Source organism: Cobetia sp. 1CM21F (assembly GCF_023161745.1).
In the GTDB taxonomy this organism is placed as follows: Bacteria; Pseudomonadota; Gammaproteobacteria; order Pseudomonadales; family Halomonadaceae; genus Cobetia; species Cobetia amphilecti.
This window is the reverse complement of the sequence record NZ_JALNTQ010000003.1, coordinates 358,415-416,085: the sequence shown is the minus strand read 5'-3', so window position 1 is coordinate 416,085 and position 57,671 is coordinate 358,415. Positions and strand designations below refer to the sequence as shown.

General features: G+C 63.9%; 45 protein-coding genes and 2 tRNA genes (2 of these 47 running past the window's edge). 25 read left to right on the top strand and 22 right to left on the bottom strand.

Annotation, left to right across the window (positions count from 1 at the left end; all coding sequences use genetic code 11):
• The 5 genes from MSG32_RS13030 to MSG32_RS13010 all read left to right on the top strand — a co-directional run.
• Positions 1–611: the final stretch of a solute:sodium symporter family transporter gene (locus tag MSG32_RS13030; RefSeq protein WP_248380107.1), read on the top strand. Its footprint begins 982 nt before the window's first position; 611 of the gene's 1,593 nt are visible here — the last part of the coding sequence; the start codon falls outside the window, past its left edge; it ends in the stop codon at positions 609–611.
• A 132-nt stretch (positions 612–743) separates the two neighbouring features.
• Complete coding sequence (locus MSG32_RS13025; RefSeq protein WP_248380105.1) at positions 744–1,607, top strand: DUF2927 domain-containing protein; 864 nt, start codon at positions 744–746, stop codon at positions 1,605–1,607.
• A gap of 144 nt (positions 1,608–1,751) precedes the next feature.
• Positions 1,752–2,957 carry an MFS transporter gene (locus tag MSG32_RS13020; RefSeq protein ID WP_248380174.1) on the top strand — a complete coding sequence of 402 codons (1,206 nt, stop codon included), beginning with the start codon at positions 1,752–1,754 and terminating at the stop codon, positions 2,955–2,957.
• Positions 2,958–3,072: 115 nt separating this feature from the next.
• Positions 3,073–4,560 (top strand): YcjX family protein, encoded by a 1,488-nt coding sequence (locus MSG32_RS13015; RefSeq protein ID WP_248380103.1) that lies wholly within the window; start codon positions 3,073–3,075, stop codon positions 4,558–4,560.
• Positions 4,557–5,747, top strand: a complete 1,191-nt coding sequence (locus tag MSG32_RS13010; RefSeq protein WP_248380101.1) for a TIGR01620 family protein — start codon at positions 4,557–4,559, stop codon at positions 5,745–5,747. Before MSG32_RS13015 ends, MSG32_RS13010 begins: the two co-directional genes overlap by 4 nt.
• 130 nt (positions 5,748–5,877) lie before the next feature.
• On the opposite strand, the gene MSG32_RS13005 is transcribed toward MSG32_RS13010, so the two are convergent.
• Positions 5,878–7,029, bottom strand: a complete 1,152-nt coding sequence (locus tag MSG32_RS13005) for an oxidoreductase (protein WP_248380099.1) — start codon at positions 7,027–7,029, stop codon at positions 5,878–5,880.
• A gap of 283 nt (positions 7,030–7,312) precedes the next feature.
• On the opposite strand from MSG32_RS13005, the gene MSG32_RS13000 reads away from it, so the two are divergent.
• The 7 genes from MSG32_RS13000 to glpQ all read left to right on the top strand — a co-directional run bounded on the left by MSG32_RS13000 (position 7,313) and on the right by glpQ (position 15,809).
• Positions 7,313–7,978, top strand: a complete 666-nt coding sequence (locus MSG32_RS13000; RefSeq protein ID WP_248380097.1) for an NAD(P)-binding oxidoreductase — start codon at positions 7,313–7,315, stop codon at positions 7,976–7,978.
• A gap of 184 nt (positions 7,979–8,162) precedes the next feature.
• The gene (locus tag MSG32_RS12995) at positions 8,163–10,109 is read left to right on the top strand and encodes an exoribonuclease II (RefSeq protein WP_248380095.1); all 1,947 of its coding nucleotides are present in this window, start codon (positions 8,163–8,165) and stop codon (positions 10,107–10,109) included.
• 291 nt (positions 10,110–10,400) lie between these two features.
• Complete coding sequence (locus MSG32_RS12990) at positions 10,401–10,778, top strand: hypothetical protein (RefSeq protein WP_043333995.1); 378 nt, start codon at positions 10,401–10,403, stop codon at positions 10,776–10,778.
• A gap of 708 nt (positions 10,779–11,486) precedes the next feature.
• Positions 11,487–12,611, top strand: coding sequence for a glycosyltransferase family 1 protein (locus MSG32_RS12985; RefSeq protein WP_043333996.1), 1,125 nt, complete (start codon positions 11,487–11,489; stop codon positions 12,609–12,611).
• On the top strand, positions 12,604–13,446 hold the full coding sequence (locus MSG32_RS12980) for a polysaccharide deacetylase family protein (RefSeq protein ID WP_248380093.1): 843 nt from the start codon (positions 12,604–12,606) through the stop codon (positions 13,444–13,446). The genes MSG32_RS12985 and MSG32_RS12980 overlap by 8 nt, the downstream gene beginning before the upstream one ends.
• Before the next feature lie 63 nt (positions 13,447–13,509).
• Complete coding sequence (locus tag MSG32_RS12975; RefSeq protein WP_131431293.1) at positions 13,510–14,514, top strand: lysylphosphatidylglycerol synthase transmembrane domain-containing protein; 1,005 nt, start codon at positions 13,510–13,512, stop codon at positions 14,512–14,514.
• Between the two features lie 134 nt (positions 14,515–14,648).
• Positions 14,649–15,809, top strand: coding sequence for a glycerophosphodiester phosphodiesterase (gene glpQ / locus MSG32_RS12970; protein ID WP_248380091.1), 1,161 nt, complete (start codon positions 14,649–14,651; stop codon positions 15,807–15,809).
• A 165-nt stretch (positions 15,810–15,974) separates the two neighbouring features.
• Here the strand turns inward: glpQ and MSG32_RS12965 are convergent, their stop codons facing one another.
• From MSG32_RS12965 to sdhC, 10 genes are all read right to left on the bottom strand, one after another.
• On the bottom strand, positions 15,975–16,517 hold the full coding sequence (locus MSG32_RS12965; protein ID WP_248380089.1) for a DUF302 domain-containing protein: 543 nt from the start codon (positions 16,515–16,517) through the stop codon (positions 15,975–15,977).
• A gap of 298 nt (positions 16,518–16,815) precedes the next feature.
• The gene (gene sucD, locus MSG32_RS12960; RefSeq protein WP_043333998.1) at positions 16,816–17,688 is read right to left on the bottom strand and encodes a succinate--CoA ligase subunit alpha; all 873 of its coding nucleotides are present in this window, start codon (positions 17,686–17,688) and stop codon (positions 16,816–16,818) included.
• Positions 17,688–18,854 carry an ADP-forming succinate--CoA ligase subunit beta gene (gene sucC / locus MSG32_RS12955; protein ID WP_043333999.1) on the bottom strand — a complete coding sequence of 389 codons (1,167 nt, stop codon included), beginning with the start codon at positions 18,852–18,854 and terminating at the stop codon, positions 17,688–17,690. Before sucC ends, sucD begins: the two co-directional genes overlap by 1 nt.
• 108 nt (positions 18,855–18,962) lie before the next feature.
• Positions 18,963–20,402, bottom strand: a complete 1,440-nt coding sequence (lpdA, locus tag MSG32_RS12950) for a dihydrolipoyl dehydrogenase (protein ID WP_248380087.1) — start codon at positions 20,400–20,402, stop codon at positions 18,963–18,965.
• Between the two features lie 113 nt (positions 20,403–20,515).
• Positions 20,516–22,096, bottom strand: coding sequence for a 2-oxoglutarate dehydrogenase complex dihydrolipoyllysine-residue succinyltransferase (gene odhB, locus MSG32_RS12945; protein WP_192838556.1), 1,581 nt, complete (start codon positions 22,094–22,096; stop codon positions 20,516–20,518).
• Between the two features lie 51 nt (positions 22,097–22,147).
• Positions 22,148–24,982: a 2-oxoglutarate dehydrogenase E1 component gene (locus MSG32_RS12940; protein ID WP_200018805.1), complete on the bottom strand. Its 2,835-nt coding sequence runs from the start codon at positions 24,980–24,982 to the stop codon at positions 22,148–22,150.
• Between the two features lie 227 nt (positions 24,983–25,209).
• The gene (locus MSG32_RS12935; protein WP_043333105.1) at positions 25,210–25,914 is read right to left on the bottom strand and encodes a succinate dehydrogenase iron-sulfur subunit; all 705 of its coding nucleotides are present in this window, start codon (positions 25,912–25,914) and stop codon (positions 25,210–25,212) included.
• 158 nt (positions 25,915–26,072) lie between these two features.
• Entirely contained in the window at positions 26,073–27,845 is a 1,773-nt protein-coding gene (gene sdhA / locus MSG32_RS12930; protein ID WP_043333106.1) for a succinate dehydrogenase flavoprotein subunit, read from the bottom strand.
• A gap of 3 nt (positions 27,846–27,848) precedes the next feature.
• Positions 27,849–28,196, bottom strand: a complete 348-nt coding sequence (gene sdhD / locus MSG32_RS12925; protein ID WP_248380085.1) for a succinate dehydrogenase, hydrophobic membrane anchor protein — start codon at positions 28,194–28,196, stop codon at positions 27,849–27,851.
• Entirely contained in the window at positions 28,190–28,567 is a 378-nt protein-coding gene (gene sdhC / locus MSG32_RS12920; RefSeq protein WP_043333108.1) for a succinate dehydrogenase, cytochrome b556 subunit, read from the bottom strand. Before sdhC ends, sdhD begins: the two co-directional genes overlap by 7 nt.
• A gap of 391 nt (positions 28,568–28,958) precedes the next feature.
• Here sdhC and gltA point away from each other — a divergent pair, with 391 nt between their 5' ends.
• Positions 28,959–30,245, top strand: coding sequence for a citrate synthase (gltA, locus tag MSG32_RS12915; RefSeq protein WP_043333109.1), 1,287 nt, complete (start codon positions 28,959–28,961; stop codon positions 30,243–30,245).
• A 269-nt stretch (positions 30,246–30,514) separates the two neighbouring features.
• A complete protein-coding gene (locus MSG32_RS12910) occupies positions 30,515–31,402 on the top strand; it encodes an NAD(P)-dependent oxidoreductase (protein ID WP_248380083.1) in 888 nt (295 codons plus the stop codon).
• Positions 31,403–31,932: 530 nt separating this feature from the next.
• On the opposite strand, the gene MSG32_RS12905 is transcribed toward MSG32_RS12910, so the two are convergent.
• The 3 genes from MSG32_RS12905 to gltX all read right to left on the bottom strand — a co-directional run bounded on the left by MSG32_RS12905 (position 31,933) and on the right by gltX (position 33,775).
• Positions 31,933–32,008: transfer RNA gene (locus MSG32_RS12905), tRNA-Glu, on the bottom strand.
• Between the two features lie 18 nt (positions 32,009–32,026).
• A tRNA-Ala gene (locus MSG32_RS12900) sits at positions 32,027–32,102 on the bottom strand.
• A gap of 197 nt (positions 32,103–32,299) precedes the next feature.
• Positions 32,300–33,775, bottom strand: a complete 1,476-nt coding sequence (gene gltX / locus MSG32_RS12895; RefSeq protein WP_043333111.1) for a glutamate--tRNA ligase — start codon at positions 33,773–33,775, stop codon at positions 32,300–32,302.
• Positions 33,776–34,032: 257 nt separating this feature from the next.
• Here gltX and cydD point away from each other — a divergent pair, with 257 nt between their 5' ends.
• The 3 genes from cydD to MSG32_RS12880 are packed head-to-tail and all read left to right on the top strand — an operon-like array spanning position 34,033 to position 38,580.
• Complete coding sequence (gene cydD / locus MSG32_RS12890; protein ID WP_248380081.1) at positions 34,033–35,871, top strand: thiol reductant ABC exporter subunit CydD; 1,839 nt, start codon at positions 34,033–34,035, stop codon at positions 35,869–35,871.
• On the top strand, positions 35,868–37,730 hold the full coding sequence (gene cydC / locus MSG32_RS12885; protein ID WP_248380070.1) for a thiol reductant ABC exporter subunit CydC: 1,863 nt from the start codon (positions 35,868–35,870) through the stop codon (positions 37,728–37,730). The genes cydD and cydC overlap by 4 nt, the downstream gene beginning before the upstream one ends.
• 37 nt (positions 37,731–37,767) lie before the next feature.
• Positions 37,768–38,580, top strand: coding sequence for an SDR family NAD(P)-dependent oxidoreductase (locus tag MSG32_RS12880; RefSeq protein WP_248380061.1), 813 nt, complete (start codon positions 37,768–37,770; stop codon positions 38,578–38,580).
• A gap of 20 nt (positions 38,581–38,600) precedes the next feature.
• Here MSG32_RS12880 and MSG32_RS12875 read toward each other — a convergent pair whose 3' ends face one another.
• The 3 genes from MSG32_RS12875 to MSG32_RS12865 form a co-directional block, all read right to left on the bottom strand.
• The gene (locus tag MSG32_RS12875; protein WP_043333112.1) at positions 38,601–39,500 is read right to left on the bottom strand and encodes a LysR family transcriptional regulator; all 900 of its coding nucleotides are present in this window, start codon (positions 39,498–39,500) and stop codon (positions 38,601–38,603) included.
• A 441-nt stretch (positions 39,501–39,941) separates the two neighbouring features.
• On the bottom strand, positions 39,942–41,003 hold the full coding sequence (gene corA / locus MSG32_RS12870; protein WP_248380059.1) for a magnesium/cobalt transporter CorA: 1,062 nt from the start codon (positions 41,001–41,003) through the stop codon (positions 39,942–39,944).
• A gap of 972 nt (positions 41,004–41,975) precedes the next feature.
• A complete protein-coding gene (locus MSG32_RS12865; protein WP_043333113.1) occupies positions 41,976–42,530 on the bottom strand; it encodes a carboxymuconolactone decarboxylase family protein in 555 nt (184 codons plus the stop codon).
• A gap of 297 nt (positions 42,531–42,827) precedes the next feature.
• On the opposite strand from MSG32_RS12865, the gene MSG32_RS12860 reads away from it, so the two are divergent.
• The 3 genes from MSG32_RS12860 to MSG32_RS12850 all read left to right on the top strand — a co-directional run bounded on the left by MSG32_RS12860 (position 42,828) and on the right by MSG32_RS12850 (position 46,470).
• On the top strand, positions 42,828–43,445 hold the full coding sequence (locus MSG32_RS12860; protein WP_248380057.1) for a TetR/AcrR family transcriptional regulator: 618 nt from the start codon (positions 42,828–42,830) through the stop codon (positions 43,443–43,445).
• Positions 43,446–43,592: 147 nt separating this feature from the next.
• Positions 43,593–44,600, top strand: a complete 1,008-nt coding sequence (gene dusA, locus MSG32_RS12855; protein ID WP_192838563.1) for a tRNA dihydrouridine(20/20a) synthase DusA — start codon at positions 43,593–43,595, stop codon at positions 44,598–44,600.
• Between the two features lie 472 nt (positions 44,601–45,072).
• A complete protein-coding gene (locus MSG32_RS12850) occupies positions 45,073–46,470 on the top strand; it encodes a peptide MFS transporter (protein WP_248380055.1) in 1,398 nt (465 codons plus the stop codon).
• Between the two features lie 124 nt (positions 46,471–46,594).
• Here MSG32_RS12850 and MSG32_RS12845 read toward each other — a convergent pair whose 3' ends face one another.
• Entirely contained in the window at positions 46,595–47,620 is a 1,026-nt protein-coding gene (locus MSG32_RS12845) for a succinylglutamate desuccinylase/aspartoacylase family protein (RefSeq protein WP_215823831.1), read from the bottom strand.
• A gap of 233 nt (positions 47,621–47,853) precedes the next feature.
• Between MSG32_RS12845 and MSG32_RS12840 the strand changes: the two genes are divergently transcribed.
• From MSG32_RS12840 to MSG32_RS12825, 4 genes are all read left to right on the top strand, one after another.
• Entirely contained in the window at positions 47,854–48,624 is a 771-nt protein-coding gene (locus MSG32_RS12840; protein WP_248380053.1) for a sulfite exporter TauE/SafE family protein, read from the top strand.
• A 114-nt stretch (positions 48,625–48,738) separates the two neighbouring features.
• On the top strand, positions 48,739–49,080 hold the full coding sequence (locus MSG32_RS12835) for a DOPA 4,5-dioxygenase family protein (RefSeq protein WP_043333117.1): 342 nt from the start codon (positions 48,739–48,741) through the stop codon (positions 49,078–49,080).
• Positions 49,081–49,194: 114 nt separating this feature from the next.
• Entirely contained in the window at positions 49,195–49,686 is a 492-nt protein-coding gene (locus tag MSG32_RS12830; protein ID WP_248380051.1) for a CreA family protein, read from the top strand.
• A gap of 176 nt (positions 49,687–49,862) precedes the next feature.
• Positions 49,863–50,354 (top strand): pyridoxamine 5'-phosphate oxidase family protein, encoded by a 492-nt coding sequence (locus tag MSG32_RS12825; RefSeq protein WP_043333119.1) that lies wholly within the window; start codon positions 49,863–49,865, stop codon positions 50,352–50,354.
• A 174-nt stretch (positions 50,355–50,528) separates the two neighbouring features.
• On the opposite strand, the gene adhP is transcribed toward MSG32_RS12825, so the two are convergent.
• Positions 50,529–51,557: an alcohol dehydrogenase AdhP gene (adhP, locus tag MSG32_RS12820; protein ID WP_172978611.1), complete on the bottom strand. Its 1,029-nt coding sequence runs from the start codon at positions 51,555–51,557 to the stop codon at positions 50,529–50,531.
• 332 nt (positions 51,558–51,889) lie between these two features.
• Positions 51,890–53,410 (bottom strand): aldehyde dehydrogenase family protein, encoded by a 1,521-nt coding sequence (locus MSG32_RS12815; RefSeq protein WP_054555359.1) that lies wholly within the window; start codon positions 53,408–53,410, stop codon positions 51,890–51,892.
• Between the two features lie 374 nt (positions 53,411–53,784).
• Here MSG32_RS12815 and MSG32_RS12810 point away from each other — a divergent pair, with 374 nt between their 5' ends.
• The gene (locus MSG32_RS12810; RefSeq protein WP_248380049.1) at positions 53,785–54,588 is read left to right on the top strand and encodes a response regulator transcription factor; all 804 of its coding nucleotides are present in this window, start codon (positions 53,785–53,787) and stop codon (positions 54,586–54,588) included.
• Positions 54,589–54,684: 96 nt separating this feature from the next.
• Here the strand turns inward: MSG32_RS12810 and MSG32_RS12805 are convergent, their stop codons facing one another.
• Both MSG32_RS12805 and MSG32_RS12800 read right to left on the bottom strand, forming a co-directional pair.
• On the bottom strand, positions 54,685–56,001 hold the full coding sequence (locus tag MSG32_RS12805; protein ID WP_240548686.1) for an Nramp family divalent metal transporter: 1,317 nt from the start codon (positions 55,999–56,001) through the stop codon (positions 54,685–54,687).
• A gap of 274 nt (positions 56,002–56,275) precedes the next feature.
• Positions 56,276–57,671: the 3' portion of a hybrid sensor histidine kinase/response regulator gene (locus MSG32_RS12800; RefSeq protein ID WP_248380047.1), read on the bottom strand. Its footprint extends 110 nt past the window's final position; the window shows 1,396 of its 1,506 coding nt (coding positions 111–1,506); its start codon lies off the right edge, out of view; the stop codon is at positions 56,276–56,278.

Here is a 57,671-nt window from a genome sequence, read left to right as displayed (position 1 = left end):
TGCCCGCACCGCTGACCGGCTTCTTCGCCGCCGCGATGGTCGGCGCGATCCTCTCGTCCTTCAACTCGGCGCTGAACGCCACCACCACGCTGTTCTCCACCGGCATCTACAAGGCGCATCTGCGTCGTGATGCCAGCGACGAGGAAGTGGTCAAGGTCTCCAAGGGCTTCGGCTGGGTGCTGGCGATCGCCTCCATGACCCTCGCGCCGCTGCTGGCCGGTCAGGAGAGCCTGTTCGGTTACCTGCAGAAGATGAATGCCATCTACTTCATCCCGATCTTCGCCGTGGTGCTGATGGGCCTGCTGACGCGTCGCGTGCCGACCATCGCTGCCAACCTGGCACTGCTGATCGGTTGCAGCGTGATCGGGGTGGTCTACTTCGTGCCGGCCTTCTCCGGCGTGCTCGACGTGATCCACGAGTTCCACTTCGTCGGCCTGGTGTTCGTGCTGCTGATCGCGATGATGCTGATCATCGGCAAGCTGGCACCGCGTGACGAGCCGTGGATCCAGCAGGCTGTCGGCGCCATCGACATGACGCCCTGGAAAGGTGCCAAGGTCTGCGCGCTGCTGCTGGTCGTGCTGGTGATCGCCATCTATCTGGCCTTCATCTGACGCCTGAAAGTCGCCGCTTCAAAACGACAAATCGTCATCAAATGAGTATCACGCCCCGCGTTGCCCTCTCGGACACGCGGGGCGTGTGCATTTCAGGCATGCTGGACTGCATGTTCCCTGAAGAGGTCGCCCATGCCCTGCTTACCCCATCGCCAGTTAAAGGAGCTGTTCTTTTCTTCGCTGAGGGTGCCTTGGGCGTTCAAGGCGCTGGGCGTCGCCCTGCTGCTGTCCAGTCTGGCCGCCGTCAGCCCGAGCCAGGCCGCCGAGCGCTGGCAGCGGGCCGCTGTGCTGACGGACAGCTTCATGGAAGTGGCACTCAAGCGTGAATACCAACCCGGCAACAGCGCCTCGCTGGTGCGCTGGCAGGCGCCCATCAAGGTGCGGGTCGACTCGCAGCTGGGCAATTCGCGCATGCAGCGACAGATGAGCGAGGTCCAGTTTCGTCATCTGGCCGCCATTACCGGCCAGCCGCTGAGTTTCGTGTCCTCCGCCGGAGAGGCCAACCTGCGCATCGCCTTCATCGCCCGGGACCACATGACCCGCGAGGCCACCACCTACGTCGGCAAGCAGCAGGCCGCCACCCCGGGCATGCGCAAGGCACTGCGTGAAGGCGTGTGCCTGACGCTGTTCAAGACCGGGCCAGATCACGCCATCACCAGCGGCCTGATCCTGATCCCCGCGGACTATGCCCGCCAGAAGGCGCGTCTGGTGGACTGCGTCGTCGAGGAGAGCGCCCAGTTGATGGGGCTGCCCAATGATTCGGACAGGGTCTTCCCCTCCGTCTTCAGTGACGTCACGGTGGATACCTGGCTGAGCCCGCTGGATTACGTACTGCTCAAGATGCTGTATGCCCCGGAACTTTCCCCCGGCATGTCAGCCGCACAAGTCCGCGCTGCGCTGCCCGCGGTCATCCAGCGTCTTGCCGAGCAGGGCGAGCTGTCACACGCCATCCGCCGCGTGCGCCAGGGCAGCCTGCGGGAATGGGCGGGAGACTAGGCTCACCGAGAGCGCAATCCTGAGCATGGAGTTGGAACGCCTGAGCGGAGCACAGGCATAATCAGGTCAGGCGCGCCGGGCGCCGACATCCGACGGAGCTGCGCCTTCATGCCACTATCTTCTCCCGCTGCCGGCCGGGCACGCCTGCCCTTGGCCGTCACGCTGCTGTCGCTGTGTCAGGCCTTGCTGGTCAGCGGCAACATCCTGCTGATCGCGGTCTCGCCGCTGATCGGTGCCCAGCTGGCCTCGAGCAGCTGGTCGACCGCGCCAGTCGCCACCCAGTGGCTGGGCCTGATGTGCGCCACCATTCCCGCCTCGTTGATCACCGCTCGTCTCGGGCGGCGGCGCGGCTTCGTGCTCGGCAATCTGTGCGGGCTGGCTGGTGCGGGGCTGGCCGTGCTGGCGCTGCATCTGCAGCATTTCGGGCTGTTCCTGCTTGCCACCTGGCTGGTGGGCATCGGTATCGGCTTCGGCCAGCTGTATCGCTTCGCCGCGATGGAAGCCGCACCGGAGGAGCAGCGCGAACGCGCCATCGGGCTGGTGATGGGCGGTGGCGTGCTGGCGGCCTTCTTCGGGCCGTGGCTTGCACGCACCAGTCATGCATTGGCCGACACTCCCTTCCTGGGCAGCTTCATCGGGCTGGGGGCGCTCTATCTGGTCGCGCTGTTGCTGCTGGCCTTCATCCGCCTGCCCCGTGACGGCAACGCCCAGTCAGCCGACGATGATGCAGTGGCGCCTGCACGCCCATTGGGCGTGATACTGCGTCAACCGACCTTCCTGCTGGCCGTGCTCAGCGCGATGGTCGGCTATGGGGTGATGAATCTGGCGATGACGGCCACACCGCTGGCCATGGCCCATGCCGGACACGGCTTCGATCACGTCGCCACCACCATTCAATGGCATGTGGTCGCCATGTTCCTGCCGTCCTTCTTCACCGGGCGGCTGGTCGCCCGCTTCGGGGCGGGCACCATGATCGTGACCGGCTGCGGCTTTCTGCTGGCAAGCCTTGCCACCGCACAGCTGCTGGCCGCCGACTACCTGACGGGAACCCAGGGGTTCTTCCTCGGTCTCATCCTGCTCGGCATCGGCTGGAACTTCACCTTCCTGCCCGCCACCACGCTGCTGACCCGCTGCCATCGCCCCAACGAGAAGGCCCGCACCCAGGCCGCCAACGAGTTCCTCGTCTTCACCACCGGGGCGGTCACGGCGCTGCTGGCCGGCCCCCTGGTCAGTACGCTGGGCTGGGCGCTGCTCAACCTTCTGCTGATCCCCGCCTGCCTGCTGCCCATCGCCCTGCTGGCGTGGCGTCAGCTTGCCTTGCGCGCCGATCGCCCGCAGATAGAGGGATGATGGCGAGCCGTGCGGCGCACGCTGACAAGTGCCGGCCATCACCCAGCTCATCATCAGCTGCCAGGACGCCATCACATCGCGCCGCCGCCTCGCCCCCACTGACAGGGAATGCCTGATGTTCAACACCATGACCCGCAACGCCCGCCAGCTTGCCCGCGATGTGGGCCGCGAAGCACATGACCTGCTGGAGCGCGGTCTCGACCGCCAGCTGCGGCTCGCCGTCACCGGTCTGTCCGGTGCCGGCAAGACCGCCTTTCTCGTCTCGCTGATCGAACAGCTGCGCCATGCCGGACTCGGCGCGCGCCTGGAACTGCTGCCCGCCGCACGCGATGGCCGCCTGCTCGGCGCGGAACGTGTCAGCCAGCCGGACCTCTCCATTCCGCGCTTCCCGCTGGAAGCCGGCTTGCGCTCGCTGTCCGGCCAGCATTCGCCGCATGGCCCCGAATGGCCGACGCCGACCCGCAGCATCAGCGAGCTGCGCCTCAAGATCGGCTTTCGCCCCACCTCGCGCGCCGCGCGCATGCTCGACAGCCAGCGCGCCACCCTGACGCTGGACCTGATCGACTATCCCGGCGAATGGCTGCTGGACCTGCCGATGCTGGAGCAGGACTTCAGCGGCTGGAGCAGTGAGTGCGAGACCCAGCTGGCCGACGGGCGTGGCGACTGGGCGCATGACTGGATGGCGGCCATCGAGGGCCTGACACCGGACAGTGAGGTGGATGAAGACCGCCTCGCCGAGATCGCGAGCCTCTATACCGACTATCTGCACGCCGCGCGCCGCAAGGGTGGCTTCGTCGACCTTACACCGGGCCGTTTCCTGCTGCCCGGCGAGCTGGACGAAGCGCCGGTGCTGCAGTTCTTCCCGCTGCCGGGGCTCGGTGACTGGACACCCGACGCGCTGGCCGCCCTGCCGGAAGCCAGCCTGTATCGCACCCTCGCACGCCGCTTCGATCACTATCGCCGCCGCGTGGTGCGCCCCTTCTATCACGACCACTTCCGGCGCTTTGACCGCCAGATCGTGCTGATCGACGTGCTGGGCGCGCTGAATGCCGGCCCGGCGCCCTTCCGCGACCTGAGCCGTGCGCTGGACAAGCTGTTCGACAGCTTCGCCTATGGCCGCCGTCATCTGCTGGCGCGCCTGATGGATCGCCGCATCGACCGCCTGGCCATCGCCGCCACCAAGGCCGACCACGTCACGCCGGAGCAGCATGGCGCGATGCGCGACCTGCTCGAGCAGCTGCTGGCGGACCCGCTCAAGCGCCTGCGCTATCGCGATGTGCCGCTCAAGGCCTTCACCATCGCCGCCATCCGCGCCAGCGAGGCGCGCGAGGTGGTCGAGAATGGTCAGCGTCATCCGGCGCTGGCGGGACAACTGCTCGCTGAGCACGAGGGGGCGAGCGACTCGGACACGCAAGGCGCCGGCCGCGAGTCCGTGCTGCTGTTCCCGGGCGAGGTGCCCTCACGGCTGCCCGACCCGAATTTCTGGGCCGAAAGCCGCTTCGCCTTCCCCCACTTCGCGCCGCCGAAGATCGATGGCAATGCGCCACCTCACATTCGCATGGACGCCGTGCTCGACTGGCTGCTGGGAGACCACCTGAAATGACCACCGAATCCCGCCATCCGCGCCCGGGCAAACGCTTCACGAGCTCCGATTCGGCGCAGGCCGATGCCGCCTCGACCATCTATGCCGAGCGCCCCACCGAGAGCGCATCAGAGAGCGCGGCAGAGGCCCTGCGCGGCGCGCGTCACTTCTCGCCGGAGATGGAAAGCCAGCCCCTGGCGGCGGCCGAGCCGGAACCCGCCACGCCGGGACTGGATGCGACGCTGAGCGCCCGGCCACGTCATCGCGGCCTCAAATGGCTGCTGCTCGGCACCCTGACCCTCGGGGGTGTCGAGGCCGGTCATGCGCTCTATCAGGCGGCCATGGGCGGCGACCTGATCGCCGGTGCCTGGGGCCTGCTGGGCCTTGGCGCCATCGGGCTCGGCGCCCGCGCGCTGGGCAAGGAGCTCTTCAGGCTGCGCCACCTGCGCAAGCACGTCGCGCTGCGCGCCGAGCTGGAAGAACATCAGCAGGATGATTTTGGCCAGGAGAGTTTTGGTCAAAGGGGTTTTGGCCAGCGCGGTGATGCGCTGGCCACGCCTGACGAGGACGCGGACAAGTCAGACGGCAAAGCCGACAGCCAGCAGGAAGACCTGCTCGAACAGCTGCGTCGCCAGATGAAGCTCGGCGATGATGATGCCGGCGTGCGCGCCTGGCGCGCCGCCTGTGAAGCGCATCACTCCCCTTCGGAGCGCCGCGAGCTGTTCGCCTTCCACGTGCTGGGGCCGCGGGACCGTGAGGCGCGGCGTCTGATCTCGCGCATGAGTGGCGAGACGGCGGTGATGGTGGCGGTCTCGCCGCTGACCTGGGTCGACATGAGTCTGGTGGCCTGGCGCGGGCTGCGCATGATGGAGCGCCTGTCGCGCCTCTACGGGCTGGAGCTGGGCTATGCCAGCCGCCTGCGTCTGTTCAAGGAGGTGCTGGCATCGATGGCCTTCGCCGGTGCCAGCGAACTGGCCGCCGAGGCCAGCATGGACCTGCTGTCGATGAATCTGGCCGGCCGGCTCTCCACCAAGGCCGGTCAGGGGCTGGGCAGTGGCCTGATGAACGCACGTCTCGGCCTGCGCGCCATGCGCCTGCTGCGCCCCATCCCCTTCCATGCCGAGGAGGTGCCGCGCATCGGTGAGCTGCGCGCGGAGCTGTTCTCGCGCATGCGCAAGGCCGACAAGGGCGAGGACGACGCAGCCTGAGCAGGCCGCGACCTCCCCTGCCACTACCTCGAAAACAAGACGCGCGCCTCTGATTGCTGGCCATTCGGCCTTCAGGGCGCGCGTCTTTCGTGAGTCATCTCACCTTCGATGGTTTCAGCCTTCGATGGTTTCAGCCTTCGCTGGCGATGCCGGCCTCCAGCCATTTCATCACGCGCAGCGCCTCATGAGGCGAGGTCGGATTGCCGCCCTGGCCACGAATGCAGTCGCGCAGCCCCGCATACCAGGCAGGATAGTCGCCATCGCGGCCCTGATGGGTGCCGCCCACCAGCACCTGCTCGCCTTCGGCGCCGTCCGGGTCGGCCTCCAGCACAGTCAGCATTCCCGGACGCGCATCCCGCCCCCACTGGCGCGCCTGGCGCTCCTGCGGGTCACGCGAGGGCCAGTCACCAGCCTTGAGGCAATCCTCCTGAGGGTCGAGCCCGAACACCACGTAGCTGCCACGGGTGCCGTGCGCGGCGAAGCGTGCCGTCGGCGCCGCCGTCAGTGCACTGGCGTGCAGCTCCACCACCAGACCGGGGTGCCTTGGATGGTGGGCGTAATCGAGCACGGCGTGGAAGAAATCATCGGTCACCGCGCCTTCGCGCTGGGCGCGACGCGTGAGCTGGATGGCACTTGGTTCGCCGAACAGGCACAGCGCCTGATCCAGCAGGTGCGGGCCGAGGTCATACCACAGGCCGCTGCCGGGCAGTGCCTGCTCACGCCAGCGGTTCGGCACCGTCGGGCGGAAGCGGTCGAAGTGGGATTCCAGATGCGCGATGCGCCCCAGCGTGCCGTCGTTGATCAATTCCGCCAGCGTCAGGAAGTCGGCATCGAAGCGCCGATTGTGAAATACCGCCAGCACCCGTCCGGCCTGCTCGGCCTGGCGGGTCAGGGCCTCGCCTTCTTCAAGCGTCACCGTGAAGGGCTTGTCGACGACCACATGCTTGCCTGCCGCCAGCGCCGCAGAGGCCAGCGGGGCGTGAGTCTCGTTGGGCGTCGCGATGATGATCAGATCGATGTCATCACGCGCAAGCAAGGCCTCCGGGGTGGCCTCCACCTCCAGCTGTGGGCGCTCGGCCCTGACGACCTCGGGCCGCGAGGTGGACAGCGCCACCAGCGCCAGCCCGTCCGTGGCCTCGATCAAGGGCGCGTGGAAGGTGCGCACCGCCATGCCATAACCGATCAGCCCGACCCGGATCGCGCTCTCGGAAGGGAAGGCGGCGCCGTGCCATGCGGCGGTGTCGCTGTGATCATCAGTGGCGGGGTGGGCTATGCGGCTCATCGGGCATCCTTGTCGTTGGCGCAATCTTGAGGGAGTCGTGCCTGGCAGCGCCATCCTAGCAAGGCTCCCGTGCCACAGACAGAGATGACAGCCGCCTTTAATGCTTGTCCATCGCAGACTTCATCCCGCGAGCGAGTCGCCGCGTAATGCCCGCGATTGAACGGTCCCCTTGAAGTCTCGTGGCTCAGCCCGCAGACCTTGCTGTACCAGGAGAGGCGTGGCAGTGAGTGGCAATATCACTCGCCAGCCGCCTCGCCATTTGATTCGCGAAGGAGCAGACAGCATGCGCAAGACGCTCATCATCGGTGCCAACGGCAAGATCGGTCGTCAACTCTGCGAGAAGGCTCAGGCCGCCGGCGAACCCGTCGTGGCGATGATCCGCTCGACCGAGCAGCAGAGCTGGTTCCATGAACGCAGCATCCCGACGGTTCTGGGCGATCTGGAAGGCGAGATGCGCCAGGCCTTCTATGGCTGCGATCAGGCGGTGTTCGTCGCGGGCTCCGGCCCGAATACCGGCCCGGACAAGACACTGACCATCGACCTGCATGGTGCGATGCGCACCGCGGAGCTGGCCGCCGAATTCGGGCTGTCGCGCGTGATCCAGGTCAGCTCGATCCGCTCCGAGACACCGCTGGCCGGCCCGGTGGCGATGCGCCCCTACTTCGCGGCCAAGAAGGCGGCCGATCTGTGCCTCGCCGAGAGTGGCCTGCGTCACGTCATCGTCAAGCCCGGCCGTCTCACCAACGAGAGCGGCAGCGGCAAGCTGACCCAGAATGCCGGTGACTCCGACGAGATGCAGGTCTCGCGGGCCAATGTCGCCGAGTTCCTGCTCGGCTTGATCAAGGCCCGCGAGATCGGTGGCCGTCATCGCAAGGCGCCCATCTTCACCCTGTTCGACGGTGATACGCCGGTTTCGGGTCTGCTGAACGCCACGCCGACCGCTGACTGAGTGCGCGCCCGAGCCTGTGGCAAAGTGCACCGGCAGGCCGCTTTCGCCAGGCTTGCCCACACTTGACCTGCCGCTCATCCACGCCTGCGCGCAGCCCGCGCGGGCGTTGGGCCATCTGGTAGCTTTCCCCCCATGCTCCATGTCCGTATAGTGAGCCACTGACCCCGCCAACAGAACTTCCGAAATGCTGCAGAACAATTCGCTGCTGGCGCAGCTGAAAGATCAAATCCGCCAGGAAATTCCCCGTGTCACGGGGGTGATCAAAGGCACCGACAAGGGCTTCGGCTTCCTCGAATGCGAGGACGGCGAGTCTTACTTCGTGCCGCCACCCGCCATGAAGCAGGTACTGCACGGCGATACCGTCGAAGCGACCGTCAAGGTGGAAGGTGAGAAGAAGTCCGTACAGCCGGAAGTGCTGATTGAGACGGGTGTCGATCGCTTCGTCGCTCGTGTCGGCAAGCGTGATGGCCGCCTGAACGTGATGCCGGATCATCCCTCCATCAACACGCGCATGAAAGCGCGTGTGAAGCGTGGCATCAATGAGGAAGCCCTCAATGATGGCGACTGGGTCGTGGCACGTCTGCTGCGTCACCCGATGCGCAAGGACGACCGCAGCTTCTTCGCCCAGATCGAGGAAGTCATCGCCACCGTGGACAACCCGCGTGTGCCGTGGCGCGTCACCCTGGCACGTCACGCGCTGGAACAGGCCTCTCCGGAGGGCGGCACTGACTGGCCGCTGCTCGAGGAAGGCCTGACTCGCGAAGACATGACCCACGTGCCCTTCTTCACCATCGATGGTGAGAAGACGCGTGACATGGATGACGCCCTGCACATCGTCGAGCGCCCGGAAGGCGGCTGGACCCTGAGCATCGCCATCGCGGACCCGACCGCCTACGTGCCGGAAGGCAGCCGTGTCGACGAAGAGGCGCGCACGCGCTCCTTCACCGTCTACCTGCCGAGCCAGAACGTCACCATGCTGCCGGAAATCCTGGCCGACGACCTGTGCTCGCTGAAGGAAGGTGAAGACCGTCCGACGCTGATGTGCATCGTCGACATCGATACCGATGGCGTGATCGGCGAGCCGAAGTTCTTCGCGGCCACCATGCGCTCCCACCACCGCCTGACCTACGACAACGTCTCCGACTGGATCGAAGGCCAGGAAGGCAGCTGGAAGCCGGAAACCGAAGAGCTGGCCGAAGGTCTGCGTCAGCTGGAAGCCTTCACCCAGGCGCGTATCGCCTGGCGTGCACGCAATTCCCAGGTCTTCCGCGAGCGTCCGGACTTCGAGTTCGAGCTGGATGAGGAAGGCAACGTGCTCAACGTACGTGCCGACCACCGCCGCATCAGCAATCGCATGATCGAAGAATCCATGATCACCGCGAACCTGAGCTGCGCACGTCTGCTCTCCAAGCACATCGGTCACGGTATCTTCAACGTGCACCAGGGCTTCGCGCCGGAGAAGTACGACGACACCATCGAGTTCCTGGCTGGCCAGAACATCACCGCCACGCCGGAACAGCTGGGCAGCCTGGAAGGCTACCGCCTGATCCGCCAGGAGCTGGACAGCCGCGAAGACACCTGGCTGGACGTGCGCATGCGTCGCTTCCAGGGTTACACCGTGATGTCCGCTCAGCCGGGACCGCACTTCGGTCTGGGGCTGGAAGCCTACGCGACCTGGACCTCGCCGATCCGCAAGTACGGCGACATGGTCAACCACCGCTTGATCAAGCGCGTGATTCTCGGCCAGGACGCGCCGGCGGAAGCCACCGAGCAGCTGACCGAGCACCTCAGCGAACGTCGTCGTCTCAACCGCATGGCCGAGCGCGATGTGAAGGACTGGCTCTACGTGCGCTACCTGACCAAGGCCGCCGAAGAACAGCAGGTCTTCACTGGCGAGATCATCGACATCCGTCGTGGCGGCATGCGCGTGCGTCTGGAAGAGAATGGCGCCAGCGTCTTCATTCCGGCACCGCTGATCCACAGCGATCGCAAGAAGGTCGCGATCGATGACAAGGAAGGCCGCGTGCGCATCGAAGACGAGCTGCGTTACTCACTGGGCGACATCATCAAGGTCTCCTTGACCGAAGCCCGTGAAGAGCGTCGCTCACTGGTAGGTCGTCCGGCCGAATAAGCCGCGACCCACCACTGCCGTATGTAACTGCCTTGTCATCACGGGCAATTGCCACGGCCATCTACGCCCCGGAGCGCTCTGCGCCCGGGGCGTTTTTCGTTCTTGTGCATTACGTATACGCATCGTGTGCCAAGCGTGAAAAATTGTAATTTTGTGAAACAGAAGCTCACGCTATACTCCTCACATCGACACACGACATCTGCTTTCACTGCTGCAGCGTTACTGGATTGACCCAAGCGCGAATGACTGAAGCCTGTCCCTGATGAAGTTCGTCCATGCGAGGACCCGGAAATGAAAACTCATCGCTCCACTGCAGCTACCTCACTGCGTCACCTGGCCGAGCATGCCGCCATCGTTCGTCACCCGGCCATGAGCTATGCCCGTGTCGACGCCGGAGCAGACAGCAGCTCAGGCAGAAGCTCGGAGGGCAGCTCCACCTCTCCGGAGCGCCAGCGTGAGATCCAACGTGAAGCGATGGAACATGTCGCGATGCTGCTGGAACGTGATCGCCGCCGCACCCGCAACCGCCTGCTGCTGGCCGCCGGCCTGCTGCTGAGCCTTGTGCTGCTCGCCAGCCAGCGCCCAGCCGAGCCGGAAGCCGCCTTCTCGCAGGAGCTTGGCCAGGCAATGCCCAGCGCCCTGCACCTTTCCCAGCATGGACTGGCGTGAAGACGCCCGATCTCCCTCCATCAGGACAGATAACGATGCCAGGACCCCATGCAACACCAGGCACGGATGCCAGACATGACTGAGTCGATCCACTGCTAGACCCTGCAATGCCCGCTCCGGCGACCCTCCCCCCTGTCGCCCCCTGTATTCCTGTAGTGCACGCACTTGCCCTGTCCGGTGGCTCCGGACAGGGTCTTTTTTTGCCTGTCGTAGGGCTTCTCTTGCGCAGCACTGACCAGAGGCCAGCTGCCGCACTCCCTGTTGAGCACGCCAGCATGGCGAAACGCCTTTCTTCCCCCCTCGCAGTAAACCTGATGCCAGGGGCGTGATGCCAGGAGCTTGATGACAAATGTCCGAGAGCGGGAGCGCATCGCACCAACATTGTTCCCTGTTGTCACACAGACCAGTCATCTCCTGATGTAACGTCATTGCCAGCCGCAGTGTGGAACATCGCGTGGCGAGGCGTCTCGTCACGCGCGACACCGCATGTCATGCCTCGTGCCCTTGGTTTCACGTCGGGTTCCCCCCATGACTTGACCAGAGGCTCGTTCGTCATTGCCACTGGCTTGCTGGAATCTGCGTGCTCGATTTCGTTTTCCTCGAACATCCTGAAGCACCCTGAAGCACGACAAGGCAGCCATGGCGGGCAGTGACGTCGGGATTCATCTTCATCGCGCACGACCGGTAAAGCGGTCTTGAGGAGTCCGTGTGCATATCGCTGACATGACCATGTTCCATGCCCCCTCCAGTGGCGGGGTCAGAACCTACCTGGAAGCCAAGCGACGACGTCTACGGACGCGGCCCGATGTTCGTCACAGCCTGCTGGTCCCCGGCGAGACCACCAGTGTCAGTGATGACCTCTACAGCGTGCCGGCACCACCCATTCCCTTCGGCAACGGCTATCGCTTCCCCCTGCGCCGGGGCGGCTGGGTCAGCACGCTGCTGGCACTGCAGCCGGATGTCATCGAGGCCGGCGACCCTTACGTCACGGCGTGGGCGGCACTCGATGCCGGTCGCAAGCTAGATGTCCCGGTACTGGGCTTCTATCACTCGGACCTGCCGCGCCTGATCACCAATCGCCTGGGCGAGTGGTCAGGGGCCAACGTCGATCGCTACGTCAAACGCCTCTATCGCCACTTTGATCGTGTATTGGCCCCCAGCCAGGTGATGGCCGACCGGCTCGACCGGCTCGGCGTCGACAATGTCCATATCCAGCCACTCGGTGTCGATCTTTCCACCTTCCACCCTGATTGCCGCGATGAAAGCCTGCGCCGCGAGCTTGGCCTGGAAGACCACGTGCGCCTGCTGGCCTTCGCCGGCCGCGGCTCACGCGAGAAGAATCTTGATGAGCTGCTGGAAGCCGCCCGCCTGCTCGGCCCCGACTACCATCTGCTGTTGATCGGCTCGGGCATGCCGCGACATCTGCCCGACAATGTCAGCGTGACCGGGCATTTCTGCAGCAGCACCGAAGTGGCGCGTCTGGTGGCCTCGGTGGATGTGCTGCTGCATGCCGGCACCCAGGAAACCTTCGGTCTGGTGGTGCTGGAAGCCATGGCCTGCGGCACGCCGGTGGTGGCGGCACGCGCCGGCGCGCTGGCCGAGAATGTGCCACTGGGCTGCGGTCAGCTCTGCAACCCGCACTCGCCGCATGCCATGGCGCGTGCCGTGCAGGAAGTCTTCGCCAATGACCCCGCCGCACTGGGTCGTCAGGCGCGGCGGCATGTCGAGAAGCACCACGCCTGGGACCGTGTCGTGGATGGCTTGCTCGGGCATTATCACGCGGTCACCGGGACTCGCATGCAACCGGTACTCGAGGAGGTGACCCATGGCTGAATCGCCGGCTGCCAAGCAGCACTTTCTGCTGGTCCTGCATGATGTCGCGCCCGAGACCTGGACCGACTACCGGGACTTCGTCGCCGAGGTGGATGCCCTCTGCCAGGCGCGCCTGAACCACCCCTGCCCGATCACCTGGCTGGTGGTGCCTGACTTCCATCATCGCAGCGCCCTGGAAGACGCTCCGGAATTCATCGCCCTGCTGGACTCTCGCCGCCAACATGGGGACGAGCTTGCCCTGCATGGCTTCCATCACTGCGATGACGCGCCAGCCCCCCGCACCCCGCGCGATTACCTGATGCGCCGCGTGCTGACCTGGGAAGGCGAGTTCTACCCCCTCGATGAGGCCGAAGCCAGACGACGCCTGCTGGAAGGCGCCGCACTCTTCAAGCGTCTCGGCTGGCCATTGGACGGCTTCGTGGCCCCCGCCTGGCTGATGAGTGACGGCACTCGCAAGGCGCTGAAGTCCCTCGACTTCCGCTACACCAGCGATCCCCAACACCTCTATCGATTGCCTGACTTCACGGTCATCGATGCGCCCGGACTCGTGTGGAGCGCACGCTCCGCGCCACGCCGCCTGATGTCGCAGTGGGTGACGCAGCGCAAGCTGAGCCGCGAGCAACAGGCGCCGGTGTTGCGTCTGGGCCTGCATCCGGTCGACATGCGCCATGCACGCTCGCGCCAGTATTGGCTGACGCTGGTCGAGCGCCTGCTCGATGAAGGGCGCCAGCCGATGACCAAGATCGGCTGGCTGACCCAGCAGGGGCTGCTCACCCCCGCCACGTCTGATACGACGCAACTGAACTCGCACCAGGCGGCCCACAGTGCTGCCTGAGACCCACCCACCGGATGAGCCCCGTCGTATGGGCCTTGAGACAACCCGCTGCGGGAATCTGCCATGAATCGTGCCCTCTGGTTACTGGGTGCTGGCCTTGTGATGGTCATCGCGATACCGCTGGTGCTGGGCGGCAGCGGACTGGGCGGCCAGTTGCGCCAGTTCCCTCTCGACACCTTCCTCTTGATGCTGGGCATGATCGTGATGTGCTGGAACCTGAACGCCGGCCGGTTGCGTCTGCTGCTGGCCGGGCGTGGCGGTCACCTGGGGCAACGGCGCGCCGTCGGTATGGTGATGGCGACCGAATTCGCCATCAGCGCCACCCCCGGCGGCAGTGGCGGCCCGCTTACCCTGATGGGGCTGCTGTCACGTCAGGGGGTGCGCCCGGCGCAGGCCACGGCGGTATTCGCGGTCGATCAGATCACCGACATGCTGTTCTTCCTCTCGGCGCTGGCCAGCATCGGGCTCTACGCCCTCTCGCATACCATCGACCTGCGCCTGGGGTGGATGCTGGCCGTGCCGGCGCTGTTGCTGATCATCGGCTTTGGCCTGCTGGCCGCGCTGGGCAAGCATCATCGGCGCCTGCTCAAGACCAGCGGACGCCTGCTGCGCTGGCTCAAGGTACGCCATCGCTCACGCGTCAAGCTGGCGCGGGGCCTGATCCACTTCCGCCATGCGCTGGTCGAGACGCTCGCCCTGCCGCGCCTGACGCTGAGCCTGATCTTCCTGCTCTGCTGTGCCCATTGGCTGCTGCGCTACTCGATCCTCTATCTGGCCGTGTCCGGTCTGGGGCAGGACATCGACTGGAGCTGGACCTTCATCGTGCAGATGCTCTCGCTGGCGGCGGGCCAGCTGACGCTGCTGCCCGGCGGTGCCGGTGGCGCGGAGCTGTCCTCCACTGCCCTGCTCAGCCCGATGATCGGCGCCGCCAGTGCCGCGGCGGCCGTGGTGATCTGGCGTGCGGTGACCTTCTATTTCTACCTGATCGCCGGCGCCCCGGTGTTCTTCGTGATGGCGGGACGCAGCATGCTGGGAAGCTTGCTCAAGCGTCGCTCGGCAGCCACATGACGGGGCGAGCGAGCAGCGCTGCAGACATCATCATGAAAAACACTTGATCATCGCCATATGAATAAGACTTTGTTATGTTGGCAGGCGGCTTTATTGAACGGCCATACAATAACCACAGCTCAAGGTGATCTCACATGCCGCATCCTTCCCAGCGTCACCCGACTTCCGCCCGCATTCGCCGCCCGCTGGCCATGATGGGCGTGGTCGGCTCGCTGCTGGCCACCTCGACCTCAGCGGCACTCGCTGATGACAGGCCCCTGCGCAGCATCGACCCCGGCCATGGCACCGACAAGGTCGTGGTCGCCCACCGGGGTGCCTCGGGCTACCTGCCGGAGCACACCCTCGCGGCCAAGGCGATGGCCTACGCCCAGGGCGCCGACTTCCTCGAGCAGGATGTGGTGATGAGCAAGGATGACCAGCTGGTGGTGCTGCACGACCGCTTCCTGGACCGCGTGACCAATGTCGCCGAGGTCTTCCCCGAGCGTGCGCGTGATGATGGCCGCTACTACGCCATCGACTTCACGCTGGATGAGCTGCGCAAGCTGTCGTTCAGCGAGGGCTTCACCGTCAAGGATGGTGAGCAGGTCGCCGACTATCCTGAGCGCTTCCCGCTGGGCAAGTCGCACTTCGGCCTGCACACCCTGAGCGAAGAGATCGAGATGATTCAGGGCCTGAATCACTCCACCGGACGCGATGTCGGCCTGTATGTGGAGATCAAGGCGCCCTGGTTCCACCAGTCGGAAGGCAAGCAGGTCTCGCGAGCCGTACTCGAGACCCTCAAGCACTACGGCTACGTCGCGCAGGATGACAATGCCGTCGTGCAGGTCTTCGATCCCAATGGCCTCAAGCGCATCCACGACACGCTGCAGCCCGAACTGGAGATGGACCTGCGTCTGGTGCAGCTGATGGGCGAGACCAGCTGGGACATGACCTTCCAGCCGGATGCGGCTGGCAAGCTTGAGCCCTACGACTATGACTGGATGTATCAGGAGGGCGGCATGCAGCGCATCGCCACCTACGCCGATGGCATCGGGCCGTGGAAGCCGATGGTGATCGAGGACAGCTCGTCCCGGGACGACATCAAGGTCACGCCGCTGGTCGAGGAAGCCCATGCGCAGGGCCTGATCGTGATGCCCTACACCTTCCGCCTCGATGAAGGACGCATCCCGGACTGGGCCAGCGATTACGACGACATGCTGCACGCCTTCTTCGTCGACGCCAGGGTCGATGGTGTCTTCACTGACTACCCGGACCGCGCCGTACAGTGGCTGAAGCAGCACGGTGATGCTCTATAAGAGCTCTACGAGCAGCCCTGCAAGCTCCCCTACAACACTCGATCCTTGACAGGGGAACATCAAAAAGCCGGACTCCGTGAGGAGTCCGGCTTTTTCGTCCTGCCTGATTGGCAGCGCCCGCTGTCAGTTCACGATATCAGCATCGACACGTGATGAGCGCTGCCTTCATTGACCCGCCGCTTCGGCGGCCAGCCCCTTGAGCAGCCCGGCGATCTTGTCCAGCGGCAGCTTGCAGTCGCCCAGATCATGACGATTGGCCATGTACTGCGGGTCATTCCACTCGATCACGCTGCCGCCCTCCACGGCGCGAATCAGCATCTTCTGCGGCAGATCCAGGGCGGCCGTCCCGTTGCACTGCATCAACAGGGTACCCACCTTGGGATTGCCGAAGATGACGGTATGCGTCGCGGGCAGCTCCATGCCGACCTTCTCGGCACCCGCCTCATGATCGATGACGCTGAACAGCGTCAACCCCTTGGCCTTGAGCGCCGTCTCGAGACGCGCCTGGACGGAGGCGACATCATCACGACTGGTCACCGACTCGATGCCCTTGGCAGGCACCTGCATGCTCGCTGAAGCTTCAGGGGCGGAGGCTGCCGCCGCGCCGGAATCTGCACTGGCAGACAGCGGCATGCCAGCAGCCAACGGCAGGGACAGCAACGCCAGCAGGCGCGCGGAGCGCGTAAGGGCGGGGAATGACTTGAGCATGGAACATCCTTATCAGTGAGTCGTGTTGCGCCGTGGGGCATCTGCACGTGTCGCTTGGTCAGGTGCCAATGAACAGTCATCAGATTAGCAACTGCTTGATATGAACGCACCTGCCCCGCCTGCATCAGCCGAAACACCTCGCCCCTCGCCTGCGCCACCGGCCGCAGGCAGCCCCGCCGACATGCACTCGGGAGAGACTGTTAAGGGCCAGAAACGAAAAAAGGGCAGGCCCTGTGGGCCTGCCCTTTCGGTGACATGCGATCCGCTTGGCGCCGATCGCTGTCAGGAGATCAATGGCTTACCAGCCAGTGACTTCCTTGATGGCATCGCCGATCTGCGCGAGTGAACGCACAGTCTTGACGCCAGCTGCTTCCAGAGCCGCGAACTTCTCGTCGGCAGTACCCTTGCCGCCGGAGATGATGGCACCTGCATGGCCCATGCGCTTGCCCGGAGGCGCAGTCACACCAGCGATGTAGGAGACGACCGGCTTGGTGACGTTCGCCTTGATGTAGGCAGCAGCTTCTTCTTCAGCAGAACCGCCGATCTCGCCGATCATGACGATGGCTTCGGTCTTCGGGTCCTTCTCGAACATCTCGAGGATGTCGATGAAGTTGGAACCCGGGATCGGGTCGCCGCCGATGCCGACACAGCTGGACTGTCCGAAACCGTGGTCAGTGGTCTGCTTGACGGCTTCGTAGGTCAGGGTGCCGGAACGAGACACGATACCGACCTTGCCCGGCTGGTGGATGTGACCCGGCATGATACCGATCTTGCACTCACCCGGAGTGATGACACCCGGGCAGTTCGGACCGATGACGCGCGCGCCCAGCTCGTCGCACTTGACCTTGACTTCCAGCATGTCGAGAGTCGGCACGCCTTCGGTGATGCAGACGATCAGCTTGATGCCTGCATTGGCCGCTTCAAGGATGGAATCCTTGCAGAACGGTGCCGGCACGTAGATGACGGACGCTTCAGCGCCAGTCTCGGCAACGGCTTCGGCGACGGTGTTGAACACCGGCAGGCCCAGGTGAGTCTGACCACCCTTGCCCGGCGTCACGCCACCGACCATCTTGGTGCCGTAGGCGATGGCTTGTTCAGAGTGGAAGGTACCCTGGCCGCCAGTGAAGCCCTGGCAGATCACCTTGGTGTTCTTGTCGATCAAAATGCTCATTACTTGCCCTCCGCAGCTTTGACAACCTGCTGCGCCGCGTCAGTCAGGCTGGTAGCAGCGATGATGTTCAGACCGCTTTCGGCCAGCTTCTTGGCGCCGAGTTCAGCGTTGTTACCTTCCAGACGCACCACGACCGGCACGTTGACACCGACCTGCTCGACGGCACCGATGATGCCTTCGGCGATCATGTCACAACGCACGATGCCGCCGAAGATGTTCACCAGAACAGCTTTGACGTTGTCGTCGGACAGGATGATCTTGAATGCTTCTGCAACGCGTTCCTTGGTAGCACCGCCACCCACGTCGAGGAAGTTGGCCGGCTTGCCGCCAGACAGGTTGACGATGTCCATGGTGCCCATCGCCAGGCCTGCGCCGTTGACCATGCAGCCGATGTTGCCGTCGAGGGCAACGTAGTTCAGTTCGAACTTGGCAGCATGCGCTTCACGCTCGTCTTCCTGAGAAGGATCGTGCATCGCCTGCAGGTCCGGGTGACGGTAGACGGCGTTGGCGTCGATGTTGATCTTGCCGTCGAGGCAGTGGAGGTTGCCTTCGTCGGTGATGACCAGCGGGTTGATTTCCAGCAGCGCGAAATCCTTGTCGGCGAACATCTTCGCCAGACCCAGGAAGATCTTGGTGAACTGCTTGATCTGGGTCGGGTTCAGACCCAGCTTGAAGGCCAGTTCACGCGCCTGGTACGGCTGTGCGCCGACCAGCGGATCGATCTCGGCTTTCAGGATCTTTTCCGGCGTCTCTTCAGCAACCTTCTCGATTTCCACGCCGCCTTCGGTGGAAGCCATGAAGACGATGCGACGAGTGGTGCGGTCAACGACGGCGCCCAGGTACAGCTCTTCGGCGATGTCGGTGCAGTTCTCGACGAGAATCTTGGTGACCGGCTGACCGTTTTCGTCAGTCTGGTAGGTCACCAGGTTCTTGCCCAGCCACTGGGTCGCGAAGTCGGAAGCGGCTTGTGCGCTGTCGACCAGCTTGACGCCGCCAGCCTTGCCGCGGCCACCTGCGTGGACCTGTGCCTTGACGACCCACTTGTCGCCGCCAATCTTCTTGCACGCTTCAGCAGCGTCTTCCGGGGTGTCAACGGCAAAGCCCTTGGACACCGGCAGGCCATAGTCGGCAAAAAGTTGTTTTGCCTGATATTCGTGAAGGTTCATCGTGTCATGCCATTGGTTGCATTAGACTCGAACGGCAGTCGCAAGATGCCACTGCCACCGTTCGCCCCGGCCTGGCCGGGGCGACGCGCCTCTTGTTCGGAAGGACGCTTACTTGCGCTTCTTGCGGTTTGCGATGTGAATCGCATGCCCGTCAACGGCCAGCGCGGCTTCGTGCACGGCTTCCGACAGTGTCGGGTGAGCCGTGCAGATCAGTGCGAGGTCTTCGGCGCTTGCGCCGAACTCGAGGGCAGTCACACCCTGTGCGATCAGCTCACCGGCATGCTGGCCGATGATGTGAACGCCCAGGACGCGATCAGTCTCAGCGTCGGCAATGATCTTGGCCAGACCTTCAGTGGCATTGTTGGCCATGGCACGACCGCTTGCCGCGAACGGGAAGCTGCCGGTCTTGACTTCGATGCCTTCGGACTTGGCTTGCTGTTCGGTCTTGCCGACCCACGCCACTTCCGGGAAGGTGTAGATGATGCTCGGGATGGCGTCGTAGTTCATCTCGGCCTTGTGGCCAGCGATGATGTCGGCAACCATCACGCCCTCTTCAGAGGCCTTGTGCGCCAGCATCGGGCCACGCACCACGTCGCCGATGGCGTAGACGCCCGGCACGCTGGTCGCGCACTGGTCGTCGACGTGAATGAAGCCACGCTCGTCCAGATTGATGCCCACATCGCTGTCGAGCAGGTTCTGGGTGTACGGACGACGGCCGACCGCGACGATGATCTTGTCGAAGGTCTGTTCCTGTTCGCCGTTGGCGTCGGTGTACTTGACGGCGACTTCGCTGTCCTTGATGTCGGAACCGGTCACACGGGCGCCGAGCTTGATGTCCAGACCCTGCTTCTTGAGCAGCTTCTGGGCTTCCTTGGCGACGGCCGCATCGACCATCGGCAGGAAGCTGTCGACCGCTTCCAACACGGTGACTTCAGAACCGCAACGGCTCCACACGCTACCGAGCTCGAGACCGATGACACCGGCACCGATAACACCCAGACGCTTCGGCGCTTCGTCGAACTCGAGCGCGCCGGTGGAATCGACGATCAGACCTTCGGTCAGCGGCGTCGGCGGAATCTCGACCGGCACGGAACCGGACGCGATGACGATGTTCTCGGCTTCGTAGGTCGTCTTGCCACCGTCGTGATCGGTCACTTCGACCTGCTTGTTCGGCAGCACCTTGCCGGTACCTTCCAGCGCGGTGACACCGTTGGCCTTGAACAGACCGGAGATACCGCCGGTCAGGTTCTTCACGATCTGCGCCTTGCGCTCGATCATCTTGGCCACGTCGATCTCGACGCCGTCGGCCTTGATGCCCAGTTCGGCGAATTCATCACGCGCTTCGACGTACTTGTGCGAGGTTTCCAGCAATGCCTTGGACGGAATGCAGCCGACGTTCAGGCAGGTACCGCCGTGAACGACCTTGCCTTCCTTGTTGACCCACTTCTCGACGCAGGCGGTCTTCAGACCCAGCTGAGCAGCGCGGATAGCGGCAACATAGCCACCAGGGCCAGCGCCAATGACGATCACATCAAATTTATCGGCCATGTCTCTTCCTGTTGGTGCAGTTCGATTCGGGTTGGCAACCCGGCGAGTGTCAGTGCCACCCGCCGGGGCCGCTCACGCCCTCGAGATCCTCAAGGGCGTGAGACATTGCGGTCTCAGACGTCGAGCAGGAAACGAGCCGGATCTTCCAGCAGGTCCTTGATGGCGACGAGGAACTGGACTGCATCCTTGCCATCGATCATGCGGTGATCGTAGGACAGTGCCAGATACATCATCGGACGGATGACGACCTGACCGTTCACGGCCATCGGACGCTCCTGGATCTTGTGCATGCCCAGGATGGCGGTCTGCGGCGGATTCAGGATCGGGGTGGACATCAGGGAACCGAAGATGCCGCCGTTGGTGATCGTGAAGGTACCGCCCTGCATCTCATCGATGCCCAGCTTGCCGGCGCGGGCACGCTGACCGAAGTCGACGATGGTCTTTTCGACATCGGCGAGCTTCATGCTGTCGGTATCACGCAGCACCGGCACGACCAGACCGCGGTCGGAAGACACGGCCACACCGATGTCCTGGTAACCGTGGTAGACGATGTCGGTGCCGTCGATGGAGGCATTGACGTCCGGGAAGCGCTTGAGCGCTTCGGTGGCCGCCTTGACGAAGAAGCCCATGAAGCCGAGCTTGGTGTCGTGCACCTTCTGGAAGGTGTCTTTGTACTGCTTGCGCAGTTCCATCACCGCGCTCATGTCCACTTCGTTGTAAGTGGTGAGCATGGCGGCGGTCTGCTGGGCATTGACCAGACGCTTGGCGATGGTCTGACGCATGCGGCTCATCGGCACGCGCTTCTCGGGACGCTCGCCCTCGAAGGTCGGTGCAGATTTCGGCGCGGCCTTGGCATCAGACTTGGAAGCGCCGGACTTGGCAGCCGGCTTGGCAGCGGACTTGGCCGCAGTGCCTTCCTTGACGGCCTTGGCCACGTCTTCCTTCAGCACGCGACCGCCCTTGCCGGTACCGACCAGCTTGCTGACGTCCAGATCGTGCTCGGCCACCATCTTGCGTGCTGCCGGGGCGAGGATCTTGTCGCCGACCTTCTCGTCCTGACCTTCGTCAGAGCCGGACTTGTCGTCGCTTGCCTCAGCGGCCGGCGCGGCGCCACCGGAAGCACCAGCGCTGAACAGTGCCAGCACGGCTTCGGTCTCGCAGGTATCGCCTTCCTCGACCTTGATCTCGCTCAGGGCGCCGTCGGCCGGAGCCACGACTTCCAGCACGACCTTGTCGGTCTCGATCTCGACGATCAGCTCGTCGCGCTCGCAGGCTTCACCGACCTTCTTGTGCCAGGTGGCGACGGTGCCTTCGGCAACGGATTCCGGGAAGCTCGGCGCCTTGACTTCCAGCGTCTTGCCTTCGCCACCGGCGGCCGGCTTGCTTTCGGCCTTGGCGTCGTCCTTGCTCTCTTCAGCGGCGGAGTCGTCCTTGGCGTCAGAAGACGCAGCGGCGTCTGCATCACCGATGGAGCCCAGCACTTGCTCGGACTCGCAGGTGTCGCCTTCCTGAACCTTGATCTCGCCCAGGGTGCCGTCCTGCGGTGCGACGACTTCCAGCACGACCTTGTCGGTCTCGATCTCGACGATCAGCTCGTCACGCTCGACGCTGTCGCCGGGCTGCTTGTGCCAGGTCGCCACAGTGCCTTCGGCGACGGATTCCGGAAAAGACGGCGCTTTGATATCGATAGCCATTGGAGTTCCTTAACTCAATTCTCTCTCGGTGCCCTTGCGGGTCGCGAGCCTTTACTTGTTGAAGGCGTCGTCGACCAGCTGGCGCTGCTGCTCGTTATGAACGGACATGTAGCCCGCGGCAGGTGCCGCAGAGGCCGGGCGTCCGGCGAAGTCCAGGCTCATGCCAAGCCCCTGACGGTGCTGCTCAGCGACCTGACGCATGTGATGCTGACTCTGATACCAGGCACCCTGGTTGAGCGGCTCTTCCTGGCACCACATCACCTGCTCGAGATTCTCGTAGTCGGCGATGGCGGCCTGGAGCTCTTCCTTCGGGAAGGGATAGAGCTGCTCGACACGGATGATGGCAACATCTTCACGGCCCTGCTCGGCGCGATAGGCGGCCAGGTCATAGTAGACCTTGCCCGCACACAGCACGACGCGCTTGACCTTGGAAGCTTCCAGGTTGCCCTTGTCGGACAGCACCATCTCGAAGCGGCCATCGGCCAGCTCGTCGAGGGTGGAAGTCGCTTCCTTGTGACGCAGCAGAGACTTGGGTGACAGCACGACCAGCGGCTTGCGCAGCGAGCGGATGACCTGACGACGCAGCAGATGATAGATCTGCGCCGGCGTGGTCGGCATGCATACCTGCATGTTGTGCTCGGCACACAGCTGGAGGTAACGCTCGAGGCGTGCGGAGCTGTGCTCCGGGCCCTGACCCTCGTAGCCGTGCGGCAGCAGCATGGTCAGACCACACAGGCGGCCCCACTTGCTCTCGCCGGAGGAGATGAACTGGTCCATCACCACCTGGGCGCCGTTGGCGAAGTCACCGAACTGGGCTTCCCACACGACCAATGCCTTGGGCATGGTGGTGGCATAGCCATATTCAAAGGCCAGCACCGCTTCCTCGGAGAGGTAGGAGTCATGGATGGTGAAGGTCGCCTGACCATCCTTGATGTGCTGCAGCGGCACGTAGGTGTCGCCATCCTTCTGGTTGTGCACCACCGCATGACGGTGGGAGAAGGTACCGCGACCCACGTCCTGACCGGTGATACGCACCGGATGGTCGGCATCGACCAGGGTGGCGTAGGCCAGTGTCTCGGCGAAGCCCCAGTTCAGCGGCATGCCACCGGCGGCCATCTTGCGACGGTCTTCGTAGATCTTGTTGACCTGACGCTGGACCGAGATGCCGTCCGGCACTTCGCACATCTTGTTGGCGAGGGCCTGCAGCTGCTTCATGTCCATCGAGGTATCGGCAACGCCGGTCCACTCGTGGCCCAGGTACGGCGTCCAATCGACGAACAGACCGGTGTTGGGTTGCTTCACCAGCGCATTGGCAACGTGGTTGCCGGCATCCAGGTCGGCACGGTACTGGTCGACCAGGTGCTTGGTCTCTTCCGCGCTGAGCACGCCTTCCTCGACCAGACGATCCGCATACTTCTCGCGGGCAGTCTTCTGGGACTTGATCTTGGCGTACATCAGCGGCTGGGTACCGGACGGCTCGTCGGCTTCGTTGTGACCGCGCTTGCGGTAACACACGAGGTCGATCACGACGTCACGCTTGAACTGCTGACGGTAGTCGATGGCGACCTGAGCGGCGTGCAGCACGGCGTCCGGATCATCTCCATTGACGTGGATGATCGGCGCCTGAACCATCTTGGCGATGTCGGTGCAGTATTCGGTCGAGCGAGCGTCATCGGCACGCGAGGTGGTGAAGCCCACCTGGTTGTTGATGACGACATGCACGGTACCGCCCGTCTTGTAGGCACGGGTCTGCGACATCTGGAAGGTTTCCATGACCACGCCCTGACCGGCGAATGCCGCGTCACCGTGGATGGAGATCGGCAGTACACTGTCGCCTTCGCTGTCTTCGCGACGGTCCTGACGGGCACGCACGGAGCCTTCCACCACCGGAGAGACGATTTCCAGGTGCGACGGGTTGAACGCCAGCGCCAGGTGGACTTCGCCGCCCGGGGTCATGACATTCGAGCTGAAGCCCTGGTGGTACTTCACGTCGCCGGAACCCTTGGCAATCTGCTTCTTGCCATCGAATTCCTCGATCAGCTCTGACGGGCTCTTGCCCAGCAGGTTGACCAGCAGGTTGAGACGGCCACGGTGGGCCATGCCGATCACGACTTCCTTGGTACCGTACTTGCCGCTGCGCTGGATCAGCTCATCCATCATCGGAATGAAGGATTCGCCGCCTTCCAGACCAAAGCGCTTGGTGCCCGGGTACTTGCTGGCGAGATAGCTCTCGAGGCCTTCGGCGGCGGTCAGACGTTCCAGCACGTGATGACGGACATCGCGTGAGAAGTTCGGCTTGGAACGTACGGACTCGAAACGCTGCTGCAGCCAGCGCTTCTCTTCCGTGTTGACGATGTGCATGAACTCGGCGCCGATGCTGCGGCAGTAGGTCTGCTCCAGCGCGGCGTGAATTTCCTTGAGCGGTGCAACATCCTTGCCGAGGAACAGCGAGCCGGTCTGGAACTCGACGTCCATGTCAGCGGCGGACAGCTGATGGAAGGACAGTTCGAGGTCCGGTACCGGTGCCGGCTTGCGCAGACCGAGGGGATCGATATCCGCCTTCTGGTGGCCACGGAAGCGGTAGGCGTTGATCAGCTGGAGAACACGAACCTGCTTCTTGTTCTCGCTGCTTTCGCCCGCAGAGACAGCCACCGGGCGGCGACTGTTGCGACCCATCTCGTAGAACTGATCACGGATCGGCGCTAGCGGAACATCCTGGGAGGGGCTGCCGTCATGACGCGGCAGAGTATCAAAGTAGTTGCGCCACTCGTCGGGAACCTCATTCGGGTCGACAAGATAACGCTCGTAGAGATCTTCTACGTAGTGGACATTCCCCCCGCTCATATGGGAAGTGCGCCACATCAACTCCATTGTGCCTTCTTGCATCTCTCGGTCACCCTGACTGATGGGGTGGGGTAGGCGCCTGACAAGCGCTGTCGGCGTCACTCGATTATGCCCTGTATGGCGAAACCATGGAGGCCTTCACCATCTGAGTCTTCTTTTATCGTCAAAAGCCGGTGCACAAGGCACCGGCTTCAGCAAGCTGTGCGCTGCGACAAGGTGTGACACCCTGCCGCAGCTGACGTGCATCATAGCAAGCTAAGGCGCGGCTTTTAAGTGGCGTTTGCCAGCAAAAGCTCACGAATCTTGCCGATGGCACGTGTCGGGTTCAGACCCTTGGGGCAAACCGCGACACAATTCATGATTCCGCGACAACGGAATACGGCAAACGGGTCGTCCAGCTCGCTCAAACGCTCCTTGGTGGCGGTGTCACGCGAGTCCGCCAGGAAGCGATAGGCCTGCAGCAGACCGCTCGGACCGACGAACTTGTCCGGGTTCCACCAGAAGGACGGGCAGGCAGTCGAGCAGCAGGCACACAGGATGCACTCGTAGAGACCGTCGAGCTTGTCACGGTCTTCCGGCGACTGCAGACGCTCGATGGCCGGCGCCGGCGTGTCGTTGAGCAGGTACGGCTGGATGCGCTCGTACTGCTTGTAGAAGATGCTCATGTCGACGACCAGGTCACGCACGACCGGCAGGCCCGGCAGCGGACGCAGCACCAGCTTGTTGTCCTTGACGACTTCGGACAGTGCGGTGACACAGGTCAAGCCGTTCTTGCCGTTCATGTTCATGCCGTCCGAACCACAGACGCCTTCACGGCAGCTGCGACGATAGGCCAGCGAGCTGTCCTGTTCCTTGAGCATTTCCATCACGTTCAACACCATCAGGTCACGACCCTGGGTGTCGACCTGAAACTCCTGCATGTACGGCGCAGTATCGGTTTCAGGGTTGTAGCGGTATATGGATACCTGAAGCATGGTTTCCCCTCCGGGCAAACGGGTCAGGTGCGTGCGGTGACCTGCACGCACCTCGATCACGGCGAACTCAAGCGAGAGTGAACTCGAGCGAGTGCGAACTTGGTCTGAAGAAAGGCGCGCGTCCCGAGCGGGTCGCGACGCGCGCCTTGGGGTCAGACTCAGTAGGTACGAATCTTCGGCTCGAAACGCTCGACGGTCTTCGGCGCGAAGTTCACATCACGCTTGCCGACACGCTTCTCGTTCGGGAAGAACAGAGAATGCTTGAGCCAGTTCTCGTCATCACGGTCCGGGAAGTCGTAACGGGAGTGAGCACCACGGCTTTCCTTGCGGGTCAGGGCCGCAATGGCAGTGGCTTCCGCCACTTCCATCAGGTTGTCCAGCTCGAGAGCTTCGATACGCGCGGTATTGAAGACCTGAGACTTGTCGGACAGACCCGCCTTGGCGATACGCTCACGCAGATCGGACAGCTGCTTGACGCCCTCTTCCATCTTGTCTTCCTGACGGAAGACACCGAAGGAATTCTGCATGATCTGCTGCAGTTCGCGCTTGAGTTCCGGCACGGACTCGCCGCTTTCGGACTCGTTCCAGCGGTTCAGGCGCACCAGGGCAGCATCGATGTCGCTCTGCGTCGGCTCGAGGTACTCGACACCTTCGTTGAGCGCGCTTTCGATGTACTTGCCCGCGGCGCGGCCGAAGACGACCAGATCCAGCAGCGAGTTGCCGCCCAGACGGTTGGCACCGTGAACGGACACACAGGCCACTTCACCCACGGCATAGAGGCCGTTGACGATGCGGTCGCTGCCGTCTTCGTTCTGTGCGATGGCCTGACCGTGCACGTTGGTGGCGATGCCGCCCATCATGTAGTGGCAGGTCGGCACGACCGGGATCGGCGCGTTGGTCGGGTCGACGTGCGCGAAGGTCTTGGACAGCTCGGAGATACCCGGCAGGCGCTTGTTCAGCACTTCCTCGCCCAGGTGATCCAGCTTCAGGAAGACGTGGTCGCCATTCTCGCCACAGCCACGGCCTTCGAGGATTTCCAGCACCATGGAGCGCGCGACGACGTCACGGCCCGCGAGGTCCTTGGCGTTCGGCGCATAACGCTCCATGAAGCGCTCGCCGTCCTTGTTGACCAGGTAGCCACCTTCACCGCGGCAACCTTCGGTGACCAGCACGCCCGCACCGTGAATCCCGGTCGGGTGGAACTGCCACATTTCCATGTCCTGGACCGGCAGGCCGGCACGCAGTGCCATGCCGATACCGTCGCCGGTGTTGATCAGGGCGTTGGTGGTGGAGGCGTAGATACGGCCCGCACCGCCAGTGGCCAGAACGGTGGCCTTGGACTTCACGACCACGGTCTCGCCGGTCTCGATGCACAGGGCAATCACGCCGACGATATCGCCGTTGGCATTCTTGACCAGATCGATGGCGTACCACTCGTCGAGGAAGACGGTGCCGTTCTTCAGGTTGGCCTGATACAGAGTGTGCAGCAGGGCGTGACCGGTACGGTCAGCCGCGGCGCAGGTACGAGCCGCCTGGCCGCCCTTGCCGAAGTCCTTGGACTGGCCACCGAACGGACGCTGATAGATGCGGCCGTTGTCGAAACGGGAGAACGGCAGACCCATGTGCTCAAGCTCGAAGACCGCTTTCGGGCCTTCGGTACACATATATTCCGCAGCGTCCTGATCAGCGATGTAATCGCCACCCTTGACGGTGTCATACATGTGCCAGCGCCAATCATCATTCGGATCAGCAGAAGCGATGGCACAGGTGATACCGCCCTGGGCAGAGACAGTATGCGAGCGGGTCGGGAAGACCTTGGACAGCACGGCGGTCTTCTTGCCGGACTGGGACAGTTCGAGACCGGCACGCAGGCCAGCGCCGCCGCCGCCGATGATGATCGCGTCGAATGTCAGGCTACGCATGGTGGACATGTATCAGGCTCCCCACAGGACTTGAACGCCCCAGACCAAGAAGATGAACAACGCAAGGATGACGAAGACCTGGAAACCGAAACGCAGTGCGGTCGGCTTCATGTAATCGGTCGCCACGGTCCACAGACCGATCCAGGCGTGTGCGGCAATCGAGATGAATGCCATCAGAGAGAAGATGCGCATCGCCGTGTTCTCGAACAGACCACTCCAGGTGGCGTAGTCGAGGTTCGGATGGAGCAGCAGGTAGCCGACCATGAACACGGAGTAGACTGCCAGAATCACGGCAGAAACACGCTGCAGCACCCAGTCGGACAGACCGCTGCGGCTGAAATTGGTGATGTTGTTTACCATACCCAGACTCCCGCCAGGACCACGAGAACAGCACTGATCACGACAGTGACCTGCGCCTTGCGATTAGCACTTTCCAGTTCGACACCAATATCCATGTCCATCAGCAGGTGCTTGATGCCAGCCACGAAGTGGAAACCGAGGGCAGACAGCAGGCCCCAGGCCACGATCTTGGCCAGGAAGTTGGTCGCCAGGGTGTCGCGCACTGCCTCGAACCCTTCCGGGGAGGACAGCGAGGCATCGAGTGCCCACAGCGCAAATACCAGGCCCACGAACAGAATCACGCCGGTAATACGGTGGGTGATTGAAGTCAGCGCAGGGAGAGGGAACTTTATCGTCGTCAGATCGAGATTTACGGGTCGTTTGCTATTCACGGCTCTTACACACTCTCTTGGCCCAACACGGACGCAAGCCCGCAGGGGCGGTGGTTTGAGGAAGGGTCTCGGGCGCAGGCCATCCACGGTACCGAGCCGAATTTCCCGCCAGTCGCGCGACGGTGGATTATAGGGGTTGGCCATTGGCATGACAAATGGCATGACGTCGCAGGGCCGCAACCACGGATTGCACAAAATGCAGTGAACAGGACGCGACCTGACGCCACGGGATACGTAAACGTCGGGGAACTGACGCACAGCAGCATGGCGCGCGTCTCTACGCCGTGTGGCGAATTGACAATCTTTCGCGGGCTTCTATAGTGGGCGGGATTGATGCAAGCCCGGCATGGCAAGCAAGTCAAAGAGTTACGCGAATAATGAGGAGGTCGGCATGACTGACAAGAAAGCGACATTGACAGTAGACGGTATCGACAAGAGCATCGAGTTCCCGGTCTATTCCGGCACGCTCGGCCAGGACGTCATCGACGTTCGCGGCCTGACCGCCGAAGGCATGTTCACCTACGACCCGGGCTTCGTCTCCACTGCCGCCTGCGAATCATCCATCACCTTCATCGATGGCCAGAAAGGCGTGCTGCTGCATCGCGGCTACCCCATCGACCAGCTGGCCAAGAGCTCCAACTACATCGAGCTGTGCTACCTGCTGCTGTTCGGAGAGCTGCCGAGCGACGAGGAATACGACAAGTTCGCCCAGCTGATCAGCAACCACACCATGGTGCATGAGCAGATCGTCAACTTCTTCAAGGGCTTCCGTCGCGACGCCCACCCGATGGCGATCCTGTGCGGCGTGGTCGGTGGCCTGGCCGCCTTCTATCACGACAACCTGAACATCACCAACGAGAAGGAACGCTACGTCAGCGCCGTGCGCCTGATCGCCAAGATGCCGACCCTGGCGGCCATGTGCCACAAGTACAACATCGGCCAGCCGTTCATGTACCCGCGCAATGACCTCTCCTACGGCGAGAACTTCCTGTACATGATGTTCGGCAACCCGTGCGAGGAGTACAAGATCAACCCGGTGTTCGCCAAGGCGATGGACACCATCTTCATGCTGCACGCCGACCACGAGCAGAACGCCTCGACCTCTACCGTGCGTCTGGCCGGCTCCACCGGTGCCAACCCGTTCGCCTGCATCAGCGCCGGTATCGCGGCACTGTGGGGCCCGGCACACGGCGGCGCCAACGAAGCCGTGCTGGCCATGCTCGACGAGATCGGTGAAGAGTCCGAGGAGAACATCCAGCGTTTCATCGACAAGGCCAAGGACAAGGAAGACCCGTTCAAGCTGATGGGCTTCGGTCACCGCGTCTATCGCAACTTCGATCCGCGCGCCAAGGTCATGAAAGAGACCTGCGACGAAGTGCTGGAGCAGCTGGGCATGGCGGACGATCCGCAGCTCAAGATCGCCAAGCGTCTGGAACAGATCGCGCTGGAAGACGAGTACTTCATCGAGCGCAAGCTGTACCCGAATGTCGACTTCTACTCCGGCATCATCCTCAAGGCGATCGGCATCCCGACCAACATGTTCACGGTCATCTTCGCCATGTCGCGCACCATCGGCTGGATCTCCCACTGGAACGAGATGATCGCCGGCGGCCACCGCATCGGCCGTCCGCGTCAGCTCTACACCGGCCACCCGCAGCGCGACTATCCGGCCAAGTAACCCAGCACCAGGCAACCAGGCACCCGGCAACATCGGGTCATGCGCCTGCAGGACAGACCGCCTCTTCGGAGGCGGTTTTTTTTGGCCTGTTACCTCTCATGCGCGCAGCCCCTGCCTGACAGCAAGCCATAAAGCCGCCCCATCCCCGCCCCGGACGTGCTAGCGTGCTGATGTACCGGCCTCTTCACGTCCTGTGCGCGCCGGCACGCCATGCGCCCCACCGCGAGCGGCGCAACCTCATTCCTGATTGATGGCAAGGAGCCCCCAGCATGTCAGACACACACACAACGCCACGTACCGCCGCCTTCATCGGACTCGGCGTCATGGGCTACCCCATGGCCGGCCATCTGAAACGCGCAGGCCTGGAGGTGCGGGTCTACAACCGCACACGTGCACGCGCCGAGCAGTGGAGCGAGGAGTACGGCGGCAGCCATCACGCCACCCCGCGAGAAGCCGCCGAGGGCGCCGATATCGTGCTGATGTGCGTGGGCAATGATGATGACGTGCGCAGCGTCACCTACGGCGACGACGGCGTGCTGGCCGGCATGACGAGCGGCAGCCTGCTGGTGGACCACACCACCGCCAGTGCCGACCTGGCACGCGAGCTGGCCGCCGCCGCGGGCGAGGCCGGCATCGGCTTCGTCGACGCGCCGGTGTCCGGCGGCCAGCAAGGCGCCGTGAATGGCGTGCTGACCATCATGTGTGGCGGCAGCGAGGCGGATTACGTGCGTGCCGAGCCGGTGCTGACGCACTACGGTCGCATGGTGAAGCGCATCGGCGAGACCGGTGCCGGCCAGACCACCAAGATGGTCAACCAGATCTGCATTGCCGGGCTGGTGCAGGCGCTTTCCGAGGGCCTGCACTTCGCCGAGCAGGCCGGACTGGATCGCGAGGCGGTGATCGAGGTGATCTCCAAGGGCGCCGCCGGCTCCTGGCAGATGGAAAACCGTCACGCCACCATGATCAAGGACGAGTACGATCACGGCTTTGCCGTCGACTGGATGCGCAAGGACCTCGACATCTGCCTGGCGGAAGCACGCCGCATCGATGCCAGCCTGCCGGTGACCGCGCTGGTCGATCAGTTCTATGCCGACGTGCAGGCCATGGGCGGCAATCGCTGGGACACCTCCTCGCTGCTCAAGCGCCTCTCCAGATGAAGCGGGTCTGAATACACGCGAGCGAGCTGAATCGCATCACACGGCCTCGCACTGAAAACGCCTCATTCCAACGCCATATGGACGCGGGAATGAGGCGTTTTTTCGTGCCGCAGCGCAACATCCCAGACAGCAGCGGCGCTCGGCAGGTTTTTCCACACTATCTGTGGATAACCTCGTTGATAACCCCTAGACAAGCGCGGCGAACCAGCATGACAGCGGGCTTACCAACAGATTGCACAAAATTTAACCAGCGCATAAACCATTGATATAAAAGAAATTTTTGGTAACACGACGTAAGCGCCAGCCGTAGGGGCCGCACTTTGGGAAGAGATGCAGGGGGAGATGTGACAGCGCGCGAACAGTGGACAAGACACGGGGTCTGTCAAGGGCGACTTGGGGATAACATGCTTTTCTGCCGACACACAGGCTGTGCATAAGCCAGAATCAGGGACAAAAAAAACACACCCCGCAAGGTGTGCTTTTTTGTTGACTTCACGAGACCTGAAAGGTGACTCGAGATGTCTGAAGAGTGGCGTCCCATAGGGGGTTCGAACCCCTGTTACCGCCGTGAAAGGGCGGTGTCCTGGACCACTAGACGAATGGGACGCAGTCGCTTGCGAAACTTGGTGGAGCCTAGCGGGATCGAACCGCTGACCTCAACACTGCCAGTGTTGCGCTCTCCCAGCTGAGCTAAGGCCCCGTCTCTCAAGAACGAGGCGTATCTTACTGATAACCCTCGGGGTCGTCAACTTCTTTTTCACACAATTCTCATCGTGCTGCTGATCAGCACTGAAAGCGCTGTTCAGCGCCCTGCTGCAAGACATGGCCCCCATGACGACATACGTCACGGGGGCCATCATCTGCACATCGCAGATACCCATAAAGGTCGCGATATTCTTACAGGTCGCGATATTCCTTCTCGAAACGCTTGGCGGCCTTCTTGGAGACGCCACCCAGCACGGCCACGGCGTGACGCAGACGCGCGCGCGTCATGTCGGAGCCCAGAATGACCATCGCGTCCATCACCGAGGTGGAAGTCGCCGAGCCAGTCACCGCCACGAACACCGGTGCCAGGAAGTCCTTCATCTTGAGCCCGAAGTGCTCGGAAAGCAGCTTCACTTCCGCCAGCAGATGCTCCTTGTCCCAGCGGCTCACGGCTTCAAGCTTCCAGGTCAGGAACTGCATCTGACGCACCAGGTCTTCGCCTTCCAGCTTCGCCTTGGCGAAGTCGTCCGGTGTGATGGCCGGCAGACCGGAGAAGAAGTGGCCGGCCAGCGGAATCGCCTCGGACAGCGTCTCGATGCGCGGCTTCACTTCCGGCAGGATCTGCTTGACGTAGGACTCGTTGAAGGCCCACTGACGCAGCTCGCTCAGCAGCTCGTCCTCGGACAGATCGCGGATGTAGAGACCGTTCAGCCAGCTGAGCTTCTCGACATCGAACACCGGGCCACCCAGTGAGACACGCTGGATATCGAAGTGCTCCTGCATCTCGCTCAGGGTGAACTTCTCGCGCTCGTCCGGCATGGACCAGCCGAGACGGCCGAGATAGTTGATCACCGCCGCCGGCAGGTAACCCATGCGCCGGTAGTAGAGGATCGACGTCGGGTTCTTGCGCTTGGACAGCTTGGTCTTGTCCGGGTTGCGCAGCAGCGGCATGTGGCACAGTTCCGGCATCTGCCAGCCGAAGTATTCATACAGCAGCTGATGCTTGGGCGCCGAGTTGATCCACTCCTCGCCACGCAGCACGTGGGTGATCTCCATCAGGTGATCATCTACCACGTTGGCCAGGTGGTAGGTCGGCATGCCGTCGGACTTGAGCAGGATCTGCGCATCGACCTGGGCCCACTCGACCTCGATCTCGCCGCGCAACATGTCCTTGACCACACAGGTGCCGCTTTCCGGCACGTTCATGCGGATGACGAAGGGTGCGCCCGCCGCTTCACGACGTGCCACTTCTTCTGCCGGCAGCGCGAGATCGGACGGCTTGAGCGCCATGTGCAGACCTTCGGCCTTGCGCGACTCGCGCAGCTCGTCCAGCTCTTCACTGGTGCGATAGCACTTGAAGGCATGGCCGGCATCGATCAGCTGCTGGCAGTGCCTGGCGTAGATGTCGCCACGCTCACTCTGACGGTACGGGCCGTGCGGACCGCCGACATCCGGGCCTTCAGCCCATTCGATGCCCAGCCAGCGCAGCGAGTCGAGGATCATCTGCTCGGATTCGCCGGTGGAACGCGTCTGATCGGTATCCTCGATACGCAGAATGAACTCGCCACCGTGCTGACGAGCGAAGCACTGGTTGAACAGGGCGATGTAGGCGGTGCCGACGTGGGGATCACCAGTCGGCGACGGTGCGATGCGCGTACGAACGGTCATGTGGAGTCCAGTAGTTCGAGAAGAGAGGGCAACAAGCGTCTCGGCAATGACTGACTGCCGGGGCGTGAAATCACGCTGCTGTCTCAGCAGCAAGTGCTGGGGCATATTATACGCAAGGTGAAGATGTGCGACAGTGCGTCGCCGTGTACCAACGCTCTCTCGGCGGTAAGCTTGCGCCAGATGCGTCATTCTCTGCCTTGAGACGTGACGCCAGCGCCTCCCTGCAACTATCTCTGCCACCACCGGCAGGAGCATGAATGCCCCGAACTGCCGCTGCACCCGATGTTTCACCCTCCCCCACCGATGCCACTGCATCGGCAGAATTCGTGCCACGCCGCTGGCTGGAGACACTGGCACGTGCCGGTGGCCGCTGGCCCCAGCTCGCCATCCTGTGCGCCCTGCTCTCGACACTGGTGCTGCTCGCCCAGGCCTGGGCCATCGCCCGTCTGGCCCAGGGCGTGGCGATCGACCGCGAAGGCCTGGCGACACTATGGCCGGCCATCGCGGTGCTCGCCGCCAGTCTCTCGCTGCGCGGCGCGCTCACTGGCCTGCGTGGCTATGCCGGCACCCGCGCCAGCCAGCAGATCCGCCGTCGCCTGCGCGAGCGCCTGTTGCAGCGCTTCGCCGAACTCGGCCCGCTGTGGGTGCGTCGCCAGCATCGCGCCAGCATCGCCAACCGCGCCTGGGACCAGGTCGAGTCACTGCACGGCTACTACGCCGACTTCCGCCCGCAGACACGCCTCGCGGGGCTGATTCCGCTGATGCTGCTGTGCGTGGTGTTTCCGCTCAACTGGGCGGCCGGCCTGATTCTGGCCACCACCGCACCGCTGGTGCCGATCTTCATGATTCTGGTCGGCATCGCGGCGCGCAAGCGCTCGCAGGAGCAGTTCCGGGAGATGGACCGCATGGGCCGCCACTTCATGGACCTGCTCACCGGCCTCAAGACCCTGAAGCTGTTCGGCAGCGCCAGACGCGGCCCCCAGGTCGAGGCGGTCAGCCATGCCTTTCGCAAGCGCACCATGCGCGTGCTGCGCCTGGCCTTCCTGTCCTCCACGGTGCTGGAATTCTTCACCGCGGTGTCCATCGCGCTGCTGGCGGTCTACCTCGGCTTCCATTTCCTCGGCCATCTGCAATTCGGCACCTGGGGCGACTCACCGCTGACCCTGCAGACCGCACTCTTCATTCTGGTGCTGGCGCCCGAGTTCTATCAGCCGCTGCGCGAGCTGGGCGTGCACTATCACGCCAAGGCCGAGGCCGAGGCTGCCGCCAGTGACCTCGCCCCCATCGTCGGCAGTGCCCCCTTCACGCAAGAGGCCGAGGCTGGCGCACAGGCGCACAATGCCATCAGCGACCTGCCCGCGGTGCGCCCTCAGACCCGCAAGTTGCACTCGCTGATGCTGGAAGAGGTCTGTGTGCGCTATCCCAATCAGTGGAACCGCCAGCCCAGCACACTGACTCCGCCGGCACTCGGCCCGCTGACCCTGCGGATCACCCAGGGCGAACGTGTCGCGCTGACCGGTGCCTCCGGTTCCGGCAAGTCGACGCTGCTCAATCTGCTGCTCGGCTTCGTCGAAGCCAGCGATGGCCTGCTGTATCTCAACGGCCATCCGCTGAGCCACGGCCTGCCGCCGGGCATGGCGACCTGGGTCGGTCAGGAGACGGTGGTCCTGTCCGGCACGCTGGCCGACAACCTGCGTCTGGCCAGGCCTCACGCCAGCGACGCACAGCTCGAAGCGGCGCTGGACAATGCCGACCTGCTTGACTGGTACCAGCACCTGCCGCGTGGGCTCGAGACGCGCCTTGGCGAGGGCGGCCAGGCGCTGTCCGGCGGCCAGGCACGTCGCCTGTCACTGGCCCGCGCCTTCTTGCATGACGCGCCGCTGGTGCTGCTGGATGAACCCACCGCCAGCCTGGACGCCGACAGCGAAGCGCGCGTGATCGCCGCGCTCAAGCGTCTCGGCGAGGGTCGCACCCTGCTGCTGCTGACCCACCGGCCCGAGCTGCTGACGCTGTGCCAGCGCCTGATTCACCTGGACGATGGCCAGCTGGTGCAGGACCGCCCGCTCCCCCTCCCGACGCCGCGAGGTGACGCATGAGCCGCGCCATCCGCAAGCCCGCGCCTGACACGCCCGCGGCCGTCACAGCCAGTGAGCCAGCACTGGCCGAGCCGCACGCCGAACAGCGCCCGCGTCTGCGCGAACTGACGCCCTACCTGGCCCTGATGCGCGAGCATCGCGGCTGGCTGGGCATCGGCGCCCTGCTGGCGCTGATCACCCTGCTGGCCGCCACCGGTCTGCTGGCGCTGTCGGGCTGGTTCCTCTCTGCCACCGCCGTGGCCGGCTTGAGCGTCGCCGCCACCCAGGCCTTCAACTTCTTCACCCCGGCGGCAGGCGTGCGCGGGCTGGCACTGGCGCGCACCGCCGGGCGCTATGGCGAGCGCGTCACCACCCACGAAGGCACGCTGCGTCTGCTGGCGAGCCTGCGTCGTCGCCTGTTCGAGGCCATCGAGCCACTCTCCCCCGCCGCCCTGCAGCATGCCGGTCAGGGAGAGCTGATGACCCGCCTGGGCGCGGATGTCGACGCTCTCGACAGCCTCTACGTGCGCGTATTGATTCCCTCGCTGGTGGCGGTCTGCGCCATCCTCGCCGCCGGCACGCTGATCGGCATCTTCGCGCCGACACTGGCGCTGGTCGCGGTGATCGGACTGGTACTGACTGGCGGAATGGTGCCGTGGCTGGCCTGGTGGCGTGGCAGCCATGACGCCATGCGGCATCAGTCCTCGGCCAGCCGCCTGCGCGCGCGCCTGCTGGAGCGCCTGCAGGGACTGGGCGAGCTGGTGATCTATGGTCGCTGGAATGAAGAGCTTGAGCGCCTGGCCGAGCAACAGGCCGAGCGGGATAGCATCGAGCGCGCCCAGGCACGCCGTCAGGCACTGGCCAGCTGGCTGAGCCACAGTCTGCTGGGGCTGACGCTGGCCGGGGTAGCGCTACTCGGCGTCATGCAGATGGCGCCATATGCGAACACCGACATGACGATGCATTCTGGCGAGCTGCTCGATGGTCGCCTGCTGGCGCTGTTCCTGCTGGCGGTGCTCGGCGCCTTCGAGGCGCTGGCGCCACTGCCGCTGGCCTGGCAGGGGCTCGGTCGCTGCCTGTCGGCGGCCGCGCGTCTCAACAGCGTGCAGGCCAATACGCCGGCGGCTCAGTTCCCCAATCCCTCCGAGGCTGCCACGCCGGTGGGACACGCCTTGGAGATCGAGCAGCTGAGCGTCACCCACGGCGATACGCCGGTGCTTGAAGAGCTTTCCCTGACGCTGGCTGCAGGCGAGCATCTGGCACTGCTCGGCCCGTCCGGCAGCGGCAAGAGCACCCTGCTGGACGTGCTCAGTCGCTTCCATATTCCCAGCGCCGGACGCATCACGCTGGGCGGCGTGGCGCTGGACTCGCTCGATGAGGCCACGCTGCGCGCAAGCTTCGCGGTCTGCCCGCAGGACACGCATCTGTTCTGTGCCAGCTACGCCGACAACCTGCGCCTGGCCGCTCCCGAGGCCAGCGATGAGGCACTGACGAGCATGCTGGAAAGCCTTGGCCTCGGCGACTGGCTGGCCCGCCAGCCACAGGGACTGGCCGGCTTCCCGGATGAAGGGGGGCGCTCGTTGTCCGGTGGCCAGCTGCGCCGCTTCGGTGTGGCACGTGCGCTGCTGTCACCGGCGCCGATCGTGCTGCTCGATGAGCCCTGCGAAGGACTGGACCGCACCAGCGCCGAGCAGGTGATGAGCGCGATTCTCGCCGCCTGCGATGGCCGCAGCCTGATCATGATCACCCACCAGCCGCTGGGGCTGGAGCGCTTTGCGCGTCTGGCACTGCTGGAGGCGGGCCGCCTGCAGGAAGACGCCACCCCGACCACGCTGAGCAGCGATTCCCGCCTTGCCAGACTGATGGAGCGCACTGCCTGACGACAGTCACATTCGGCCACTACAGAGGGAGACATGCATGGCAGAAAGCACACTGGAAGATCAGCCATTGGCGGCGGATACCTTCGCGCGCCTGCCACAGGGCTTCTGCGCACTGGTCACCGGTGCCAGCGGCGGGATCGGGCGGGCGCTGATCGCTGAGCTGCTCGCCCATCCCCACTGTGGAAAAGTGCTGGCGGTGAGTCGCGATGTCTCATGCCTGGCGGCACATCCCGAGCTCGAGACGCTGGAGGCCGACCTGACCACCGAGCAAGGCACCGCGCGCCTCGAGCAGTGGCTGGCACAGCAACTGGATGGGGAGCGCGAGACGGGACAGCCACCGGCGCTGATACTCAACGCGCTGGGCCTGTTGCATGACGAGCGCGAGCAGCTATGGCCGGAGAAGCGCCTGGAGGATTTGAGTCTGGCGGCCCTGACGCGCCTGCATCAGGTCAACGCCTTCGCCCCGGCCCTGCTGCTGGGAATGCTGGCGCCACGCCTGCGCCGACGCACGCCGGTGATCTTCGCCTCGCTGTCGGCGCGGGTCGGCTCGATCTCCGATAACCGCAGCGGCGGCTGGTATGCCTATCGCGCCAGCAAGGCCAGCCACAACATGCTGCTCAAGACCGCCGCCATCGAGATCGCGCGCCGCAATCCCGAGGCGCTGCTGGTCGCGCTGCATCCCGGCACCACCGACACCTGCCTGTCGACGCCCTTCCAGGCCCGCGTGCCCGAGGGAAAACTGTTCACGACGGGCTTCGTGGCGCGCCGTCTGTTGCGCGTCGCCTCTGAACTCTCGCCCACCGCCAGCGGCGGCTTCTACGACTGGGCCGGCCAGGCCATCGAGTGGTAACCCTCTCTGTAGTGGCAACGTCAGAGCTGCAGATGCTCCTGGAACCACTCGGTGATGAAATCGAGGTAGGCGCGGGTCTTGTCGGGCAGGTACTTGCGTGAGCGGAACAGCACCACCATCGAGCCATGCTCGTTCCAGTAGGGCTGCAGCAGCGGCACCAGCTCACCGCTTTCCACTGCCGCGCGGGCCGAGAAGGTCGGCAGATAGGCGAGACCGAAGCCGGCCTTGGCCGCCTCCACCACGCCGAGCAGATTGTTGATCACCAGCCGCGACTCCGGCTCCACATCGAAGGGCTGACCATTGAGCGTGAAGCGCCAATGCGCCCCCAGATCGTAATTGCCGTAGAAGATGGTATCGAAGGCACGGATGTCCTGGGGCTGCACCGGCGGCGCATTGACGCGCGCCAGATAGTCCGGCGCCGCATACAGGCCATAGACCACCTTGCACAGCGGGCGCGAGACCATCGAGGAATCCGGCAGCGGCCCCATGCGAATCGCCAGATCCACCGACTCATCGATGGGCTCGAAGCGCTGATCCTCGAGCAGAATCTCGACGCTGACATCCGGGTAGCGACGCATGAAGGCGGTGGTCGGCGCGGCCAGATACATGAAACCGAACGACACCTGTGCCGACACCTTGAGCTGGCCCATCGGCTGCGAGGTGACGGACTGCACGCGGGCCTCGGCGGACTCCAGCTCCTCGCGGATGCGCAGGCCGTGCTCGTAGTAGATGCGCCCCGCCTCGGTGAGATGCAGCTTGCGGGTCGAGCGATTGATCAGGCTGACGCCCAGCTGCTCTTCCAGTGCCGCCACCCGTTTGGAGGCCAACGACTTGGAAATTCCCAGTCGCCGTGCCGCCGCCGTGAAACTGGCCGCGCGCACGACCTCGACGAATACGCGCAATGCATCAAGTGTCGCCATCTGTCTCCCTCACCCTCGCTGTGCAACCGCCATGGCCCCCTGAATACGGCCAGACACCCCATCACCCCTTAAGGTTTCCAATATGGAAACCCTAGTTTTCGATTGTACGCGCTTATTCTCCAAAGCGCGGCACCCTATACTGTGCGCCACGAACATGCGGGAGCAGGCGCGCCGCGGCATCGGCCGCCTGCTCCCGGACTAGACCGACGACGGCCGGGCCTGCGTGGCGCAGCCCGACCGTCCAGGTTCGCGCTCAGGTAGTTGCACTGCTCATCCCACCGATTCCCGGTGACTGGTCTGCATGGCGACGCCCCCACGCGCGGTTTCGCTGTCGGCCCATCCCGGGCCTCGGTGGCGATCTTCAGTGTTGTAATGCAAGTTTCTTGTGCGCCTGGCCGTCTCACGACGCCAGGCGCTTTTTTTATGCCTGTCTTCAGTGACTTACAGCCACTTCTTCCACTTGAAGAACAGATAGGTCGAGAGCGCCGACACGCCCATCAGGCACAGCGCGAAGGGATAGCCCCAGTTCTCATCCAGCTCCGGCATCCAGTGGAAGTTCATGCCGTAGATGCTGGCGATCAAGGTCGGCGGCATGAAGACTACCGCCGCCACCGAGAAGATCTTGATGATGCGGCTCTGATCGAGGTTGGTGAAACCGATCGAGGCATCGAGCAGGAAGTTGACCTTGTCGAAGATGAAGGTGGTGTGCGGATTGAGCGAGTCGATGTCGCGCAACATGTCGCGAATCTCCTGACGTCGCGACTTCTGACGTGGCGCCGAGGGCAGATGGCGCGTCAGCTGACGCAGCAGGCGCTGACTGTCCAGCAGCGACTGGCGCACCTTGTCGTTGTAGCGCTCCTGCAACAGGATGCCGTGCAGGGTGTCTTCCAGCGCCTCGGGGTGCACCGCCTGCTTGCCCAGCGCTTCCAGCGCCCGGTAGATATCCTCGATCTCATCGGCCAGGTAATCGACCTTCATCGCCAGCAGCGCCAACAGCACCTCCCAGCCATCCTCCGGACTCAGTCGCTGGCGACGCAGGTGATTGCGGAACAGCCGCAGCAGGCCGATGTCCTCGTGGCGCATGCTGATCAGCTGGCGCCCATGCAGATGGAAGGCGACGTTGGCCGTCTGCGGCTCGCGCCCCTTGCGATGCGGAAACAACGAGACGACGTGGATGCCATCGCCTTCCAGATAGAAGCGCGACGACGACTCGATCTCCTCCAGCTCCTCGACATCAGGCAGCTCCACCGTGAACTGCTCACTCACCCAGCGCTTTTCCTGCTCATCCGGCTCGCAGAGATCGATCCACAGCACATCACTTCGCACCAGAATCGGTGGCGCCAGCTCGTCATCGGCCAGCAACCCGGCATGCAGGGCAGCCGCTTCTTCAGCGCTGTCCGCCAGGCGCGGCGGCGCATCGGGCTGGCCGGGCTGCGGGTCGGGCAACACGATATGTTCGCCGCGCAGGCGGCCATCATCGTGCAGTCGATAGAGTGTGATCATGATGACTTCCTCGAAAAGCCCCGCGGGTCGCGCCTGCGCACTGACTGATGACAATGACTGGCCGCAATGGCCAACCGTCTGAAAAGGCAGCGAAACCCGGGCGCCTTGGCGGCGTGCGAATAGGATGTCGTCATTCTAAACGAGATGGCGCGCCAGCGGAGGCCGAGCGACGAGGCGTTATCAAGCACGAGGGCGTGAGCGCGAGGTCGCGTGCGAGAGATCGCCCGCAGGAGTGATTGAGCGAGTGATCGTGCGAGAGAGCGAGCGAGTGAGGGAGATAGCCCGCCAGAGCAGCGTGTGGCGGCCAGACACGAAAAAAGGCGACTCGTGAGAGTCGCCCTAAGACCGTGACTAGCTTGATGAGGAGAAACCCGAACAGGGGCCTGACTCCGCTGTTCTGGCTACCGCATTCCATGGCGGGAAGCGATGAATCCAGATTATGCTCTCCAGCAGACGCCGTCAATAATAATGAGAAATATTTTCATTAGCATTGAGTCAGCGTTTATCTCACGCGCCGCTGGCCTCCCCTCACCGGCTGACGTATCATGGCGCCAGAATATCAAGGTCGTGACTGGCCTGATGAGACGCTTGCCAGGGACCTGACATCCAAATCTGGTGAGCACGAAGCACCGCTCGACTCGCAAGCCTTCCTCCCTGTCATTGGCAGACGGAAAGCGAGTGAATCGAGAAGCGCTTCCGGACGCCTCCCTCGTGCAAGCGAAGGAGGCGTCTTTTTTTGCGCATAAAAAAGCGGCCCACCCCGTAGGATGAGCCGCTGGCAAGGACCGTAAAACTGTCTGATGAGAAGCCTCCCGGCCAGGGGCCTGACTCCGCTGGCCGGGACACCGCTACCCATGGCGGGGAAGCGATGACCCCAGAATATGACCCGCGGGCTCAGACGTCAACACTAATGAGAAATATTTTCATTAGCATTGGAGAGTCAGGCACTTGCCGTGCCCTCTCGCCTCAGTTTCAGCCCTGCTTGTGCCACTCGAACTTCTTGAACGGCTCGTCGATCGGCGTCTCGGCCAGGTGATTGGTGTAGTTGCTCATCACCTTCTGGGACAGGCCCAGAATCACTTCCAGCACATTGCGCTTGGTATAACCGGCATCGAGGAAGGTCTGCACGGTGGCGTCATCGACGAAGCCACGCTCACGCACCACGGCCAGCGTGAAGGTACGCAGGGCTTCAAGACGCTCAGTCGGCAGCGGCGTCTCGTTGCGCAGCGCCTCGATGATGGCGTCATCCACTTTCATCGACTTGGCGATACCGGTATGCGCCGGCACACAGTAGTGGCAGTTGTGCTCGACGTTGATGGTCTGCCACACGACGGTGGTCTCTTCATCATCGAAGCTGCTGTCGAGGAACAGCTGGTGCAGCACCTGGTAGCCTTCCAGCAGGCCCGGCGCTTCCGCCATCACGGCGTGCAGGCCCGGCACCATGCCGAAGGCTTCGACGGACTTGCCGAGCAGCGGCTTGCTGTCCTGCGGGGCATTGTCGGCGGTATAGAGTGTGAAATCTGTCATGAGAACTCCTTCGGAATGATGAGCCAGATGCGCGGAGCCTCAGGGGCGGGCTGCCAGTCAATGGCATGAAGCCTTGAGCAGCGCCCCTGGGGATGCAGGGCAAGATATGAGCAAACGCTCAAAATAACGCCTGTCAATCCGCTGCACTGCGTTGTCGGGGAACACACTAGCTGGATTTGAGCGATCATTCAAGTTAAACTTGAGTACTCACTCAATACCTTGCTCCTTGCAGACCGCCCGCTTCGCCAAGCCGTGCGAAGACAGGCGTCACTCGCGAGCCCCATCGTCAGGACAGCCATGCCACGCGCGACCTTGCACAACCGCCAGGATTCCCTCGAACGGGCGCTAAATCTCTTCTGGCAGAAGGGCTTTCATGCCACTTCGCTGAAGGATATCGAGCACGCGCTCGACATGCGTCCCGGCAGCATCTACGCCACCTTCGGCAGCAAGGATGGCCTCTTCCAGGAAGCACTGGACTGCTACTCCGCGCGCAGCCTGCGCGAGATGGAAAGCCTGATGGCCAGCCACGAATCGCCATTGACCGCTCTCGCCACCTATATCCGCAAGCTCGGCGGACTGCGCGACTGCGAGGTACCGTCCCGCGCCTGCATGCTGGCCAAGAGCCTGCTGGAACTCGGCGAGCGTGAACAGGCCGCCCGCGACAAGGTCGAGATGCTGCTCGCCAACATGGAAGCCCGCTTCCGCCAGGCCTTCGCGGACGCCCGCGACGCCGGTGAACTCATCGACCCCGAGCGCCCCGCGCACCAGCCGGAACGCCTCGGCCGTCGCCTGCAAGCCGAAGTCATGGGCCTGCGCGCCTACGCCCAGCGCGAAGGCGAAAGCGAAGCCGTCCGCCAGCTCGCCGAAGACATCGCTCAGGATATCGAGGCGCTGAAGGTCAACAACACGCATTGAGCCATGAGCGGCGCATTGGCTCGCGGCTCCCTCTGACTCGGCGCTCGCCTCACAAGCTGCTAGAATCACCGCCCGCTTGTCTCGACAGCGCCTGCACCTGATGCTCCGATCCCTGCTCCCACACCAGCCGATATGACTGCCATGCCGATGACACCGATTGACCGCACCTTTTCCGTTGCGCCGATGATGGAATGGACGACCCGTGACTACCGCGCCTTCGCGCGCGTGTTGAGCCGTCGTACGCTGCTGTACACGGAGATGGTGACCACCGGGGCATTGCTGTTCAATCCGGACCGCGAGCGCTTCCTGGGTCACGACGAGACGGAGCATCCGCTGGCGTTGCAGCTGGGTGGCAGCGACCCGCAGGCGCTGGCCGAGTGTGCGGCGATCGCCGAGAGCTGGGGCTATGACGAGGTGAACCTGAATGTCGGCTGCCCGAGTGACCGTGTGCAGAACAACATGATCGGTGCCTGTCTGATGGGCCATCCGGAGCTGGTGGCCAGGTGCGTGGCGGCGATGCAGGCGCAGGTGAAGATTCCGGTGACGGTGAAGTGTCGCATCGGGATCGATGATCAGGATGAGGACGCCGACCTCGAGCGCTTCATCACCACCGTGGCCGATGCCGGCTGCGACACCTTCAGCGTGCATGCGCGCAAGGCATGGCTGCAGGGCCTGTCGCCGAAGGAGAACCGCGATGTGCCGCCGCTGAACTACGGCCGCGTGCACCGCCTCAAGCAGGCGCACCCGTCCTTGCATATCGGTATCAACGGCGGCCTGAAGCTGATGGACGAGCTGCACGAACAGCTGGAGCACGTCGACAGCGTGATGGTCGGCCGTGAGGCGTACCACAACCCCTGGTTGCTGGCGACGGTGGACAGCGAGCTGTACGGCGAGGCCGAGAATCCGCACACCAGCCGCCACGATGCGCTGCGTGCCTTCCGCCCCTACATCGAGAAGCGTCTCGCCGAAGGCGTGCGCCTCAACCACATCAGCCGCCATCTGCTGGGGCTGTTCCAGGGTCAGCCGGGCGGTCGCCAGTTCCGCCGTCATGTCTCCGAGAACGCCCACAAGCCAGGCGCGGGCATCGAGGTCATCGATGACGCCATGGCGCGCGTGCCGGAGCACCGGCCCGAGGCACAGGTCGAGCAGGCCTGATCGAGCTGGCCTGTTCGCGCCGCTTCTGCTCTGTCTCTTCTACCCTCTCTTCTTCCCTCTCTATTCTGCCCTGTCCTCTTGAGAGCGGCGCTTTCAAGAGACAGTCCCTCGACACCCGGCCCTCGCGCCGGGTGTCGTCGTCTCAGCAGTCAGCAAAGTGGCGGCACTGCACTGTCAGGCGTGACACCAGACGCAACCCTGCGTCGCCATCTAAGCTAATAACCCCTTAAATACCAACAACATGCATGACTTTCGTTTGATTGTCTGACAAAGCCATCTCACGCAGAATGGCTGACCATACGGACAACAACCGGTCTCGACATCGTCACGCCATGCTCGCGTGATGTCAGCCACACAACTGCTCCGTCATCGGCGATTCCTCCACAGTCCTCCTCTGCAGACCTGTGGGCCGGTCCATGCAGTCCCGTCATCCGGGCTGCGCTGCTTCTGCTGACACTTCCTTCGAGGTTCCATGTCCACACACTCCCCTACCGGAGCCAACAGCCGTGAGCTGTTCGGGCATCCGGCCGGACTCTATCTGCTGTTCTCCACAGAACTGTGGGAACGCTTCTCCTACTACGCCATGCGTGCCCTGCTGGTGCTCTATCTCACCGATGCCGTCACCAGTGGCGGTCTGGGCTGGAATCAGGGCGACGCCCTGCAGCTGTACGGCATCTTCACGGGCCTGGTGTACATCACGCCGATGTTCGGCGGAGCGCTGGCCGACAACTGGCTAGGTGCCCGCCGTGCGATCCTGATCGGGGGTCTGATCATGGCGGCCGGGCAATTCGTGCTCGCCGTGCCGCCGGCCATGAGCGGTCTCGATCCCGAGATGCTGCTGTATATCGGGCTCGGCCTGCTGATCGTCGGCAATGGCCTGTTCAAGCCCAACATCTCCACGATGGTCGGCGACCTCTATCAACAGGGCGATCACCGCCGTGATGGCGCCTTCACCATCTTCTACATGGGCATCAACATCGGTGCGCTGCTGTCGGGCATCGTCGCGGGCTCCATGGCCGAAGGCTATGGCTGGAACGCCGGCTTCCTGGTGGCCGGTATCGGCATGCTGCTGGCGGTCGCCATCCAGCTCATCTTCGCGCCGCGCCATCTGGGTGACCTGGGGGTCGAACCCAGCGCCCGCCGTGAGGCACGCCTGAGCAAGAGCAACAACCGCAAGACACCGCTGAGTCGCGAAGAGCGTGACCGCATCAAGGTCATCATGGTGCTGGGCCTGTTCACCATCCTGTTCTGGGCCGGTTTCGAGCAGGGCGGCGGCCTGATGGCGCTGTATGCCCAGGACTACACCGACCGCATGCTGATGGGCTTTGAAGTGCCGGCGGCCTGGTTCCAGTCCCTCAATCCGCTGTTCATCATCCTGCTCTCGCCGCTGCTGGCGGGTCTGTGGACGCGCATGGACAACCGCGAGCCCAGCTCGCCGGTCAAGTTCGCCTTCGGCCTGATCGCCCTCGGCATCGGCTTCGTGTGCATGATCGGCGCGGTGCTGGAGCAGAAAGCGGCGGGCAGCGCCTCGATGATCTGGCTGGTCGGCGCCTTCTTCTTCCACACTCTCGGCGAGCTGTGCCTGTCGCCGGTGGGGCTGTCGATGGTCACCAAGCTGTCACCGGTGCGCATGGGCGCGCTGATGATGGGTGCCTGGTTCGCCTTCGTGGCGCTGGCCAACTATCTGGCCGGCATGATCGGCTCGCTGGTCGGCGAAGCCGGTGCCATGAGCGTGTTCGGCGGCATCGCCATCACCGGCGTGCTCGGCGGCCTGCTGCTGCTGGTGTTCGCCGGCAAGCTGGTGGACTGGATGCACGGCGCGGAAGCGCGTCATGACGGCCAGCTCGAGACCCAGACCAGCCACGGCTGAGTGCTCCGTGACTGTCGGTTTCGACCCCACGAGATTCTCTGCTGCAACGCAAACGCCCCGCTCGATGAGCGGGGCGTTTGCGTTATCACTGCCAGCAACAGGGCAATAAACGGGCATGAAGCGCCTAGATGGAGTCCGGCTCGAACAGCTGCTGGAAGTTGTCGACGGCGCTCTCGGCATCGTCGATCGCATGGAAGCGCGCCACGTGATAGAGCGCCTCGCCCTCGTTGGCCAGCGGCAGATTGGCCATGCCGATGATGATGCCATCCGCGGGTGACAGCACCTCGCTTTCGCTGTTGCCGAAGGGGTCGGCGACGATGCCCAGCACCTGATGCTTCTCGACGCGGTCCCCCAGGCCCACGCGGCTCTGGACGATGCCATCGATGGAGGCACGCGCCCAGCTGGAGCCGTTGGACATCTCCACCGCACGCGAGCTGGGCTTGCGGTCGCGGTCCTTGGCCAGCATGCCGATGGAGCGCATCACGCGCTTCACGCCGCTGACCCCCGGGCGAATCGCCCACTCATCGAAGCGCAGCGCCTCACCGGCCTCATAGGTGATGACCGGCACGCCGCGCTCGCTGGCATAGGCGCGCAGACTGCCCTCGCGCAGCTCGGCATTCAGCAGCACCGGTGCGCCGAAGGCGTCCGCCATCTGACGCGTGGCATCACTGCCGGTCATGGTGGCGCGAATCTGCGGCAGATTGGTGCGATGAATCGCGCCGGTGTGCAGGTCGATGATGTGGGTGGCCTGATCGGCGATCTGCTCACGGAACAGCGCCGCCACCCGCGAGCCCAGCGAGCCGCTCTCACTGCCCGGGAAGCAGCGGTTGAGATCACGGCGGTCCGGCAGGTAGCGCGTGTGCTGCACGAAACCGAACACGTTGACAATGGGCACCGCGATCAGGGTGCCGCGCAGCCGCGAAAGGCTGGAACTCTTGAGCAGCCGACGCACGATCTCGACGCCGTTGATCTCGTCACCGTGGATGGCACCGCACACCAGCAGCACCGGGCCGGGCTGGCGACCATGCACCACCTCGACGGGGATGTGCAGCGGCGCATGGGTGTAGAGCTTGGCGACAGGCACATCGACCTGGGCCCGCGTTCCCGGCGCGATGCGGGTACCGCTGATTTCAAATGGAGCGCGTGACATCGCCACCTCAGAGATTGTTCGACCAACGAGCGGCAGGCACTGCGACATGCCCGCCAGATCAGGCTACTCGCCCAGTGTCTCGAAAGAAAACACTGTGCGACATGCGCCTTTTAGCGCATTGGTGCGCCAAGGGAAAGACTTCATTGCAGCGTGTCGGGATGAAGCGCGGCCAGAATTGTTCAACAATGGGCCTTCACGACTCACCTTGCCCGCCCTCTCGACATGAGATGCCCGTGACCGATTCTCTCGATGCCCTGCTGACACTGCCCGATTACTCTGCGCTGGCCTGGAGCGCGATCATCTTCTCGACCTACCTGACCGGCATCTCCAAGGGCGGCTTCGCCGGTGGCTTCGGCTCGCTCTCGGTGCCGCTGATGGCGCTGGCCATCGGGCCGCTGGAAGCCGCCGGTATCCTGCTGCCGCTGTTGCTGGTGATGGACTTCCTGAGCTCCCGCGCCTGGTGGGGCAAGCAGCTGTGGTCGGAGGTGCGCATCATCCTGCCCAGCGCCGCCATCGGCATCGCGGTGGGCGTGGTGCTGTTCGATGAGCTGGACGAGAACATGATTCGCGGGCTGCTGGGCGTCATCTCTCTGCTGTTCGCCGCCTATATGCTGTTCAAACCGACAGCCAGCAAACCGCTGCCCCGCTGGCTGGCCATTCCTGCCGGAGCCACCGCCGGCTTCACCAGCTTCTTCGCCCACGCCGGCGCCCCGCCCTACAACCTGTACATGATTCCGCGCCAGCACCCCAAGGAGACCTTCATTGCCACCACGGTGATCATCTTCGCTGGCATGAACCTGATGAAACTGGGCCCCTACGTGGCGCTGGGCGAGATCAACCTCACCAGCCTCTCCACCTCGCTGCTGCTGGTGCCGGTGGCCTGGGCGGGGGTCAGAAGCGGCCTGTGGCTGCAATCCCGCGTCAACGAGAAGCTGTTCTTCCGCCTGATCATCATCGCGATGGCGCTGGTGGGTGTGCAGCTGATCTACAAGGCCTGGGGCTGACGGCCACAAGGCCCATCACGCCCTGACGATCACTGCCGCCAGCCATTGAAACTCCCGGTACGGCCCTTGAGACCGAGCGCTGGAAGCCCCCTTGAGAACGATCGAGACAACGCCATGACACACCACATCAGCTACTACCACGCCCATCTCTATTACACCGATGAGCAGAGCCTGGCCGCCGCTCGCGAACTGGCGGCCCAGGCCGAACAGCGCTTCACGCTGCGCGTCGGGCGCTTCCACCAGCAACCGGTCGGCCCGCACCCGCTGTGGAGCTGTCAGCTGTCCTTCCTGCCTGAGGAATTCGGGCGCATCATCCCGTGGCTGGCACTCAACCGCGGCTCGCTGGATATCTTCGTGCACGCCGGCACCGGCGATGACCTCTTCGATCACACCCAGGGCGTGATGTGGCTGGGCAACTCGCATACGCTGAATCTCGCTGCCTTCGCCAGCGAGTGAGACCGCGGCAAGCATTGAGCCCGCGGCAAGCATTGAGACCCGGACGATGGTTGACGCCCACCGCGGGTCTGACACGCTATCATCGCCTGACACCACTGACTCAAGGATGCCCCCATGACGCGACTGCGCCGCCTTCCCTCTCGTGCTGCCCTGCTGGGTGTGATCGCCTCAGGCCTGCTGTTGGCCGGCTGTGATGACAACGAGGTCGGGGATGTCTCGCTGGGCCTGTTCACCACCAAGGACATCAAGATCGAGAGCCTGATCGACCCCAAGGTGCCGGGCGTGACCTGCCATCTGAGCAACATCGAGGCGGACCTCGACTTCTCCGATCCCTCCGACATGAGCATCGCCTGCCGCCAGACCGGCCCGATCACGGCGGAGATGATCGCCGACATCGATACCTCCAAGAGTGGCGAGGAGGTCTATCGCAAGTCCAAGAGCGTGCTGCTCAAGAGCCTCAAGATTCGTCGCATTCTGGATCGCGACTCCCAGAGCCTGCTCTATATCGCCTACAGCACCAAGGAAACCAGTGGCAGCTTCAAGCATGCACTGAGCAGCGTGCCGCTGTGGGGCAGCGACGCCTGGCAGGCACCGGCAGCGCAGTGAGTCGCCTCGGCGCCTGAATCAAGCGCCGACTCATCAAGCTCTGATTAATCAAGCCCTGACTCATCAAGCGAAAGCTTCACCATCATCCCTTGAAGTTGTGGGGTGTCGCTCCAAGGTCTTGTGCAACGGCTAGCCAGCCGGATTTTCATTCGCATGACGCAAAGGAGTGACACACGATGTCGAGCCCGGAGCACAAGCAGAAGATCTGGAAGCTGATCAAGGATGTGAAGGTCGGCATGTTGGTGACGCAAGGCGACGGCATGCCCCACGCCCGCCCGATGCATCTGGTGCAGGATGACTACGACGGCACCCTGTGGTTCTTCACCCGCGCCAGCGCCGAGAAGGTGTTTGAGGCCAGGAAGGACAGCGAGGTCTGCCTGAGCTTTTCCGATCAGGATGATGGCGTCTACGTGTCGCTGAGCGGTCATGCCAATCTGCACCGCGATCAGGGCCTGATCGACAAGTTCTGGAACCCGTTCGTGGCCGCCTGGTTCCCGGAAGGCAAGGATGACCCCGACGTCACCCTGCTGGAGATCTCGGTGCAATCCGGTGAGCACTGGAAGGCCAAGGAGAGCAAGGCCTATCAGCTCTACGAGGTGGCGCGTGCCAACCTCGACAAGGACCACACCCCGGACATGGGCGAGAACGAGAAATTCGGCACGGTGTAAGCTAAAGCCCGAGCTCGTCAGAGAGAGCTCTTTGCAGTGCCCGCGTGAGAGTCAACGCACACGGCCATGCCAGACACGACAACGCCAGCCCTCGGGCTGGCGTTGTCGTGTCTGGCAGCCTGCCGCTTCCAGCAGGCCTGTCATCGGTGGTGAGGATTCAGGCCAGCGAACGCCTCAGGCCTTCATGTCGAGCACGATGCGCCCTTCGATCTTGCCGTCGATCATGCGTCCGAAGATGTCGTTGATGTCCTCGAGCTTGCCGGTCTGCACGGTGGCGGCGACCTTGCCTTCCGCGGCGAAGTCCAGCGCCTCCTGCAGGTCCTGACGCGTGCCGACGATGGAACCACGCACCGTGATGCCATTGAGCACGGTGGAGAAGATCGGCAGCGGGAAGTCGCCCGGCGGCAGGCCGTTGAGCACCAGGGTGCCGCCACGGCGCAGCATGTTCTGGGCCTGATCGAAGGCCTTGGGCGACACCGCCGTCACCAGCGCCCCATGCGCGCCGCCGATCTCGCGCTTGATGACGCTCGCCGGGTCTTCCTTCATGGCATTGACGGTCACGGTCGCACCCAGACGGCGGGCCAGTTCCAGCTTGGCATCATCCACATCCACCGCCGCCACGTTCAGGCCCATGGCGCGTGCATACTGCACCGCCATATGTCCCAGCCCGCCGATGCCCGAGATCACCACCCACTGGCCGGGGCGGGTGTCGGTCATCTTGAGTCCCTTGTAGACCGTGACCCCGGCGCACAGCACCGGCGCGATCTCCACGAAGCCCACGCTGTCCGGCAGTCGGCCGACGTAGCCTGCGTCCGCCAGCGTGAACTGGGCAAAGCCGCCATTCACCGAGTAGCCGGTATTCTGCTGGCTCTCGCACAGCGTCTCCCAGCCACCCAGGCAATGCTCGCAGTGGCCGCAGGCCGAGTAGAGCCAGGGCACCCCGACACGGTCGCCTTCCTTGACGTGGGTGACGCCCTCGCCCACCGCGGCGATGGTACCGACGCCCTCATGGCCGGGAATGAACGGTGGATTGGGTTTCACCGGCCAGTCGCCATGCGCGGCGTGCAGGTCGGTATGACAGACCCCGGAGGCGGCGACCTCGACCAGAATCTCGCCACGTCCCGGTCGCGGTACCGCGACCTCCTCGATCACCAGCGGTGCACCGAATTCACGTACCACGGCGGCTTTCATGCTGTTATCCATGACGTACTCCTCATCCATTGAAGACTGACGAACATTCAAGAAAGACGGACATTCAAGACAGACGAACCAGCAGAGTTGCGGCGGAGAGTTGCGGCGTAGAGTGTGGGCTTGCGCCTGCATGCGCCAGCGCCCATGCCGGCGTTTTTTCCAGCGCCCATGCCTGCGCTCAGACCAGCGCCAAGCTTGCCTCTCCATTGAAACCGGACGCAGCGCTCCCTGCCCTGCGCCAGATCAAGCAATCGGATCTGGCGCGGGCATCGATGTCATTTTCTCAAGCAAGAATCGCGGGAGGCGTGCAGCACCACCAGTCGCGGTGGCGCTGCCAGACAGGCCTAGAAGAAGCCGAGCGGATTGATGTCGTAGCTGACCAGCAGGTTCTTGGTCTGCTGGTAGTGCTCCAGTGCCATCTTGTGGGTCTCGCGACCGACACCGGATTTCTTGTAGCCACCGAAGGCGGCATGGGCGGGATACTGGTGGTAGCAGTTGGTCCACACGCGACCGGCCTGGATGCCGCGCCCCATGCGGAAGGCGACGTTCATGTCGCGGCTCCAGACACCGGCGCCGAGACCGAATTCGGTGTCATTGGCGATGGCCAGCGCCTCGGCCTCGTCACGGAAGGTGGTGACGGCCACCACCGGCCCGAAGATCTCCTCCTGGAAGACACGCATCGAGTTGTTGCCCTTGAGCAGGGTCGGCTGGATGTAATAGCCGTTGGCCAGCTCGTTCTCCAGCTGCTCGCTGCTGCCACCGGTGAGCACCTCGGCGCCTTCCTCACGGGCGACATCCATGTAGGACATGATCTTGTCGAACTGCTCGCGGGAAGCCTGGGCGCCGACCTGCACGTCGGTGTCCAGCGGGTTGCCGCGCTTGATGGTCTTCACGCGCTCCATCACCCGGGCCATGAAGTCGTCGTAGATGCTTTCCTGGATCAGGGCGCGTGACGGGCAGGTGCACACCTCGCCCTGATTGAAGAACGCCAGCACCAGGCCTTCGGCGGCCTTGTCGATGAACTCGGGTTCGGCATTCATGATGTCGGCGAAGTAGATGTTGGGCGACTTGCCGCCCAGCTCCACCGTGGAGGGGATGATGCTGTCGGCGGCGCACTTGAGAATGTGCGAACCCACGGGAGTGGAGCCGGTGAAGGCGATCTTGGCGATGCGCTTGCTGGTCGCCAGCGCCTGACCGGCCTCGGCCCCGTAGCCGTTGACGATATTGAGCACGCCCGCCGGCAGCAGGTCACCGACCAGCTCCGCGAGCACCAGAATCGAGGCCGGGGTCTGCTCCGCCGGCTTGAGCACCACGCAGTTGCCGGCCGCCAGCGCCGGGCCGAGCTTCCAGGCCGCCATCAGGATCGGGAAGTTCCACGGGATGATCTGCCCGACCACACCCAGCGGCTCATGGAAGTGATAGGAGACGGTATTGGCATCGATGTCCGCCGCGGTGCCTTCCTGGGAGCGCAGGCAACCGGCGAAGTAACGGAAGTGGTCCGCCGCCAGCGGGATATCGGCGTTCAGCGTCTCGCGCACCGCCTTGCCGTTGTCCCAGGTCTCGGCGACGGCCAGCATCTCGAGGTTCTGCTCGATGCGATCCGCGATCTTGAGCAGGATGTTGGAGCGCTCCTGCACCGAGGTCTTGCCCCAGGCAGCGGCTGCCTTGTGGGCGGCGTCCAGCGCGAGGTCGATATCCTCCGCGCTCGAACGCGGGATACGGCAGAAGGCCTCGCCCGTCACCGGGCTGACATTGTCGAAGTACTCACCCTTCACCGGCTCGACGAAGCGACCGCCGATATAGTTGCCGTAGATATCCTTGAACGTGACCAGCGCATCGGCGCTGCCCGGGGAGGCGTAGATCATGGCGAACTCCTGTTGGCCGGATTCACGAGTGGCGCTCGTGATCGACGGCCTGTTGTTGTCGTTGCTGCGCAGTCGTTGTCGTTACTGAAAAGTCGTTGTCGTGTCAGCGAAACGCCTGTGTTGGCCCTTCTGCAGTGGCCCCGTTGGCGCTGACTCGCTGCCCGATCCATCAAGAGGTACTTGTTCAGGCGACTCTCACAGTCTTGACCACCGACGCCAATCGCGACATGCCCCCATGGGCGGAGACCGTCTCATCCCTTGGGAGGAGAAAAGGAGGGAGAAACGAACGCCGCCATACCGCGAAGGCCGCAAGGCACGACACCACGCCATGACGTTATGCTCAGGATATCGCCCGCCACCGGCCAGGAGCCTCCATGTACCGTCTGTTGATCGCGGATGACCATCCGCTGTTCCGTGATGCCATCAGTCGTACCCTGAGTCTGAGCGTCGCCGATGCCCCCACGCCGCCCTACGAGCTGCTGCAGGCCGCCAGTCTCGCCGAGACGCTCAGCCTCATCGACGCGCATGCCGATAGCCTCGACCTGCTGCTGCTGGATCTCGACCTGCCTGACAGCTACGGCCTGGAAGGCCTGATGCGCTTGCGCCAGGAGGCAGACTGGCTGCCGGTGGCGATACTCTCCGCCCACGAGGCGCGCGAGACGGTGCTGGAGGCCTTGGCACTCGGTGCGGTGGGCTATCTCTCCAAGTCGAGCTCGGCGGAGGTATTGCGCGAGGCACTCGCGCGCATGCTGGCCGGTGAGGTCTATGTACCCGCCCGGCTGATGCGCGCCGCCCCGCGTCCGGCGCTGGCGAGCCAGGCGGCTTCCTCCTCAGCCTCGGCATCGGCCTCAGCACCAGTGCCACCGCCAGCCCCTCAACTTGCGCCGAGCCTCAGCGAGGCGGAATTCGCGCAGCGCTGGCAGACCCTCACCACCAAGCAGCGCGGCGTGCTGGAGCGCATGGTGCTGGGCGAATCCAACAAGATGATCGCCTGGCAGCTGGGCGTGGCGGAAACCACCGTCAAGTCGCATGTCTCCGCCATCCTGCACAAGCTGGGGGTCGCCAGCCGGGTACAGGCGATTCTGCTGGCCAGCCACTCCCTGCCTGCCGTGTCTGGCGCGAGCGCGCCCCCTGCCGCCCCACAACGCGCAACGCCCCGCCGGGGCGCTCACGAATGAGGCACACAGCGGGGCGTTGCGAGGGCCTGCCACCGGCAGGCCTTTTGGACTCACCAAGGCCATAGGGCCTGGAGCATAGAACAGAGGGTGCGGGGCCTACATCAGCTCGCCGACCAGCACATAGCCATTGAGCAGGATGATGATCGCCGCGACCAGCACCCCGATGGCCGTCACCCAGTGACGATTGACCAGGTCTCCCATCAGGCGGCGGTTGGCGGTGAACATCAACAGCGGCACCAGCGCGAAGGGGATCCCGAAGCTGAGTACCACCTGGCTTGCGACCAGCACCTGCTGCTCCGGCAACTCCATCAGGATGATGGCGATGGCCGGTGCCATGGTGATCACGCGGCGCAGCCACATCGGAATGCGGAAGTTGACGAAGCCCTGCATCACCACCTGACCGGACAGGGTGCCGACGATGGAGGAGGACAGCCCCGCCAGCAGCAGCGTGAAGCCGAAGATGAGACTCGCCGCATCCTGACCCATCAGCGGCGACAGCAGCTTGTAGCTCTCGGTGATGGAGGCCACCCCGGTCTCGCCGTTGCCGTGGAAGACCTTGGCGGCCAGCACCAGCATCGCCATGTTGATCAAGCCCGCCAGCGCCATGCCGATGATGACATCCAGCCGGTAGTAGCCCATCACGCGACGGCGCTGACCGCTGTCACGCACCCGGATGCGATTCTGGGACAGCGCGGAATGCAGGTAGATGACATGGGGCATCACGGTGGCACCGAGGATGCCCGCCGCCAGGAAGATGGCGTGGCTATCCGGGAAGTTCGGCGACAGCAGACCGTAGATGATCGGCTCCACCGGCGGACGACTGAGAATGATCTCGAGCAGGAAACCCGCCGAGACCGCCAGAATCATCGCGCCGATGATCATTTCCATCATGCGGAAGCCGAAACGCTGCATCACCAGCACCGCATAGGTGATGGCACCGGTCAGCAGCGCCCCTTCCAGCATGCTGAGCCCGAACAGCAGATTGAAGGCCAGCGCCGCCCCCAGGAATTCGGCCAGATCGGTCGCGATGGCGACGATCTCCGCCTGCACCCAGAAGGCCCACACCACCGGACGCGGGAAGCGTTCACGGATGACCTCAGCCAGATTCTTGCCGGTCGCCAGCCCCAGCCGCGCGGACAGGGTCTGGATCAACATCGCCATCAGGTTGGCCCACAGCACCACCCACAGCAGGGTGTAGCCATAGCGGGAGCCGGCCTCGATGTTGGTCGCGAAGTTGCCCGGGTCGATATAGGCGACGGCGGCGATCATCGCCGGGCCGAGGAATGGCAAGGCGCGGCGCAGGCGGCCAGCGAGACGGACAGGGGAAGCTGTGTGCGCACCACCGGCAGCAGAGGCGTCGCCTTCGCTGCCCAGTGACATGCTTGCGGCATGACGTACGGATTTATCGGACATGACATTCAGCATGGGGGGAAAACCTGCCAGATCAATGACCCGCGAACAGATAAAGAAATATGCGGGAGGCTATATGACCAGCATACACGCCAAATGCCATTGATTCTCATTAAAAATAAGCGTGGTGCTCGATAGGCTCCTTCAATCACCCCCGTGGCGGACGCCTATTTGCCACTGTCTTTGCCTTCTCCCCTTTCCAGTCTCTTCTTGAGGCCCTTTTCCAGCTCCTTTTCCCTCCCCCGTGCAGCATCACTTCCAGCACCTCTGCGCGCGGCTAGCGACGATTGACCAGCAACTGGCGCAGGCGCAGCGGCTTGACCGGCTTGAGCAGAAACCCGAACCCGAGCGCACGCGCGCTGGCCTTGAGCGGCGCCGAGTGGTCCGCGCTGATCACTACCACCGGCAAGCCCGGCCAGCGTTGCCGCAGGCGTTGCGCCTGCTTGAGGCCATCGGGCTGCCCTTCGCCGAGCTGATGATCGACGATCAAGACCTGCGGCGCGGCCACGGCCTGCTGCAACAGCACCTCGGCATCATCGGCGCAGTGGACACTCGCGCCCCAGCCCCCGAGCAATGACTGCATGCCGGCACACACCTCCCGATCATCCTCGACCACCCAGATAACGGTATCGAGCAGCGGCTGCGCGAGCGGTGATGCGCAAGGCTGGCCAGTAGAAGAGGCGTCAGCCGCCGGGCTCACCACACTGGCAGGCTGACGAATCGGCACGCGGACCGCGAAGGCGGCGCCGCGCCCCGGCGTGCTGGTCAGCGACAGGGGGTGCTCCAGCAGGCCGGTGATACGCTTGACGATCGCCAGCCCCAGCCCGAGGCCGCGCTGCTCGTTGTCCTGGCGCGGCGCCAGGCGTCGGAATTCCTGGAAGACCACCTCGCGCTGATGCTCGGCGATGCCGGGGCCGTTGTCGGCCACGGTGATCTCCAGCCAGTCACCGCGACGCCGACACCCCAGCAGCACCCGCCCGCGCGTCGAGCCATCCGGCACATGGCGCAGCGCATTGCTCAGGAAGTTGCGCACCACCCGCGCCAGCAATTGCAGGTCCGACTCGATACTCAGATGACTGGCCACGTAATGCAGCTCGAGCCCACGGGCGGCGCCCAGCTGGCGATATTCCTCGGCGAGCACATCCAGCAGTTCACGCACCGGGAAGATGGCGACATCCGCCGTCAGCACGCCGGCATCCAGCCGCGAGATATCGACCAGCGTGCCCAGCAGACTCTCGACATCTGCCAGCGAACGCCCCAGCCGCGCCACCAGCTCGCCGGGCGTGACGTCAGAAATGGCATCGCCCGGTGAAGCGTCGCCCGGCAGGGAAGCATCCAGTGCCAGCCGCGCCAGTTGCTCTTCCAGGGCGCTGGCGAACAGCCGGGCGGCATTCAGGGGTTGCAGCAGGTCATGGCTGATGGCGGCGAGAAAGCGGGTCTTGGAGTGGTTGGCCGCCTCGGCGGCGGCCTTGGCGGCGGTCAGGCGTCGATTGAGTGCCCCCAGCTCATCGAGGGTGCGATGCAGGGCATCGGTACGCTCGCGCACCTGGTCCGCCAGCAGTACCGCATGCTCGAAGGCGGCGTAGGGCGCGCTCGGTGAAGGACTGCTGGATTCGACCCGCTCGATCAGGGCGGCGTTGATCTTCTCCAGCTGGCGATTGCGCGCCTTGAGG

Coding starts and splice junctions, on each gene's coding strand:
- MSG32_RS13025 (WP_248380105.1), top strand. CDS start 744: ATGCCCTGCTTACCCCATCGCCAGTTAAAGGAGCTGTTCTTTTCTTCG.
- MSG32_RS13015 (WP_248380103.1), top strand. CDS start 3,073: ATGTTCAACACCATGACCCGCAACGCCCGCCAGCTTGCCCGCGATGTG.
- MSG32_RS13010 (WP_248380101.1), top strand. CDS start 4,557: ATGACCACCGAATCCCGCCATCCGCGCCCGGGCAAACGCTTCACGAGC.
- MSG32_RS13005 (WP_248380099.1), bottom strand. CDS start 7,029: ATGAGCCGCATAGCCCACCCCGCCACTGATGATCACAGCGACACCGCC.
- MSG32_RS13000 (WP_248380097.1), top strand. CDS start 7,313: ATGCGCAAGACGCTCATCATCGGTGCCAACGGCAAGATCGGTCGTCAA.
- MSG32_RS12995 (WP_248380095.1), top strand. CDS start 8,163: ATGCTGCAGAACAATTCGCTGCTGGCGCAGCTGAAAGATCAAATCCGC.
- MSG32_RS12990 (WP_043333995.1), top strand. CDS start 10,401: ATGAAAACTCATCGCTCCACTGCAGCTACCTCACTGCGTCACCTGGCC.
- MSG32_RS12980 (WP_248380093.1), top strand. CDS start 12,604: ATGGCTGAATCGCCGGCTGCCAAGCAGCACTTTCTGCTGGTCCTGCAT.
- MSG32_RS12975 (WP_131431293.1), top strand. CDS start 13,510: ATGAATCGTGCCCTCTGGTTACTGGGTGCTGGCCTTGTGATGGTCATC.
- glpQ (WP_248380091.1), top strand. CDS start 14,649: ATGCCGCATCCTTCCCAGCGTCACCCGACTTCCGCCCGCATTCGCCGC.
- MSG32_RS12965 (WP_248380089.1), bottom strand. CDS start 16,517: ATGCTCAAGTCATTCCCCGCCCTTACGCGCTCCGCGCGCCTGCTGGCG.
- sucD (WP_043333998.1), bottom strand. CDS start 17,688: ATGAGCATTTTGATCGACAAGAACACCAAGGTGATCTGCCAGGGCTTC.
- sucC (WP_043333999.1), bottom strand. CDS start 18,854: ATGAACCTTCACGAATATCAGGCAAAACAACTTTTTGCCGACTATGGC.
- lpdA (WP_248380087.1), bottom strand. CDS start 20,402: ATGGCCGATAAATTTGATGTGATCGTCATTGGCGCTGGCCCTGGTGGC.
- odhB (WP_192838556.1), bottom strand. CDS start 22,096: ATGGCTATCGATATCAAAGCGCCGTCTTTTCCGGAATCCGTCGCCGAA.
- MSG32_RS12940 (WP_200018805.1), bottom strand. CDS start 24,982: ATGCAAGAAGGCACAATGGAGTTGATGTGGCGCACTTCCCATATGAGC.
- MSG32_RS12935 (WP_043333105.1), bottom strand. CDS start 25,914: ATGCTTCAGGTATCCATATACCGCTACAACCCTGAAACCGATACTGCG.
- sdhA (WP_043333106.1), bottom strand. CDS start 27,845: ATGTCCACCATGCGTAGCCTGACATTCGACGCGATCATCATCGGCGGC.
- sdhD (WP_248380085.1), bottom strand. CDS start 28,196: ATGGTAAACAACATCACCAATTTCAGCCGCAGCGGTCTGTCCGACTGG.
- gltA (WP_043333109.1), top strand. CDS start 28,959: ATGACTGACAAGAAAGCGACATTGACAGTAGACGGTATCGACAAGAGC.
- MSG32_RS12910 (WP_248380083.1), top strand. CDS start 30,515: ATGTCAGACACACACACAACGCCACGTACCGCCGCCTTCATCGGACTC.
- gltX (WP_043333111.1), bottom strand. CDS start 33,775: ATGACCGTTCGTACGCGCATCGCACCGTCGCCGACTGGTGATCCCCAC.
- cydD (WP_248380081.1), top strand. CDS start 34,033: ATGCCCCGAACTGCCGCTGCACCCGATGTTTCACCCTCCCCCACCGAT.
- cydC (WP_248380070.1), top strand. CDS start 35,868: ATGAGCCGCGCCATCCGCAAGCCCGCGCCTGACACGCCCGCGGCCGTC.
- MSG32_RS12880 (WP_248380061.1), top strand. CDS start 37,768: ATGGCAGAAAGCACACTGGAAGATCAGCCATTGGCGGCGGATACCTTC.
- MSG32_RS12875 (WP_043333112.1), bottom strand. CDS start 39,500: ATGGCGACACTTGATGCATTGCGCGTATTCGTCGAGGTCGTGCGCGCG.
- corA (WP_248380059.1), bottom strand. CDS start 41,003: ATGATCACACTCTATCGACTGCACGATGATGGCCGCCTGCGCGGCGAA.
- MSG32_RS12865 (WP_043333113.1), bottom strand. CDS start 42,530: ATGACAGATTTCACACTCTATACCGCCGACAATGCCCCGCAGGACAGC.
- MSG32_RS12860 (WP_248380057.1), top strand. CDS start 42,828: ATGCCACGCGCGACCTTGCACAACCGCCAGGATTCCCTCGAACGGGCG.
- dusA (WP_192838563.1), top strand. CDS start 43,593: ATGACACCGATTGACCGCACCTTTTCCGTTGCGCCGATGATGGAATGG.
- MSG32_RS12850 (WP_248380055.1), top strand. CDS start 45,073: ATGTCCACACACTCCCCTACCGGAGCCAACAGCCGTGAGCTGTTCGGG.
- MSG32_RS12845 (WP_215823831.1), bottom strand. CDS start 47,620: ATGTCACGCGCTCCATTTGAAATCAGCGGTACCCGCATCGCGCCGGGA.
- MSG32_RS12835 (WP_043333117.1), top strand. CDS start 48,739: ATGACACACCACATCAGCTACTACCACGCCCATCTCTATTACACCGAT.
- MSG32_RS12830 (WP_248380051.1), top strand. CDS start 49,195: ATGACGCGACTGCGCCGCCTTCCCTCTCGTGCTGCCCTGCTGGGTGTG.
- MSG32_RS12825 (WP_043333119.1), top strand. CDS start 49,863: ATGTCGAGCCCGGAGCACAAGCAGAAGATCTGGAAGCTGATCAAGGAT.
- adhP (WP_172978611.1), bottom strand. CDS start 51,557: ATGGATAACAGCATGAAAGCCGCCGTGGTACGTGAATTCGGTGCACCG.
- MSG32_RS12815 (WP_054555359.1), bottom strand. CDS start 53,410: ATGATCTACGCCTCCCCGGGCAGCGCCGATGCGCTGGTCACGTTCAAG.
- MSG32_RS12810 (WP_248380049.1), top strand. CDS start 53,785: ATGTACCGTCTGTTGATCGCGGATGACCATCCGCTGTTCCGTGATGCC.
- MSG32_RS12805 (WP_240548686.1), bottom strand. CDS start 56,001: ATGTCCGATAAATCCGTACGTCATGCCGCAAGCATGTCACTGGGCAGC.